The organism is Actinacidiphila alni (genome assembly GCF_900112845.1).
GTDB classification, from domain to species: Bacteria; Actinomycetota; Actinomycetes; order Streptomycetales; family Streptomycetaceae; genus Actinacidiphila; species Actinacidiphila alni.
The window spans coordinates 57,672-114,395 of sequence record NZ_FONG01000022.1; the positions used below are offsets into that span (position 1 = coordinate 57,672).

At 72.7% G+C, this 56,724-nt stretch carries 52 protein-coding genes and 3 tRNA genes; 33 read left to right on the top strand and 22 right to left on the bottom strand.

Going from position 1 to position 56,724, the window contains the following annotated elements; all coding sequences use genetic code 11:
* Positions 1-93 precede the first annotated feature (93 nt).
* Positions 94-1,422: a nicotinate phosphoribosyltransferase gene (locus BM076_RS28865; RefSeq protein WP_093716674.1), complete on the bottom strand. Its 1,329-nt coding sequence runs from the start codon at positions 1,420-1,422 to the stop codon at positions 94-96.
* A gap of 143 nt (positions 1,423-1,565) precedes the next feature.
* On the opposite strand from BM076_RS28865, the gene clpS reads away from it, so the two are divergent.
* The 6 genes from clpS (at position 1,566) to BM076_RS28895 (ending at position 5,893) form a co-directional block, all read left to right on the top strand.
* Complete coding sequence (clpS, locus tag BM076_RS28870; RefSeq protein WP_177246664.1) at positions 1,566-1,877, top strand: ATP-dependent Clp protease adapter ClpS; 312 nt, start codon at positions 1,566-1,568, stop codon at positions 1,875-1,877.
* Entirely contained in the window at positions 1,877-2,443 is a 567-nt protein-coding gene (locus tag BM076_RS28875) for a DUF2017 domain-containing protein (RefSeq protein ID WP_093716676.1), read from the top strand. The genes clpS and BM076_RS28875 overlap by 1 nt, the downstream gene beginning before the upstream one ends.
* A 95-nt stretch (positions 2,444-2,538) precedes the next feature.
* Positions 2,539-4,050, top strand: coding sequence for an amino acid permease (locus BM076_RS28880; RefSeq protein ID WP_093716677.1), 1,512 nt, complete (start codon positions 2,539-2,541; stop codon positions 4,048-4,050).
* Positions 4,051-4,090: 40 nt separating this feature from the next.
* On the top strand, positions 4,091-4,501 hold the full coding sequence (locus tag BM076_RS28885) for a Mov34/MPN/PAD-1 family protein (protein WP_093716678.1): 411 nt from the start codon (positions 4,091-4,093) through the stop codon (positions 4,499-4,501).
* 163 nt (positions 4,502-4,664) lie between these two features.
* On the top strand, positions 4,665-4,943 hold the full coding sequence (locus tag BM076_RS28890; RefSeq protein ID WP_093716679.1) for a MoaD/ThiS family protein: 279 nt from the start codon (positions 4,665-4,667) through the stop codon (positions 4,941-4,943).
* Positions 4,943-5,893: a PLP-dependent cysteine synthase family protein gene (locus tag BM076_RS28895; protein ID WP_093716680.1), complete on the top strand. Its 951-nt coding sequence runs from the start codon at positions 4,943-4,945 to the stop codon at positions 5,891-5,893. The genes BM076_RS28890 and BM076_RS28895 overlap by 1 nt, the downstream gene beginning before the upstream one ends.
* Before the next feature lie 41 nt (positions 5,894-5,934).
* On the opposite strand, the gene BM076_RS36830 is transcribed toward BM076_RS28895, so the two are convergent.
* Positions 5,935-6,084, bottom strand: a complete 150-nt coding sequence (locus BM076_RS36830; RefSeq protein WP_177246665.1) for a hypothetical protein — start codon at positions 6,082-6,084, stop codon at positions 5,935-5,937.
* 226 nt (positions 6,085-6,310) lie between these two features.
* On the opposite strand from BM076_RS36830, the gene BM076_RS28900 reads away from it, so the two are divergent.
* A complete protein-coding gene (locus BM076_RS28900) occupies positions 6,311-7,063 on the top strand; it encodes an MBL fold metallo-hydrolase (protein ID WP_093716681.1) in 753 nt (250 codons plus the stop codon).
* Positions 7,064-7,167: 104 nt separating this feature from the next.
* Here BM076_RS28900 and BM076_RS28905 read toward each other — a convergent pair whose 3' ends face one another.
* Entirely contained in the window at positions 7,168-8,427 is a 1,260-nt protein-coding gene (locus BM076_RS28905; RefSeq protein ID WP_093716682.1) for a PTS transporter subunit EIIC, read from the bottom strand.
* A 189-nt stretch (positions 8,428-8,616) separates the two neighbouring features.
* Positions 8,617-9,915 carry a PTS transporter subunit EIIC gene (locus BM076_RS28910; RefSeq protein ID WP_093716683.1) on the bottom strand — a complete coding sequence of 433 codons (1,299 nt, stop codon included), beginning with the start codon at positions 9,913-9,915 and terminating at the stop codon, positions 8,617-8,619.
* Positions 9,916-10,132: 217 nt separating this feature from the next.
* Between BM076_RS28910 and BM076_RS28915 the strand changes: the two genes are divergently transcribed.
* From BM076_RS28915 to rdgB, 4 genes are all read left to right on the top strand, one after another.
* The gene (locus BM076_RS28915) at positions 10,133-10,366 is read left to right on the top strand and encodes a glucose PTS transporter subunit EIIB (RefSeq protein ID WP_093716684.1); all 234 of its coding nucleotides are present in this window, start codon (positions 10,133-10,135) and stop codon (positions 10,364-10,366) included.
* A gap of 114 nt (positions 10,367-10,480) precedes the next feature.
* Positions 10,481-11,212 carry a ribonuclease PH gene (rph, locus tag BM076_RS28920; RefSeq protein ID WP_093716685.1) on the top strand — a complete coding sequence of 244 codons (732 nt, stop codon included), beginning with the start codon at positions 10,481-10,483 and terminating at the stop codon, positions 11,210-11,212.
* Between the two features lie 112 nt (positions 11,213-11,324).
* Positions 11,325-11,714, top strand: coding sequence for a hypothetical protein (locus BM076_RS28925; protein WP_093716686.1), 390 nt, complete (start codon positions 11,325-11,327; stop codon positions 11,712-11,714).
* Between the two features lie 17 nt (positions 11,715-11,731).
* Positions 11,732-12,337 (top strand): RdgB/HAM1 family non-canonical purine NTP pyrophosphatase, encoded by a 606-nt coding sequence (gene rdgB, locus BM076_RS28930; protein WP_093716687.1) that lies wholly within the window; start codon positions 11,732-11,734, stop codon positions 12,335-12,337.
* Positions 12,338-12,398: 61 nt separating this feature from the next.
* Here the strand turns inward: rdgB and BM076_RS28935 are convergent.
* Positions 12,399-12,482: transfer RNA gene (locus tag BM076_RS28935), tRNA-Leu, on the bottom strand.
* A 71-nt stretch (positions 12,483-12,553) separates the two neighbouring features.
* Positions 12,554-13,021, bottom strand: coding sequence for a thioredoxin-dependent thiol peroxidase (gene bcp / locus BM076_RS28940; protein WP_093716688.1), 468 nt, complete (start codon positions 13,019-13,021; stop codon positions 12,554-12,556).
* 129 nt (positions 13,022-13,150) lie between these two features.
* Here bcp and BM076_RS28945 point away from each other — a divergent pair, with 129 nt between their 5' ends.
* Positions 13,151-13,483 (top strand): DUF3618 domain-containing protein, encoded by a 333-nt coding sequence (locus BM076_RS28945; RefSeq protein ID WP_093716689.1) that lies wholly within the window; start codon positions 13,151-13,153, stop codon positions 13,481-13,483.
* A 61-nt stretch (positions 13,484-13,544) separates the two neighbouring features.
* The gene (locus BM076_RS28950; RefSeq protein ID WP_093716732.1) at positions 13,545-13,847 is read left to right on the top strand and encodes a GroES family chaperonin; all 303 of its coding nucleotides are present in this window, start codon (positions 13,545-13,547) and stop codon (positions 13,845-13,847) included.
* Between the two features lie 43 nt (positions 13,848-13,890).
* On the opposite strand, the gene BM076_RS28955 is transcribed toward BM076_RS28950, so the two are convergent.
* Positions 13,891-16,155, bottom strand: a complete 2,265-nt coding sequence (locus BM076_RS28955) for a transglycosylase domain-containing protein (RefSeq protein WP_093716690.1) — start codon at positions 16,153-16,155, stop codon at positions 13,891-13,893.
* A 399-nt stretch (positions 16,156-16,554) separates the two neighbouring features.
* Here BM076_RS28955 and BM076_RS28960 point away from each other — a divergent pair, with 399 nt between their 5' ends.
* Genes BM076_RS28960 through BM076_RS28970 form a run of 3 tightly spaced genes read left to right on the top strand, consistent with a single transcriptional unit; the run spans position 16,555 to position 19,305 of the window.
* Positions 16,555-17,361, top strand: a complete 807-nt coding sequence (locus BM076_RS28960) for an ABC transporter permease (RefSeq protein WP_093716691.1) — start codon at positions 16,555-16,557, stop codon at positions 17,359-17,361.
* Positions 17,354-18,241 (top strand): ABC transporter permease, encoded by an 888-nt coding sequence (locus tag BM076_RS28965; RefSeq protein ID WP_407640726.1) that lies wholly within the window; start codon positions 17,354-17,356, stop codon positions 18,239-18,241. Before BM076_RS28960 ends, BM076_RS28965 begins: the two co-directional genes overlap by 8 nt.
* Positions 18,242-18,300: 59 nt before the next feature.
* On the top strand, positions 18,301-19,305 hold the full coding sequence (locus BM076_RS28970) for an ABC transporter ATP-binding protein (RefSeq protein ID WP_093716692.1): 1,005 nt from the start codon (positions 18,301-18,303) through the stop codon (positions 19,303-19,305).
* Between the two features lie 18 nt (positions 19,306-19,323).
* Here the strand turns inward: BM076_RS28970 and BM076_RS28975 are convergent, their stop codons facing one another.
* Positions 19,324-20,457 carry an aminotransferase class V-fold PLP-dependent enzyme gene (locus BM076_RS28975; protein ID WP_093716693.1) on the bottom strand — a complete coding sequence of 378 codons (1,134 nt, stop codon included), beginning with the start codon at positions 20,455-20,457 and terminating at the stop codon, positions 19,324-19,326.
* Between the two features lie 678 nt (positions 20,458-21,135).
* Between BM076_RS28975 and BM076_RS28980 the strand changes: the two genes are divergently transcribed.
* Positions 21,136-22,407 carry a DUF445 domain-containing protein gene (locus BM076_RS28980; protein ID WP_093716694.1) on the top strand — a complete coding sequence of 424 codons (1,272 nt, stop codon included), beginning with the start codon at positions 21,136-21,138 and terminating at the stop codon, positions 22,405-22,407.
* A gap of 209 nt (positions 22,408-22,616) precedes the next feature.
* The gene (locus tag BM076_RS28985) at positions 22,617-23,471 is read left to right on the top strand and encodes a fumarylacetoacetate hydrolase family protein (RefSeq protein ID WP_093716695.1); all 855 of its coding nucleotides are present in this window, start codon (positions 22,617-22,619) and stop codon (positions 23,469-23,471) included.
* A gap of 188 nt (positions 23,472-23,659) precedes the next feature.
* Here BM076_RS28985 and BM076_RS37705 read toward each other — a convergent pair whose 3' ends face one another.
* Positions 23,660-24,148 carry a heme-degrading domain-containing protein gene (locus tag BM076_RS37705; RefSeq protein WP_245796473.1) on the bottom strand — a complete coding sequence of 163 codons (489 nt, stop codon included), beginning with the start codon at positions 24,146-24,148 and terminating at the stop codon, positions 23,660-23,662.
* The gene (locus BM076_RS37710; protein WP_245796475.1) at positions 24,145-25,209 is read right to left on the bottom strand and encodes a Gfo/Idh/MocA family oxidoreductase; all 1,065 of its coding nucleotides are present in this window, start codon (positions 25,207-25,209) and stop codon (positions 24,145-24,147) included. Before BM076_RS37710 ends, BM076_RS37705 begins: the two co-directional genes overlap by 4 nt.
* A 56-nt stretch (positions 25,210-25,265) precedes the next feature.
* Between BM076_RS37710 and BM076_RS28995 the strand changes: the two genes are divergently transcribed.
* From BM076_RS28995 to BM076_RS29045, 11 genes are all read left to right on the top strand, one after another.
* Entirely contained in the window at positions 25,266-26,483 is a 1,218-nt protein-coding gene (locus BM076_RS28995; RefSeq protein WP_245796477.1) for an ROK family transcriptional regulator, read from the top strand.
* Positions 26,484-26,822: 339 nt separating this feature from the next.
* A complete protein-coding gene (locus tag BM076_RS29000) occupies positions 26,823-27,587 on the top strand; it encodes a GntR family transcriptional regulator (RefSeq protein WP_093716696.1) in 765 nt (254 codons plus the stop codon).
* 145 nt (positions 27,588-27,732) lie between these two features.
* Positions 27,733-28,851: a TIGR03364 family FAD-dependent oxidoreductase gene (locus BM076_RS29005; protein WP_093716697.1), complete on the top strand. Its 1,119-nt coding sequence runs from the start codon at positions 27,733-27,735 to the stop codon at positions 28,849-28,851.
* A gap of 5 nt (positions 28,852-28,856) precedes the next feature.
* Positions 28,857-29,612, top strand: coding sequence for a phosphonatase-like hydrolase (locus BM076_RS29010; protein WP_093716736.1), 756 nt, complete (start codon positions 28,857-28,859; stop codon positions 29,610-29,612).
* Positions 29,609-31,003 (top strand): ABC transporter ATP-binding protein, encoded by a 1,395-nt coding sequence (locus BM076_RS29015; RefSeq protein ID WP_093716698.1) that lies wholly within the window; start codon positions 29,609-29,611, stop codon positions 31,001-31,003. Before BM076_RS29010 ends, BM076_RS29015 begins: the two co-directional genes overlap by 4 nt.
* Positions 30,996-31,961 (top strand): 2-aminoethylphosphonate ABC transporter permease subunit, encoded by a 966-nt coding sequence (locus BM076_RS29020; protein ID WP_407640727.1) that lies wholly within the window; start codon positions 30,996-30,998, stop codon positions 31,959-31,961. Before BM076_RS29015 ends, BM076_RS29020 begins: the two co-directional genes overlap by 8 nt.
* Entirely contained in the window at positions 31,948-32,745 is a 798-nt protein-coding gene (locus BM076_RS29025; RefSeq protein ID WP_093716738.1) for an ABC transporter permease, read from the top strand. Before BM076_RS29020 ends, BM076_RS29025 begins: the two co-directional genes overlap by 14 nt.
* 73 nt (positions 32,746-32,818) lie before the next feature.
* Positions 32,819-33,913, top strand: coding sequence for a 2-aminoethylphosphonate ABC transporter substrate-binding protein (locus BM076_RS29030; protein WP_093716699.1), 1,095 nt, complete (start codon positions 32,819-32,821; stop codon positions 33,911-33,913).
* 154 nt (positions 33,914-34,067) lie between these two features.
* Complete coding sequence (locus BM076_RS29035; protein WP_093716700.1) at positions 34,068-34,847, top strand: HAD-IIA family hydrolase; 780 nt, start codon at positions 34,068-34,070, stop codon at positions 34,845-34,847.
* Between the two features lie 147 nt (positions 34,848-34,994).
* Positions 34,995-35,615: a hypothetical protein gene (locus BM076_RS29040; RefSeq protein WP_093716701.1), complete on the top strand. Its 621-nt coding sequence runs from the start codon at positions 34,995-34,997 to the stop codon at positions 35,613-35,615.
* 5 nt (positions 35,616-35,620) lie between these two features.
* A complete protein-coding gene (locus tag BM076_RS29045) occupies positions 35,621-36,292 on the top strand; it encodes a class F sortase (RefSeq protein ID WP_093716702.1) in 672 nt (223 codons plus the stop codon).
* Between the two features lie 83 nt (positions 36,293-36,375).
* Here BM076_RS29045 and BM076_RS29050 read toward each other — a convergent pair whose 3' ends face one another.
* Together BM076_RS29050 and BM076_RS29055 are read right to left on the bottom strand one after the other, a co-directional pair.
* Complete coding sequence (locus BM076_RS29050) at positions 36,376-36,894, bottom strand: hypothetical protein (protein ID WP_093716703.1); 519 nt, start codon at positions 36,892-36,894, stop codon at positions 36,376-36,378.
* Between the two features lie 436 nt (positions 36,895-37,330).
* Positions 37,331-38,101, bottom strand: a complete 771-nt coding sequence (locus BM076_RS29055) for a GAF and ANTAR domain-containing protein (protein ID WP_093716704.1) — start codon at positions 38,099-38,101, stop codon at positions 37,331-37,333.
* 260 nt (positions 38,102-38,361) lie between these two features.
* Here BM076_RS29055 and BM076_RS29060 point away from each other — a divergent pair, with 260 nt between their 5' ends.
* A complete protein-coding gene (locus tag BM076_RS29060) occupies positions 38,362-41,301 on the top strand; it encodes an FAD-binding and (Fe-S)-binding domain-containing protein (protein ID WP_093716705.1) in 2,940 nt (979 codons plus the stop codon).
* Positions 41,302-41,329: 28 nt separating this feature from the next.
* Here BM076_RS29060 and BM076_RS29065 read toward each other — a convergent pair whose 3' ends face one another.
* The 4 genes from BM076_RS29065 to BM076_RS29080 are packed head-to-tail and all read right to left on the bottom strand — an operon-like array spanning position 41,330 to position 43,721.
* Positions 41,330-42,481: a PP2C family protein-serine/threonine phosphatase gene (locus tag BM076_RS29065; RefSeq protein ID WP_245796478.1), complete on the bottom strand. Its 1,152-nt coding sequence runs from the start codon at positions 42,479-42,481 to the stop codon at positions 41,330-41,332.
* Positions 42,482-42,490: 9 nt separating this feature from the next.
* Positions 42,491-42,850: a monovalent cation/H(+) antiporter subunit G gene (mnhG, locus tag BM076_RS29070; protein WP_093716706.1), complete on the bottom strand. Its 360-nt coding sequence runs from the start codon at positions 42,848-42,850 to the stop codon at positions 42,491-42,493.
* The gene (locus BM076_RS29075) at positions 42,847-43,179 is read right to left on the bottom strand and encodes a monovalent cation/H+ antiporter complex subunit F (RefSeq protein ID WP_093716707.1); all 333 of its coding nucleotides are present in this window, start codon (positions 43,177-43,179) and stop codon (positions 42,847-42,849) included. The genes mnhG and BM076_RS29075 overlap by 4 nt, the downstream gene beginning before the upstream one ends.
* Complete coding sequence (locus BM076_RS29080) at positions 43,176-43,721, bottom strand: Na+/H+ antiporter subunit E (protein ID WP_177246666.1); 546 nt, start codon at positions 43,719-43,721, stop codon at positions 43,176-43,178. Before BM076_RS29080 ends, BM076_RS29075 begins: the two co-directional genes overlap by 4 nt.
* A 237-nt stretch (positions 43,722-43,958) precedes the next feature.
* On the opposite strand from BM076_RS29080, the gene BM076_RS29085 reads away from it, so the two are divergent.
* Entirely contained in the window at positions 43,959-45,368 is a 1,410-nt protein-coding gene (locus BM076_RS29085) for a M1 family metallopeptidase (RefSeq protein WP_093716709.1), read from the top strand.
* Positions 45,369-45,383: 15 nt separating this feature from the next.
* Positions 45,384-46,178: a pentapeptide repeat-containing protein gene (locus BM076_RS29090; RefSeq protein ID WP_093716710.1), complete on the top strand. Its 795-nt coding sequence runs from the start codon at positions 45,384-45,386 to the stop codon at positions 46,176-46,178.
* A 237-nt stretch (positions 46,179-46,415) separates the two neighbouring features.
* On the opposite strand, the gene BM076_RS29095 is transcribed toward BM076_RS29090, so the two are convergent.
* From BM076_RS29095 to BM076_RS29115, 5 genes are all read right to left on the bottom strand, one after another.
* Positions 46,416-48,041: a Na+/H+ antiporter subunit D gene (locus BM076_RS29095; protein ID WP_093716711.1), complete on the bottom strand. Its 1,626-nt coding sequence runs from the start codon at positions 48,039-48,041 to the stop codon at positions 46,416-46,418.
* A complete protein-coding gene (locus BM076_RS37100; RefSeq protein WP_093716712.1) occupies positions 48,038-48,523 on the bottom strand; it encodes a Na(+)/H(+) antiporter subunit C in 486 nt (161 codons plus the stop codon). The genes BM076_RS29095 and BM076_RS37100 overlap by 4 nt, the downstream gene beginning before the upstream one ends.
* Entirely contained in the window at positions 48,520-51,492 is a 2,973-nt protein-coding gene (locus BM076_RS29105) for a Na+/H+ antiporter subunit A (protein WP_093716713.1), read from the bottom strand. Before BM076_RS29105 ends, BM076_RS37100 begins: the two co-directional genes overlap by 4 nt.
* Positions 51,493-51,615: 123 nt before the next feature.
* Positions 51,616-51,689: transfer RNA gene (locus BM076_RS29110), tRNA-Lys, on the bottom strand.
* Positions 51,690-51,766: 77 nt separating this feature from the next.
* On the bottom strand, positions 51,767-55,639 hold the full coding sequence (locus tag BM076_RS29115) for a S8 family peptidase (protein WP_093716714.1): 3,873 nt from the start codon (positions 55,637-55,639) through the stop codon (positions 51,767-51,769).
* 127 nt (positions 55,640-55,766) lie between these two features.
* Here BM076_RS29115 and BM076_RS29120 point away from each other — a divergent pair.
* Positions 55,767-55,840: transfer RNA gene (locus BM076_RS29120), tRNA-Lys, on the top strand.
* A 116-nt stretch (positions 55,841-55,956) separates the two neighbouring features.
* Here BM076_RS29120 and BM076_RS29125 read toward each other — a convergent pair.
* Complete coding sequence (locus tag BM076_RS29125) at positions 55,957-56,712, bottom strand: IclR family transcriptional regulator (protein ID WP_093716715.1); 756 nt, start codon at positions 56,710-56,712, stop codon at positions 55,957-55,959.
* Positions 56,713-56,724 lie beyond the last annotated feature (12 nt).

Here is a 56,724-nt window from a genome sequence, read left to right on the forward strand (position 1 = left end):
CGGGCGGATGTCGGGGCGGGGCCGCGGGTCGCGCGGCGGCCCCGCCAAGTCAAGCCCTGAGCGTAGGGCCCTGCGGCCCGCTCGCGCAGTGACTCAGGCCGTTTCCGTGGCGAGCACGGGCTCGCCCCGGGAGAGCTGGGTGGCGGACAGCGGGAGCCCCGCGCGGGCGGCGATGTGGCGGCTGCGGGCCGCCTCCAGGGGCTCGCGGCCGATGACCTCGCCGTGCCGGACGAGGGGGACCAGGAGCTGGTGGTCGGCGAGGTCGGCCGGCACCGGGCCGGTACCGACGACCTCGGCGGCGGCGACGCCGTCCTCGTCGAGCCGGCGGGCCGCCCACTTGCGCCCGCCGACACTGGTCTTGCCGCCCATCGACTTCTTGGCGACGGGCAGCAGCGGCGCGTCCCGGTCATCGGAGGTCGCGCGGGCGACCAGCTTGTAGACCATGGAGCACGTCGGGTGACCGCTGCCGGTGACCAGCGAGGTGCCGACCCCGTAGGAGTCCACGGGCGCGGCGGCCAGCGACGCGATCGCGTACTCGTCCAGGTCGGAGGTCACCACGATCTTCGTGTCCTTCGCCCCGAGGTCGTCCAGCTGCTGCCGCACCCGGTGCGCGAGCAGCAGCAGGTCGCCGGAGTCGATCCGTACCGCGCCCAGCTCGGGCCCGGCGATCTCCACGGCGGTGCGTACGGCGGCGGTCAGGTCGTAGGTGTCCACCAGCAGGGTGGTGCCGCGGCCGAGCGCGTCCACCTGCGCGGTGAACGCGTCCCGCTCGGTGTCGTGCAGCAGCGTGAAGGCGTGCGCGCTGGTACCGATCGTCGGGATGCCGTAGCGGAAACCGGCGGCGAGGTTGGAGGAGGAGCGGAAGCCGCCGACGTACGCGGCCCGCGAGGCGGCCACCGCGGCCAGCTCGTGGGTGCGGCGGGCGCCCATCTCCATCAGCGGCCGGCCGCCGGCCGCCACCGCCATCCGGGAGGCCGCCGCCGCGATCGCCGAGTCGTGGTTGAGGATCGACAGGATCACCGTCTCCAGCAGCACCGCCTCGGCGAAGCTGCCCTCGACCCGCAGGATCGGCGAGCCGGGGAAGTACACCTCGCCCTCGGGGTAGCCCCAGATGTCGCCGGTGAAGCGGTAGTCCGCCAGCCAGTCGAGGGTGGCGGCGTCCACCACGTCCTCGCGTTCGAGGAATTCCAGCACGGGCGCGTCGAAGCGGAAGTTCGCCACCGCGTCGAGGACCCGGCCGGTGCCGGCGACCACCCCGTAGCGGCGGCCCTCGGGCAGCCTGCGGGTGAACGCCTCGAAGACCGAGCGGCGCTCGGCGGCGCCGCTGCGCAGGGCGGCCCGCAGCATCGTCAGCTCGTAGCGGTCGGTGAACAGGGCGGTGGACGGCACGTCCACCGGCAGTCCCAGGTCTGCTGTGCTCATGGCGAGGATGCTACCCCCAATACTCGTCAGATTGACGATTTCTCGGCGCGAGTGTGCCGCGCCCCACACCGACGGGGTGTTCCGGGCCCGCCCGGGCCGCCGCACGCACGCCCATTTGTGCGAGGCACCGCAGGCGCGGCAGCATGGAACCTGTGAGTGTCGCGCCAGCAGAAGTCGAACGTCCCGATGTCAGCGAAGCGCCCTTCGAGGCTCCCGCGCCGGACGTGCCGTGGGTGACTCTCGTGCACAACGACCCCGTCAATCTCATGAGCTACGTGACGTACGTCTTCCAGACCTACTTCGGGTACTCGAAGAGCAAGGCCAAGAAGCTGATGGAAGACGTCCACTACAAGGGCCGTGCCGTGGTCTCCAGCGGCACCCGCGAAGAGATGGAACGCGACGTCCAGGCCATGCACGGCTACGGCCTGTGGGCGACGCTCACCCAGGACCACTGATGGGCTCCCACGGCCGCTGGGCCGCCTTCACCCGGGTGCGCGGCGGCGGCGCCGCGATCGCGCTGGACGACATCGAGATCTCGATCCTGCGCAGCCTCACCACGCAACTGCTGGAACTGGTCGGCCCCGGCAGCCTGCCCGACGGCGCCGACGACGATCCGCTGGCCGCGCTGCTGGCCGACGGGCCGACCGAGCCGCCCAAGGACCCGGCGCTGGCCCGGCTCTTCCCCAGCGCCTACGAGCAGGACGCGGACGCCGCCGAATTCCGCCGCTTCACCGAGAACGACCTGCGGGCCCGCAAGCGCGAGGACGCGCTCGCCGTGCTGCGCACCCTGGACGGCGGCGGCCCGCGGATCGAGCTGACCGGCGACCAGGCCCGGCAGTGGCTCGGCACCCTCAACGACCTCCGGCTGACGCTCGGTTCGCGTCTGGAGGTCACCGAGGAGGAGGGCAACGGTCTGGACCGGCTGGACGACGAGGACCCGCGCAAGCCGCTGATGATCGCCTACCAGTGGTTCGGCCTGCTCCAGGAGACCCTGCTCGACGTGCTCACCGCCGGCCGCTGACCCCGCCCGGCCCTTCCGGCGCCGTACTGACCCCGCGTCAGCCGCCCGGACCCGCCCCGCGGGCGGCTCCGTACCGCGCGTGGTACGAATCCGACATGGGTGACGTGGCGGACAGGACGGGCGGTTCCGCCGGTACGACCGGTGCCGCCGATTCGACCGGTGCTGCCGGTTCCGCGGGTACCGACGAGGGGTACGCGCGGGGCCTGGGCAGCCGGCAGATCCAGATGATCGCCATCGGCGGCGCGATCGGCACCGGCCTCTTCCTCGGCGCGGGCCGCGCCATCCACCAGGCGGGCCCGAGCCTGATCCTGATGTACGCCGTCGCCGGCGTCGCGATCTTCGTCATCATGCGGGCGCTCGGCGAACTCCTCACCTACCGCCCGGTGTCGGGCTCCTTCGCCGACTACGCGCGCGAATTCCTCGGCCCCTTCGCGGGGTTCGTCACCGGCTGGACGTACTGGCTGATGTGGGTGGTCACCGGCATGGCGGAAGTCACCGCCGCCGCCACCTATGTGGCGTACTGGTGGCGGTGGATCCCGCAGTGGACGGCCGCGCTCGCCTTCCTGCTGCTGCTCTTCGCGGCCAATCTGATCTCCGTACGGCTCTTCGGCGAGGTCGAGTTCTGGCTGTCGATGGTCAAGGTCACCGCGATCGCGGGCATGATTCTGATCGGCGTCGGCGTGCTCACCCTCGGGGTGTCGGCGGCCGGCGACACCGCCTCGGTCGGTCATCTGTGGCGCGACGGCGGGGTGTTCCCCAAGGGCGTCGGCTCCACGCTGCTCACGTTGCAGATCGTGATGTTCGCGTATCTCGCGGTCGAACTCGTCGGCGTCACCGCCGGGGAGGCGGAGAACCCGCGCGAGACCCTGCCCAAGGCCATCAACACCCTGCCGTGGCGGATCGGCCTGTTCTACGTGGGCGCCCTCGCCGTCATCCTCTGCGTCGTGCCGTGGACCGAATTCCGGCCCGGCGTCAGCCCGTTCGTGGCCGCCTTCGCCCGGATCGGCATCCCCTTCGGCGCCGGTATCGTCAACTTCGTGGTGCTCACCGCGGCCCTGTCGTCCTGCAACTCCGGGATGTACTCCACCGGCCGGATGCTCCGCGACCTGGCCGTCAACGGCCAGGGCCCCAGGGTCTTCGCCCGGCTCACCGCCCGCCGCACCCCGGCGGCCGGCACCCTCGCCTCCGTCGCCCTGATGAGCGTCGGCGTCTGGCTCAACTACGCCGACCCCGAAGGGGCGTTCACCTACATCACCGCCTTCGCCACCGTCGCCGCCGTCTGGACCTGGGCGGTGATCCTCGCCTCGCACATCCGCTACCGGGCCGCGGTCCGCGCCGGGCGGGCCGCCCCTGCCTGGTTCACCGCGCCCGGCGGCGCCGTCGCCAGCGCGCTCGCGCTCGCCTTCCTCGCCCTGGTGCTGGTGCTGATCGGCGCCGACGCGGACGCGCGGATCTCGCTGTACGGGGTGCCCTTGTGGCTGGCGCTGCTGGCCGGCGGCTACGCGCTGCTCAAGCGGCGCGATCCGGCGGCCTTCGCCCGCCGGGCCCATCTGCCGCCGGAGGCACGGCAGCCCGGGCCGCTGCCGGTGACGGACGCCACCGCCTAGCGGCGGCCTGCGCTCCCGGCCGCCCTGTTATTTTTCCCGCATGCTCACCATCACCCAGGACCTGTACGACCGGATCGTGGCGCACGCGAAGGCGGACGCCCCCGACGAGGCGTGCGGGGTCATCGCGGGCCCCGAGGGCAGCGACCGGCCGGAGCGCTTCGTCCCCATGCTGAACGCGGCGCGTTCGCCCACCTTCTACGAGTTCGACTCGATGGAGCAGTTCCGGCTCGACAAGGAGATGCGCGAGCGCGACGAGGAGCAGGTGGTGATCTACCACTCGCACACCGCGACCGAGGCGTACCCCTCCCGTACCGACATCTCGCTGGCCCAGGAGCCGGGCGCGCACTACGTGCTGGTGTCGCTCGCGGAGGAGTTCCAGTTCCGCTCGTTCCGCATCGTGGACGGCGTGGTGACCGAAGAACCCGTACAGGTGGTGGCCTCGTACGCCTGACGTCCCGGATCGTGGGACGGCCGTCTCGGTCCGCAAGGGGGAATCGATACGATGACCCCGTGGTTGTCTCCACGTGAGCGCCCGAGCACCGGCGCCCGCACCCGCAGCAGCACCGCAGCACCACCCCCTGTCGTCGTACGCCCGCAATCACTGGAGCGCAGCCATGGCCATCGAGGTCCGCATCCCGACCATCCTCCGCACCTACACCGACGGCCAGAAGGCCGTCGAGGGCGCGGGCGCCACCCTGGACGAGCTGTTCGCGGACCTGGACACCCGGCACGCGGGGCTGCGCGACCGCGTCGTGGACGGCGGCGAGCTGCGCCGCTTCGTGAACGTGTACCTCAACGACGAGGACGTCCGCTTCCTGGACGGCATCGCCACCAAGGTCGCCGACGGCGACAGCGTCACGATCCTTCCCGCCGTGGCCGGGGGCAGCCGCTGATGCGGTACGACAGTCCGCTGGCGGCGGTCGGCAACACCCCGCTGGTCCGCCTGCCGCGCCTGTCGCCGTCCGACGAGGTGAGCGTCTGGGCCAAGCTGGAGGACCGCAATCCGACCGGTTCGGTCAAGGACCGCCCGGCCCTGCACATGATCGAGCAGGCCGAGGCGGACGGCCGGCTCACCCCGGGCTGCACCATCCTGGAGCCCACCTCGGGCAACACCGGCATCTCGCTGGCCATGGCCGCCCGGCTCAAGGGTTACCGGATCGTCTGCGTCATGCCGGAGAACACCTCCGCCGAGCGGCGCGAACTGCTCGCGATGTGGGGCGCGCAGATCATCTCATCGCCGGCCGCGGGCGGCTCCAACACCGCGGTGCGGGTCGCCAAGGAGCTGTCGGCCGAGCACCCGGACTGGGTGATGCTCTACCAGTACGGCAACACCGCCAACCCGGGCGCGCACTACGCCACCACGGGCCCCGAGATCCTCGCCGACCTGCCGACCATCACGCACTTCGTCGCGGGCCTTGGCACCACCGGCACCCTGATGGGCGTCGGCCGCTTCCTGCGCGAGAAGGTCCCGGGCGTGTCGATCGTGGCCGCCGAGCCGCGCTACGACGACGTCGTCTACGGGCTGCGCAATCTCGACGAGGGCTTCGTGCCCGAGCTGTACGACGAGACCGTGCTCACCACCCGCTTCTCGGTCGGTTCCGAGGACGCGGTCCGCCGCACCCGTGAACTCCTCGCCGAGGAGGGCATCTTCGCCGGGGTCTCCACCGGCGCGGCGCTGCACGCGGCGCTCGGCGTCGCCGCCAAGGCGCACCGGGCCGGGCAGCGCGCCGATGTGGTCTTCGTCGTCGCGGACGGCGGCTGGAAGTACCTGTCGACCGGCATCTACACCGCCGAGTCCACCGAGGCGGCCGTCGCCGCCCTGCACGGCCAGCTCTGGGCCTGACACCCGTTCGTCCGTACGCACCGGTGCCCCTGGACGTGACGTCAGGGGCGCTTTCCGCCGCGCGGTCCGCGGCGCCCCGTCGTCCGTGGCTTCCGTGCCTTCCGTCCGGACCGGGCGCGCCCGTCGATCAGCGCCGCGACCAGACCGAGCGCGGCCACGCCCAGCACCGCCAGCCACATCCCCGTACTCACGGCCGCTCCTTTCGAATGCCCGGCCGATACCCGCGTCCCGTACGACCCTACCGGGGCCCGGAACCCCGCCCGTACTGGTGATTCCGCCCACAACGGGGTGCGGGAGAGGCGCGTGAGGGACCCGTGCGCCTTACCCTCTCAAGACATGGCGGACCGCTCCCGCCAATCCCCCCAGTCCAGCCGGAATGGGGTGATCTGTGGCGCGCCCACGGAGGTGTTTCCCGGAATGAAGCTCACCGTCGTCGGCTGCTCGGGGTCGTTCCCGTCCGCGGAATCGGCCTGCTCGAGCTACCTCGTCGAGGCCGACGGCTTCCGGCTGCTGATCGACATGGGCAACGGTGCCCTTGGCGAGCTGCAGCGTCACTGCGGCCTGTACGACCTGGACGCCGTACTGCTGAGCCATCTGCACGCCGACCACTGCATCGACATGTGCGGGTACTTCGTGGCCCGCTACTACCGGCACGACGGCGGCCCGGCCGCCGCGATCCCGGTCTACGGCCCCGAGGGCACCGAGCGGCGCCTGAGCATCGCCTACGGCGACGTGCCGGACGAGAAGTGCATGAGCGAGGTCTTCGACTTCCGCACCCTGGTGCCCGGCGGCTTCCGGCTCGGCCCGTTCGCGATCACCACCGATCTGGTCAGCCACCCCGTCGAGGCGTACGGCTTCCGGGTCGAGTACGAGGGCAGCACCCTGGCGTACTCGGGCGACACCGGCCCCTGCGACGCGCTGGACACGCTCGCGGACGGCGCGGACCTCTTCCTGTGCGAGGCGTCCTTCACCGACGGCAAGGAGGACATCCCGGAGCTGCACCTCAACGGCCGGGAGGCCGGCGAGGTCGCCGCCCGGGCCGGCGCGGGCCGCCTGGTGCTCACCCACATCCCGCCGTGGACCAACCCCTCGGTCAATCTGCGCGACGCGAGGACCGCCTACGACGGCCCCGTCGAACTGGCCACCGCGGGCGCGGTCTACGAGCTGTAGCCGGTACGCGCACGGAGCTGTAGCGGTCACACGCACGGCGGGCCCGGAACCGTGTACGGTTCCGGGCCCGCCGTCGTGCGCGGTGGAGTCTCAGCGCGAGGACGTCACTTGGTGATGTCCTCGACCTCTTCCTCGGGCTCGCGGCCCGGCGTCATGATGTTGAACTTCACGATCGCGAACCGGAAGACGACGTAGTAGACCGCTCCGAAGACCAGGCCGATCGGGATGATCAGATACGGCTTGGTGGCCAGGTTCCAGTTCAGCGCGTAGTCGATGAAGCCCGCGGAGAAGGTGAAGCCCGCGTGCACGCCCAGCGCCCAGGTGATGGCCATCGACGCGGCGGTCAGCACGGCGTGGATCGCGTACAGCAGCGGCGCGATGAACATGAACGAGAACTCGATCGGCTCGGTGACACCGGTCACGAACGAGGTCAGGGCGAGCGAGAGCATCATGCCCATGACGGCCTTGCGGCGCTCGGGGCGGGCGGTGTGGGCCATGGCCAGCGCGGCGGCCGGCAGACCGAACATCATGATGGGGAAGAAGCCCGCCATGAACTGGCCCGCGGTCGGGTCGTGGGCGAAGAACCGGGTCAGGTCGCCGTGCACGATCGTGCCGGAGGCGTCCTTGTAGTCGCCGATCTGGAACCAGGCGACGGAGTTGACGAACTGGTGCATGCCGACCGGGATCAGACCGCGGTTGATCAGACCGAACAGGCCCGCGCCGACCGCGCCGAGGCCGGTCATCCACTCGCCGAAGTTGCTGATGCCCTCGCCGATCGGCTTCCAGACCAGGCCGAAGAAGACACCCATGCCGGTGCCGACGAAGGCCATGATGATCGGCACCAGGCGGCGGCCGTTGAAGAAGCCGAGCCAGTCGACCAGCTTGGTGCGGTGGAACCTCTGCCACAGCACGGCGGCCAGCAGACCCATCAGGATGCCGCCGAGGACACCGGGGTTGTTGTACGTGGCCGCGACGTCCACGCCCTTGTTGGCGGTGGTGTTGACGACCGCGTCGGTGACCGGGAAGGCCTGCAGCACCCGGCTGTAGACCAGGAAGCCGACCAGCGCGGCGAGCGCGGTGGAGCCGTCGGACTTCTTGGCGAAGCCGATGGCCACGCCTATGCAGAACAGCAGCGGCAGATTGTCGAAGACCGCGCCGCCGGCCTCGGCGAAGACGGTCGCGACCTTGCCCCACTTGAGGCCGTCGGCGCCGAAGACGTCCGGCTGGCCGAGCCGGAGCAGGATGCCGGCGGCCGGCAGAACGGCGATGGGCAGCTGAAGGCTGCGCCCGACCTTCTGCAGGCCCTGGAACAGGCCGGAGCCCCGCTTCTTCGCGGGAGCCGCCGTGGCGGTGGCCGTACTCATCAGATTCCTCCTGGTGAGGCGGGCGCATGAAGGGGGACGGCCCGCCGCCGTGGTCTATACCACTCAGTGGTGTAGACCTGTTGTAACACGTGAGGGACGCGTAAAGGAATCCGTGATTCCGTGTGCGCTGAGTCACACGACAAAGGCCCCCAAGTCCGTGGACTTGGGGGCCTTTACGACGCCGAATCGTTACTTGACGTTACCTTGCTCCAGCTCCTGCTCGATCTCCTCGGGCTCGCGGCCCGGGGTCGCGAGGTTGAACTTCACGATCACGAATCTGAAGAGCGCGTAGTAGACCACCGCGAAACAGGCGCCGACGATCAGGATCAGCCAGGGTTTGGTGGCCAGGTTCCAGTTCAGGCAGTAGTCGATCAGACCGGCCGAGAAGCTGAAGCCGTCCTTGGCGCCGAGCCCCCAGCACACCGCCATCGAGACACCCGTCAGCACCGCGTGGATCGCGTACAGCAGCGGCGCGATGAACAGGAAGGAGTACTCGATCGGCTCGGTGATGCCGGTGACGAAGGACGTCAGGCCGACCGAGAGCATCATGCCGCTGATCTCCTTGCGGCGGTGCGGCTTGGCGGTGTGCGCGATGGCCAGCGCCGCGGCCGGCAGCGCGAACATCATGATCGGGAAGAAACCGGTCTGGAACTGGCCCGCCGTCGGGTCGCCCGCCAGGAAGCGCGGGATGTCGCCGTGCACCACCGTGCCGTCCGGCTTGGTGAAGTCGCCGAACTGGAACCAGACGAAGGTGTTCAGGAACTGGTGCAGGCCGATGGTGAGCAGCGCGCGGTTGGCGACACCGAAGATGCCCGAGCCCGTCGAGCCGAGGTCCACCAGCTTCTTGGAGAAGCTGGTCAGGCCGTCGCCGATCGGCGGCCACGCCCAGGCGCACAGCACCGCGAAGACGATCGCGACACCGGACATCATGATCGGCACAAGACGGCGGCCGTTGAAGAAGCCCAGCCAGTCCACCAGCTTGGTGCGGTGGAAGCGCTGCCAGAAGTACGCGGTCAGCAGGCCGAGCACGATGCCGCCGAAGACCCCGGGATTCTGGTACGTGGCCGCCACCGCGGTGCCGTCCTTGGCGATGCAGGCGCCCGCCTGGAGCACGGTGTCGGGGCCGCAGTCCTTGGGGAACTGGTGCAGCACGCCGTTGTAGACCAGGAAGCCGGCCACCGCGGCCAGCGCCGTGGAGCCGTCGGACTTCTTGGCCATGCCGATCGCGACACCGACGCAGAACAGCAGCGGCAGACCGATCGAGCCGTCCAGCAGGGCGCCGCCCGCGCCGACGAAGACCTTGGCCACCCGGTCCCAGCCCAGACCGTCGGAGCCGAAGACGTCCGGCTGGCCGAGCCGGTTGAGGATGCCGGCCGCGGGCAGCACCGCGATCGGCAGCTGGAGGCTGCGGCCCATCTTCTGCAGCCCCTGGAACAGATTGCTCAGCCACGTTCTGCGGGGCGCCGCTGACGCGGTGTCCGAACTCATCGGTGGTCCTCCCTGACGGCTGCCGGCGGGCGGTCGCGTACAGTGGTTTAGACCACTTGCCGCGCCCGCGGCGCCCGGCCCGGGCCTCCCGGTCCGGTGGGGCGCTTCTGAGCGCCATGGTGGTGCACCCGGGGATCAACCGCCCGTGAAGTTGGGCCAACCGTGCGTTACCGTGACATATCGGACTCACGGTGGGTCAGGGAAACAGGAGACAGAGATGGCCAGCAAGGCTGAGAAGATCGTCGCCGGTCTCGGCGGACTCGACAACATCGAAGAGGTCGAGGGCTGCATCACCCGGCTGCGTACCGAGGTCAAGAACCCCGCCCTCGTCGACGAGGCCGCCCTGAAGGCCGCGGGCGCGCACGGCGTCGTCAAGATGGGCACCGCGATCCAGGTCGTCATCGGCACCGACGCCGACCCGATCGCCGCCGACATCGAAGACATGATGTGACAGCTCCTTCCCGCTGAGCGAGGCCGGACGAGGGGGGCGACGGAACGATCCGCCGCCCCCCTCGCCCCTGCCACCGGTCATCGGGCCCGGCCTCACCCGGATAGGCTCAACGCCATGTCACGATTCGACGGCCGCACCCCTGAACAACTCCGCCCCGTCACCATCGAACGGGCCTGGAGCAAGCACGCCGAGGGCTCCGTCCTCGTCTCCTTCGGCGACACCCGGGTGCTGTGCACCGCAAGCGCCACCCAGGGCGTACCGCGCTGGCGCAAGGGCAGCGGCGAAGGCTGGGTCACCGCCGAGTACTCCATGCTGCCGCGCGCCACCAACACCCGCGGCGACCGCGAATCCGTCCGCGGCAAGATCGGCGGCAGAACGCACGAGATCTCCCGGCTCATCGGCCGCTCGCTGCGCGCCGTCATCGACTACAAGGCACTCGGCGAGAACACCGTCGTCCTCGACTGCGACGTCCTCCAGGCCGACGGCGGCACCCGCACCGCCGCCATCACCGGCGCCTACGTCGCCCTCGCCGACGCCGTCAACTGGATGCAGCGCAACCACTTCATCCGCGCCAAGGCCCAGCCCCTCACCGGCACCGTCGCCGCCGTCAGCGTCGGCATCGTCGGCGGCGTCCCCCTCCTCGACCTCGCCTACGAGGAGGACGTCAAGGCCGAGACCGACATGAACGTCGTCTGCACCGGCGACGGCCGCTTCGTCGAGGTCCAGGGCACCGCCGAGGGCCAGCCCTTCGACCGCGCCGAACTCGACGCCCTGCTCGCCCTCGCCGTCGCCGGCTGCGCCGACCTCACCGCCGCGCAGCGGGCCGCGCTCGAAGCGACTCTCTGACGGTCTGTCCCTGGGGCGCCGAACCCCGGAGCAACCCTCCCGGCGGCTGCCGCGTGTTCACAGATACGCGCGCCGCACCCGCCGGGAGGAGCGGCCAGGGGGAGGGGTCCGCATGAACCGTCGTCTCGCCACCGTCGGCACCGGCGCCTTACTGCTCACCGCGTCCGTCCTGGTCTCCTGCGACAACGTCGGCCGCGCCCTGGACTGCGCCAAGACCGCCGCCTCCATCGCCGGCGACGTCCAGGACCTGCAGAATTCCGCCACCAACATCGGCCAGGTCTCCGACGCCGACCGCCGCCACGACACCCGCGCCGCCCTCGACAAGGTCCAGCGCGACCTCAAGAACCTCAACACCGACAACGCCAAGGTGAGCAAGGCCGTCGACGACCTCGACACCGCCGTCCGCAACGCCCGCACCGCCGCCGACGACGGCCGCACCCCCGACCTCACCCCCATCGGCACCGCCGCCTCCCACCTCACCGTCACCTGCGCCCACGGCTGACCGCGATAATCGGGTCCATGACCAGCCGCCTCGTACTCGCCACCCGCAACGCCCACAAGGTCACCGAACTGCGCGCCATCCTCGCCGACAGCGGGCTCGACGTGGACCTCGTCGGCGCCGACGCCTACCCCGAGATCCCCGACGTCAAGGAGACCGGCGTCACCTTCGCCGAGAACGCGCTCCTCAAGGCACGGACACTGGCGACCGCCACCGGACTGCCCGCCGTCGCCGACGACTCCGGGCTCTGCGTGGACGTCCTCGGCGGCGCCCCCGGCATCTTCTCCGCCCGCTGGGCCGGCAAGCACGGCGACGACAAGGCCAACCTCGACCTGCTCCTCGCCCAGCTCGGCGACATCGACCACCCGCACCGCGCCGCCCACTTCGCCTGCGCCGCCGCCCTCGCCCTCCCCGACGGCACCACCCGCGTCGTCGAGGGCCGGCTCCGCGGCACCCTGCGCCACACCCCCACCGGCACCAACGGCTTCGGCTACGACCCCATCCTCCAGCCCGACGGCCACACGGTCACCTGCGCCGAGCTGACCCCGTCGGAGAAGAACGCCATCAGCCACCGCGGCCAAGCCTTCCGCGCCCTGGCCCCCCAGGTGGCCGACCTCCTCGGCTGAGCGCCACGCCCCGGACACGCGGAAGGCCCGCCCCGGAACCCGGGGCGGGCCTTTCGCTGCGTGCGGCCGGTGGGACTCGAACCCACACGGGATTTCTCCCACTGGGACCTAAACCCAGCTCGGCTGCCAGTTACGACACGGCCGCGTGCGACCCCGCCATCGTATCGACCCGCCGCCGCACGCGGTAAGCCGTTCGCAGCCCCGGATGTCCCGGAGTCAGATCGACAGGTCCTTCAGGAGTTTGGCGACGTGGCCGGTGGCCTTGACGTTGTAGAGGGCGTGGGCGACCTTGCCGGATTCGTCGACGATGATCGTGGAGCGGATGACGCCCGTGACGGTTTTGCCGTAGAGCTTCTTTTCGCCGAAGGCGCCGTAGGAGGTGAGGACGGCTTTGTCGGGGTCGGCCACCAGGGTGACCTTCAGGGATTCCTTGTCGCGGAATTTGGCGAGCTTTTCCGGCTTGTCGGGGGAGACGCCGATGACGTCGTAGCCGGCGGCGGCCAGGACGTCGAGATTGTCGGTGAAGTCGCAGGCCTGCTTGGTGCAGCCGGGGGTAAGAGCCGCGGGGTAGAAGTAGACGATGACCTTGCGGCCGCGGTGGTCGGCGAGGGAGACGGGATTTCCGTCGGCGTCCGGAAGAGTGAAGTCGGGGGCGGTGTCGCCCGGGGCCAGTCGCTCGGACATGGGGGAAACTCCTTGGTACGGGGAACGCGTACGGGGGTGCCGACGGGGCGCGGGCCGCGTCGTACTGACAGACTGTCCGAACGCTACCGAATCAGGCGCGCTACCGGATCAGGCGATGGAGGAACCGCGGTGTCGGAAGGGTCGGAAGTCAGGACGGCCGCCCAGATCGAGGCGGAGATCACCCGCAGGCGGCAGGTACTGGCGTCGACGCTCGACGAGATCGCGGTCCGGGTGCACCCGGCGACGATCGTCGGGGACACGAAGGCCAAGGTCGCCTCGGCCGTGGACCGCTCGGTCGGCCAGGCGTACGTGGCGGCCAATCGCGCGGTCAGCCGTACGCGGGCGCATTTCGTGGACGAGGAGGGCGCGCCGCGCCCCGAGCGGATCGTCCCGGTGGCCGTCGCGGGCGTCGCGCTGGTCGCCGCGGTGGCCGGTCTCTCGGTGTGGCGGCGCCGCCGGTAACGTCGTGGGCGTGAGTTCGAAGAGCGCCAAGAGCGCGCAGCACGACAAGCTGCCCATCCGGATGCTGCACGACCGGGTCCTGGTGCGCCAGGACACCGGTGAGGGCGAGCGGCGCAGCGGCGGCGGCATTCTGATCCCGGCCACCGCGGCGGTCGGGAAGCGGCTGGCGTGGGCCGAGGTCGTGGCGGTGGGGCAGAACGTGCGGACCGTGGAGGTCGGCGACCGGGTGCTGTACGACCCGGAGGACCGGGCCGAGGTCGAGGTGCGGGGCGTCGCGTACGTGCTGATGCGCGAGCGCGATCTGCACGCGGTCGCCGCCGAGCGGCTCCAGGGGTCCGAGGACTCCACCGGGCTGTATCTGTAAACAGCCCCTGGGCCCCCGCACCCCTGGCGCCCCTCCGACACCGTTATCCGCTGGGCGGGCTCGCCTCGTCCTGCCCGCCGCCGGTGCCGCCCGGACCGCCCGTCACCCCGCCGATCGGATTGAACGTCCGCGTCGGCGTCGGCGGCTCCGTGGTCGGCGGCGGCTCGGTCGTCGTGGGCGGCGGGGTCGTCGGCGGCGCGGTCGTGGTCGGGGGAGTGGTGGGCGGGGTGGTCGTCGTGGGCGGCGCCGTGGTGGGCGGCGGAGTGCTGGTCGGGGTGTCCGTGGGACGCGAGGTGGTGACCGGCGGCTGCTCGCTGTCGCCGTCGTGGGTGTCGAGCTTGAAGTTCACCTTGGGTACGCCCTTGAGGGCGGCCGCGGTGTAGTCGGCCCACACCGATCCGGGCGGCCCGCCGCCGTTGACCCGGTCCACGCCGAGGGCCCCGTACAGCTTCTCCTGCTTGCCGTTGTCGGGGTTCATGCCCAACACGGCGACGACGGTGGCGAGTTTGGGCGTGTAGCCGGCGAACCAGGCGGCGATGTCCTCCTCCGCCGTACCGGTCTTGGCGGCCGACGGCCAGCCGGAGTCCTGGGCGACGGTCGCGGTCGCGCCGGGACTGTCGACGACGCTGCGCAGCACCGAGGTCGTGGTGTCGGCGGCCTCCCGCGGCACCGACTGCACGGCCTCCCGCTTGGGCAGGTCCATGTCGTGCCCGTCCTTGGTGATCTTCACGACCAGCGAGTACGGGATCTGCTTGCCGTGGTTGGCGAGGGTGGCGTACACCTGCGCCATGTCCAGCGGGCTGGCCCCGAAGGCGCCGAGCGCCATCGCCGGGGTCTGCGGGATCTTGACGCCGTCCGGCATGCCGAGGTCGTGCGCGGTGTCGATCACCTTGCCGGTGCCGACGTCCTGCGCCATCTGCGCGTAGACGGCGTTGACGGACTTGTCCATGGCGCGGGTGACGGAGATCGACGGGTAGGAGGCCCCGTCCTCGTTCTCCGGCTTGTAGCCGGTGGGGCCGTCGTCGCCGATCACCTCGCGTTTGTTCGTGCCGTCGTAGACGGTGCTCGGTGTGATCGGCTGCTTGTCCTGCGTGGACGACTCGTGCTGGATCGCGGAGGCGAGGATCACCGGCTTGAAGGTCGAACCCGGCGGATACGTACGGTTGGTGGCGCTGCTGACGTACTGCTTGGTGTAGTCGATGCCGCCGTAGAGCGCGACGACGTTGCCGGTCGCCGGGTCGATGGAGGCGCCGCCGGCCCGGACGTACTTGTCGGCCTGCTTCTTGCCGAGCTTGTCGTAGATGTTCTTCTGCGCCGCCGCGACGAAGGCGTCCTCCTTGGGCTTCTGGATCGTGGTGACGATCCGGTAGCCGCCCATGGCGAGGGTGTCGGCGTCGACGATGTGGTTGTCGGCGAGATAGCGGTTGACGGCCTCGATGAGGTAGCCGCGCTGGCCCGCCTTGCTGGCGACCGGCTTGGGCTTGTCGATGGTCGGGAAGACCGTGGCGTCGCGCTCGGACTTGCTGAGCCAGCCCTCCTTGACCATGCCGTCCAGGACGTAGTTCCAACGGCCTTTCGCCGCGGGGGCGTTCTCCGGGTGCGCGGCCAGGTCGTACTCGCTGGGCGCGTTCAGCAGCGTGGCGAGGTAGGCGCCCTCGGCGGTGGTCAGTTCGCTCGCGTTCTTGGCGAAGTACGCCTGGGCGGCGGCCTGGATGCCGTACGCGTTGCGCCCGTAGTAGCTGGTGTTGAGGTAGCCCTCGAGGATCTGGTCCTTGGACTCGTTGCGGTCCAGCTTGATGGCGATGAAGAATTCCTTGACCTTGCGGACCGCGGTCTGCGACTGGTTGAGGTAGTAGTTCTTCACGTACTGCTGGGTGATGGTGGAGCCGGACTGGCGGCCCTTGCCGGTCGCGGTGTTCCACGCGGCGCGCACCATGGCCTTCGGGCTGACCGCGGACTCGTGGTAGAAATTGCGGTCCTCGGCGGACAGCACCGCGTACCGCGTGTTCTTGGCGACCTCGGCGAGCGTCACGTTCTCCCGGTTGACCTCGCCGTCGCGGGCGATCTCCGTCTTGCCGTCGGCGTACAGGTAGACGTTGCTCTGCGCGGTCGCGGCGGCGTTGGGGTCCGGGATGGAGACCAGCGCGTAGCCGAGGAAGAAGCCGCCGATCAGCACGATCAGGACGGCCAGCACACCGCCGGTGACCATCCGCCAGGTGGGCAGCAGCCGCCGCCAGCCGGTGCGGCGCGGCCGGCCGCGGCGGTCGGTGAGGGCCGGGCGCGGGCCCCAGCCCGATTCGCCGGTCATGCCCGCTCACCCGTCGTCGGTTTCGGCTCGTGGCTCATATCTGTTGGGACTCCTCCGCCGCTGCCGGGGTTGGTCCGCGGCGGAACATGATGGACCAATCGTTACGTACGCTTACGTAGGCCGCCTTCACACACTGTCGCACCATCGGCCCGTCCGGGATCAGCGGCACGCATCCGTGACAGGGCTGTGACAGGCCGGACGGCGCACCGCTGTCACCCGATGGGGTGGACACGCGGCCCGCCCTGTCCTTCCCGGACCCGACCCGGACCGAACCAGACCGACCCGCCCCGGCCGGTCCCGCCTCGGGCCCGGCCGGAAAAAACCGGTGGTGGCCGGGGAACGGCCGCCACTAGGCTCGCCCACTTGCGCCGATTTCGGAACGGGTCCGGGGGTGAGTCAATGAGGGGCGGCTTCTACGCGGCCGTGGCGGTCCGCGGCTTCCGGCGCTACGCCACCTACCGCACCGCCACCCTGGCGGGCGTCTTCACCAATACGGTCTTCGGCTTCATCATCGCCTACAGCTACGAGGCGCTGTGGGGCCAGCGCCCGCACCTGGGCGGCTACACCGAGGCGCAGGCGCTGACGTACGTGTGGATCGGGCAGGCGCTGCTCCAGACGATGGCGCTGATGGCCGGCGGTTTCGAGGAGGAGCTGGCGGAGCGGATCCGCTCCGGCGACATCGCGGTGGACCTCTACCGGCCCGCCGACCTCCAGGGCTGGTGGCTGTCGGCGGACCTGGGCCGGGCCTGCTTCCACCTGCTGGGGCGCGGGGTGGCGCCGATGGTGTGCGGAGCCCTGGTCTTCGAGCTGGCGCTGCCGACGAACCCGGTGACCTGGCTGCTGTTCCTGGTGTCGGTGACGCTGGGCGTGGTGGTGAGCTTCGCGATCCGCTTCCTGGTGGCGCTCAGCTCCTTCTGGCTGCTGGACGGCGCCGGGGTCAGCCAAGTGGTCTTCCTGGCCGGGCTGTTCTTCTCCGGCATGCTGCTGCCGCTGACCGTCTTCCCCGGCTGGCTCGGTGTGCTGGCCCGGGCGCTGCCCTGGTCGGCGATGCTCCAGGTGCCCGCCGACGTCCTGCTCGGGCGGCACGAGGGGACGGGCGCGCTGCTCGCGCTGGCCTTCCAGGCGGGCTGGGCGGCGGCCCTGCTGCTGACCGGCCGCGCGCTCCAGGCCGTCGCGGCCCGCCGGGTGGTGGTGCAGGGTGGCTGAGACCTTCGACGCGGCGGTCCCGCGCACGGGGACCGGGGTCCGGCGGACGCGGTGGGCCCGGCGGATGCGGTCGGGGGCGTACGAGAGCGTGCGCACCTACCGGCTGATCGTCGGGATGTGGGTGCGCTCCACGATGGCGTACCGCACGTCCTTCGTCCTGACCGCGCTCGGCAATCTGGCCGCCACCGGCCTGGACTTCGTCACGATCCTGCTGATGTTCTCGCACATCACGGTGCTCGGCGGCTTCACCCTCGCCCAGGTGGCGTTCCTCTACGGCACCACCAGCACGTCCTTCGGGATCGCCGATCTGCTGCTGGGCTCCATGGACCGGCTCGGCCGCCGGATCCGCGACGGCACGCTGGACACGCTGCTGCTGCGCCCGGCCCCGGTGCTCGCGCAGGTCGCCGCCGACCGGTTCGCGCTGCGCAGGCTCGGCCGGATCACCCAGGGCCTGGCCGTCCTGGGCTGGGCGCTGGCGCACGCGGGCATCGACTGGACGCCGGTCCGGGTGCTGCTGGTGCCGCTGACGGTGCTGTGCGGCGCGGCCATCTTCTGCGCGGTGTTCGTGGCGGGCGGCGCCTTCCAGTTCTGGGCGGGCGACGCCTCCGAGGTGCAGAATTCCGTGACCTACGGCGGCAACACGATGCTCCAGTACCCGCCGGCGATCTTCGCCCGCGAACTAGTGCGCGGCGTCACCTTCGTGGTGCCGCTCGCCTTCGTCAACTGGCTGCCAGCCCTCCGCGTCCTCGGCGAGCCCGACCCGCTCGGGCTGCCCGGCTGGGTCGACTTCGCCTCCCCGGCGGTCGCCGCGCTCTGCTGCGCGCTGGCCGGGCTGGCGTGGCGCGCGGGCCTCCGTTCGTACCGCAGCACAGGGAGCTGAGCGGCTCATGCAGCACAGGGAGTTGAACAGGCCATGCGGCACAGGGAGTTGAACAGGCCATGACCGTACCCGTGTCCGAGGCCGCGACCGAGGCGGTGACCGACACCGTCATCGAACTCGACGGTGTGGAGAAGGTCTTCGACGTCCGCCGCAAGGCGGGCCCGCTGCGCCGGCTGCGCACCCAGGTGCGGGCGGTGGACGGCATCTCCTTCACCGTGCCGCGCGGCGAGATCGTCGGCTACATCGGGCCGAACGGCGCGGGCAAGTCCACCACGATCAAGATGCTCACCGGCATCCTCAACCCCAGCGGCGGCCGGATCCGGATCTGCGGCCTCGACCCGACCCGGGACCGTACCCGGCTCGCCCGCCGCATCGGTGTCGTCTTCGGCCAGCGCACCACCTTGTGGTGGGACCTGCCGCTGCGCGACTCGTACGAACTGGTCCGCCGCATGTACCGGATCGACGACGCCCGTTACGCCGCCAATCTGGCGGCGTGCGTCGAACTCCTCGACCTCGGGCCGCTGTTGGAGGTGCCGGTACGGCAGCTCTCGCTCGGCCAGCGGATGCGCGGCGACATCGCGGCGGCGCTGCTGCACGATCCGGAGGTGCTGTATCTGGACGAGCCGACGATCGGGCTCGACGTGATCAGCAAGACCCGGGTACGGGACTTCCTGCGCCGGGTCAACGCCGAACGCGGCACCACGGTGCTGCTCACCACCCACGACCTCACCGACATCGAGCAGTTGTGCCGCCGGGTGATGGTGATCGACCACGGCCGGCTGATGTACGACGGGGACCTCGGCGGGCTGCACGCGGTCGGCGACAGCGAGCGCACCCTTGTCGCGGACTTCGCGCGCGAGCTGCCCCCGGTGGAGATCGAGGGCGCCCGCTGCGTGAAGGTGGACGGCCCGCGGCAGTGGCTGGCCTTCCCCGCCCAGGCCAGCGCCGCCCCGCTGGTCGCGGCGGTCGCCGCGCACTACCCGCTGGTGGACCTGTCGGTCCGCGAACCGGCCATCGAGGACGTGATCGCCCGGATGTACGGCGAGGACGCGGACCGGACCTGAGCCGCCGGTCCTGGCGGCTCAGCGCAGGGACATCAGGGCCGCCTGGACGCGTTCGACGGCGGCGAGGCGGGTGGAGGCGTGCGCGGACAGCCGTACGGAGTCGGCGCGGACCGACGGCACGACCTCGTAGGTGTGCAGGGCCTTCGCGATCCGCCGCGGGTCGGTGCCGGGGATCCGAAAGGAGATGATCCCGGCGCGTTCGGCGGGGGCGGCGGGGGAGAGCAGTTCGCCGCCGCAGGAGCGGACGGTGTCGATGAGCTGCGCGGTCCTGACCGCGATGTGCGCCTCGATCGCGGGCACGCCGACGCTCTCGACGAGTTCGAGCGCGGTGGCCAGCGCCGCCGCCGTCACCGGGCTGAGATTGGTGGTGCTCCAGCGCTGCGCGCCCGGCGCCACCGGGTGCTCGACGTCGTCGAAGACGCCCGAGTCCGTGACGCCGGTCCAGCCGCCGAGCACCGGCTCCAGCCGTTCCAGGGCCCGGTCGGACAGGGCGGCGAAGCCGGTGGCCCAGCTGGCCCGCAGCCACTTCTGGCCGCCGCTGACCACCACGTCCGCGGCCTGCCACGGCAGATCGGCGACCCCGAAGCCCTGGATGGCGTCCACGATCAGCAGCCGGTCCGGGCCGATCGCCTCGCGCAGCGCCGCCAGGTCGGCGCGGTAACCGGTGCGGAAGTCCACGGCGCTGACCGATACGGCCACCACGTCGTCGGTGAGCGCCGCCTGTACGGTGTCGGCGGTGATCCTGCCCCGCTCGTCCGGGACGAGGGTGCGCGGCACCGCGCGGCCGAGGGCGGCGCCGCGCCGCCACGGGTAGTGGTTCGACGGGAATTCCCCGGCCGGGACCAGGACGGTGCCGCCGGGCAGGCCGAAGGCCGCGTGGAACAGGCCGGTGGAGGTGTTCGGCAGCAGCACCGTGTGCGCCGCGTCCGTACCCGCCAGCCGCGCGGCGGCCTCCCGGGCGCGCGGCTCGGCCCGCATCAGGTCGTTGACGGTGTCCTGGTCGGCGTGGGCCGACCGCTCCAGCGCCCGCACGGTCGCGGCCAGCACGTCCCGGGACGGCGGCCCGTAACGGGCGAAGTCGAGATAGCCCTCCGGCTCCTCGAAGTGCTCGGCGTAGCCGGGCAGCCCTCCGGTGCTGTGCGGCGCTGTCATCGCGGCGTGCTCCCTGCTGCTGGTCGTGCTGTCGGTCGTTGCTGAACGTGCGGCCGGTCCGCTGGCGGTCGTGTGGCGGGCCGTGGGCGGATCATGGGCGGATCGGGGGTAGGCGGCCGGTGGGCGCCCCTCCCGGGAGGCGCCGGGAACCCGCCGTACGTTCCCCCATTGTCGGCACGACCGGTGCCGCTGAGCAGCACGGGTACGCGGTACGGCGCGTACGCCGCCGATCACCGGGCCGCTACGGCCGCGGGCGGCGACAATACCCGGGTGGACACGCGGGCGGAGCGGGAGCGGATGGAAGCGGCGAGCACCAGCAGTGAACCCCGGCCCCCGGCCGGACCCCAGGACGGCCCCCCGGCTCCGGCCGGCGGGTCGGCGGACCCGCGCGGCGCCGCGATCGCGGACGGCCGGGCTCCGGGCCAGGGCCCGGGTCCCGTGGCCGGCAGGACGGCGCGCGGCGCCGACGCGCCGGCGCCGGCGGGGGCCACGGGGTCCGCGGCACCCGGGACGGTGGCTGTCGGCGACGGGGCGGCCGGTGGTGCGGTGGGCGGTACGGGTGCGGGCGGGAACGGGGCGGGACACGGGGGCGGGAACGGGGGGGGTCCGGGCGGCGGGTCCGGTCCGAACGGGTCGGGCCCGGGCGGTGCCGGGAAGCGGCCGGGGCCGGTCGGGCGGATGGCGGACGCGCCCGGGGGAGCGGCCGCAGAGGCCGAGCGGCGCCGGGGACTGCGCCGGATGAAGCTGATCGCGACCGGCTTCCTGCTGGTCGCGACCGTGGTCTACGCCCTCGCCAAGTGGGCCGACGCGTCGGGCGCGGGCGGCTGGGCCGGTTACGTGGCCGCCGCCGCGGAGGCCGGCATGGTCGGCGCGCTGGCCGACTGGTTCGCGGTCACCGCGCTCTTCCGCCGCCCGCTGGGCCTGCCCATCCCGCACACCGCGATCATCCCGACCAAGAAGGACGCGCTCGGCGCGAGCCTCGGCGACTTCGTCGGCGAGAACTTCCTGTCCGGCGAGGTCGTCCGCACCCGGCTGCGCGCGGTCGGCATCGGCTCCCGCCTCGGCGGCTGGCTGTCCGAGCCCGCCAACGCCGACAAGGTCACCGAGCAGGCCGCCGCCGCCCTGCGCGGCGCCTTCACGGTGCTGCGCGACTCCGACGTGCAGGCGGTGGTCACCGAGGCCATCACCCGGCGCGCCGAGGCGCAGGAGGTCGCGCCCGGCCTCGGCAAACTGCTGGAGCGGATCGTCGCCGACGGCGGCCACCGCCGCATGGTGGACCTGATCTGCGTGCGCGCCCACGACTGGCTGGTCGAGCACGGCGATTCGGTGATGGGCGCGGTGCAGGGCGGCGCGCCCGGCTGGACCCCGCGCTTCGTGGACCGCAAGGTCGGCGAGCGGGTCTACAAGGAACTGCTGCGCTTCGTCACCGAGATGCGCGACTCCCCGGGGCACCCGGCGCGCGGCGCCGTCGACCGCTTCCTCGGCGACTTCGCCGTGGAGCTCCAGTCCGACCCCGACACCCGGGCCCGCGTCGAGCGGCTGAAGAACGACCTGCTGGCCCGCGCCGAGGTGCAGGACCTCATCGCGTCCGTGTGGGGCGCGGTCCGCACGATGATGGTGGCCGCCGCCGAGGACGAGCGCAGCGAACTGCGGCTGCGCGCCCGCGCCTCGCTGCTGTCGCTGGGCCGCCGGCTGTCCACCGACGCGCGGCTCCAGGAGAAGGTCGACGTCTGGCTGGAGGACGCGGCCACCTACCTCGTCACCACCTACCGCGACGAGATCACCTCGCTGATCTCCGAGACGGTCGCGGGCTGGGACGCCGAGCAGACCTCCCGCAAGATCGAGAACCACGTCGGCCGTGATCTCCAGTTCATCCGGATCAACGGCACCGTTGTCGGTGCCCTCGCGGGCCTGGTCATCTTCGCGATCTCCCGGCTCGCGGGCGGCTGACCCCCGCTGACCCCTGCTGATCCCCGCTGATCCCCGGGGGGCGCCGGGGTGTCCCACGGGCTGGGCAGGGGCTTGCGCACGGCACACGGGTAGTTGGAGGATCGGACAAGACATCCGATGACCGTTCCCATCGGAGGTCGCGCACCGGCCTGCCCCCGACCGTGGAGCACGGCCGTACCCAAGTGACCTACGGATTACGGAGTGCCATCGTGAAGCTGCTGCGAGTCGGTCCCGCCGGGGCGGAGCGCCCGGCCCTGCTCGACCGGGACGGCGTCCTGCGCGACCTGAGCGGACTGGTGACCGACATCGACGGAACGCTGCTCGCCGACGCGGCGGCGCTCGCGTCGGTCGCCGAGGCGGAGGCGGACGGGTCGCTGCCCTCGCTCGACCCCGACCTGCGGGTCGGGCCGCCGCTGGCCCGGATCGGCAAGATCGTCTGCATCGGCCTCAACTACCACGACCACGCGGCCGAGACGGGCGCGCAGGCGCCGTCGGAGCCGGTCGTCTTCATGAAGGCGCCCGACACCGTCGTCGGACCCGACGACACCGTCCTCGTCCCGCGCGGCAGCACCAAGACGGACTGGGAGGTGGAGCTGGCCGTCGTCATCGGGCGCGAACTGCGGTACGCCGCCTCGCACGAGGAGGCGCTCGCCGCCGTCGCCGGATACGCCGTCGCGCACGACGTCTCGGAACGCGAGTTCCAGATCGAGCGGGGCGGGCAGTGGGACAAGGGCAAGAACTGCGAGACCTTCAATCCGCTCGGGCCGTGGCTCGTCACCGCCGACGAGGTGGCCGATCCGCAGCGGTTGCGCCTCCGGCTGTGGGTGAACGGTGAGTTGAGGCAGGACGGTTCGACCGCCGACCAGATCTTTTCCGTCGCGGAAGTGGTCCGCTACCTCAGTCACTTCATGACGCTCTACCCGGGGGACGTCATCAACACCGGGACCCCCGCCGGGGTCGCTCTCGGGCAGCCCGAGCCCAAGCCGTACCTTCGCGGGGGCGATGTGGTCGAACTCGCCATCGACGGACTCGGCGCCCAGCGCCAAACCCTCAAGCAGGCCTGATCCTCTCCGGGGAGGACGTTCACCCTCCAGGGGCGCGGGGAACTGCGCGGCCCGCCCCCACCGGGCCGGTGGTCGCAAAAACAACAGCGTCTGCCCCGCTGGGGGCGGTTTTTCGCCTGAAGGCGCGCTGCGGCTGGGCGCGCAGTTCCCCGCGCCCCTGAGGGTGACCGTTCTCCGCAACCGCGCCCCTATCGGGCGCCCTCTTCCGCGAGGAAGAGGGTGAGGGCTTCCACGACGAGGGCGTGGTCGTCGGTTTGGGGGAGGCCGGAGACGGCGAGGACGCCGACGGGGCCGACGTCGCGGACGCGGAGGGGGAAGGCGCCCCCGTGGGCGGCATAGAGATCCGGGTCGAGCCGGGACGAGGCTTCGAAGGTCGTGCCCTTGGCACGAAACCGCTCACCCACGAGCAAGGAGGAAGCGGCGTACCGCTCAACGACCCGCGCTTTCCGGCGGAGCCAAAAATCGTTGTCGGGACTCGTGCCGTCGAACGCGTAGTGGAAGAGCTGCTGACCCCCGCGCCGGATGTCGACCGTCACGGCGGCCCCCCGCTCGCGGGCGAGGCCGACGAGGAGGGAGCCGAGCCGCCAGGCGTCGTCATTGGTGAAGCGGGGGAGGACCAACTCCTCCTCCTGAGCGGTGAGTTCGGCGACGAGCGCGCCGGTCAGGGCGGCGGTCACAGCGTCACCGTCCCGCCCTGCGCGGCCGAGCGCTTCGCCGCTTCCAGGACGTCGAGCGCGGCCGCCGCCTCCAGAGCGGTCACCGGCGGCGGCGTACCGTCGCGCAGGGCCGCGGCGACGGCGGCGTAGAAGGCCGGGTAGTCGCCGGGTACGGACGGCACCGGCCGGACGTTGTCGTCGGTGCCGACGGTGCCCCACGCCGATTCCGGTTCTGCGCCCCAGGCGGCACCCTCGCCGGGCCGCAGCCCCTCGCGGAGGGCGGCCTCCTGCGGGTCGAGGCCGTAGGTGACGTAGCCGCCCAGGCTGCCCAGCACCCGGAAGCGCGGGCCGAGCCGGGCGGTGGTGGCGCTCATCCACAGGTGCGAGTGCACCCCGTTGGTGTGCGTGATCGCGATGAAGGTGTCGTCGTCGGCCGCGGCGCCGGGCCGTTGGATGTCGGACTCGGCGTAGACGCGGGCGGCCGGCCCGAACAGGGCGAGCGCCTGGTCGACGAGGTGGCTGCCGAGGTCGTAGAGCAGCCCGCCGATCTCGGCGGGGTCGCCGGACTCGCGCCAGCCGCCCTTGGGCTGCGGGCGCCACCGCTCGAAGCGGGACTCGAAGCGCTGCACCTCGCCCAGTTCGCCCTTGGCCAGCAGGCCCTGGAGGGTGAGGAAGTCGCTGTCCCAGCGGCGGTTCTGGAAGACCGAGAGCAGCAGGCCGCGCCGCTCGGCGAAGGCGGCCAGCTCGCGGGCCTCGGCCGCGGTGCCGGCGATCGGCTTGTCCACGACGACCGGCAGCCCGGCGTCCAGCGCGGCGGTGGCCAGCGGCACATGGGTGCGGTTGGGGGAGGCCAGCACGATCAGGTCCAGCTCGGCGGACCGCGCCCACAGCTCGTCGGCGGTGGCGGCGAAGGACACGTCCGGGTGCTCGGCGAGCGCCTGGGCGCGGCGCTCCGGGCTGCCGGTGACGACGGTGTCGAGGACCAGGCCCTCGGTCGCGGCGATCAGCGGGGCGTGGAAGAAGGAGCCGGCTGGGCCGTAGCCGACGAGGCCGACGCGAAGGGGGGTGCCGGGGGTGCTCATGCCGTCCACTTTGGCAACAGTGTTGCCAAAGTGCAAGCGCGCGGGACAATGGGCGGGTGAACCCGTCCGCGTCCGGCGCCAATCTGCCCGCCCTCCGCAGCCACAACGCCGCTCTGGTGCTCGGTCTGCTGCGGTCCGCCACGGTGTACGCCTCCGGGGGCGCCCCCGGAGCGGAAGGCGGCATCTCCCGGCTGGAGCTGGCCGAGCGGACCGGCCTGACCCCGCAGGCCGTCAGCAAGATCACCGCCCGGCTGCGGGCGGAAGGGCTGGTCGAGGAGGCGGGGCGGCGCGCCTCGACCGGCGGCAAGCCGCGTACGGAGCTGCGGCTGGTGGCCGGCGCCCGGCACGCGGTCGGCCTGCACCTGGACGGCGAACGGCTGACCGCCGTCCTCACCGACCTCACCGGCCGTACGGTCGCCTGCCGCGAGGCCCCGCTCGACCTCGGGCTCCCGGTCGGGCCCGCGCTCGACGCGATCGTCCACGAGGTGCGCGCCGCGATCGCCGCCGCGCCCGGCCCCGTCCTCGGGGTCGGCGTCGGCATGCGCGGCCCCCTTGACCACCGCACCGGCACCCTCCACCGCGTCACCGGCTTCCCCCACTGGCAGCACCACCCCCTGCGCGCCACCCTCGCCATCCGCCTCGGCCTCCCGGTGGCCCTGGACAAGAACACCAACGCGGCGGCCCTCTCCGTCCTGGCCGAGGCGCCACCGGCGGGGGACGGCGACGCTGCCGGGGCTCTCCGGCTGGGGGGCGGCGACGCCGCCGGGGCCGTCGGCGACGGCGCGCCGCTGTCGGGCTCTGCCGCCCGTAGGGCGTCCTTCGCGTATGTGCATCTCGGTGCCGGGCTCGGTGCCGGGCTTGTCCTCGGGGGCGAGGTGTACCGGGGCGGGCGGACCGGGGCCGGCGAATTCGGGCACCAAGTGGTCGAGCTGGGCGGGGAGTTGTGCAAGTGCGGCAATCGCGGGTGCCTGGAGGCGCTGTGCCTGGCGGCGGTCGGGCGCGGCGACATCGCGGGGGCCGCGCGGCTGCTCGGTGTCGGGGCGGCCAACCTCGTCGCGCTGCTCGACATCGACCGGGTAGTGCTCGGCGGCCGGGCCGTCCACGCCGCCCCCGACGTCTTCGCCACCCAGGTCGCCGCCGTACTGGCCGAATACGGCCGGAGCGTGCCGGTCGGCTTCGCCGCCGCCGGACCGCGCGCGGTGGCCGAGGGCGCCGCCCTGCTCGTCCTGGCCCCCCTCTTCGGCGGCGCCCTCGGCACCGCCGCGATCGCCTGAGGTCCGGGGCCGGTTGCCGTGCGGGGCGCGCGTGCGCCTGTGGGTCCGGGGGGCCGGTTGCCGTGTGGGCGCGGAGTTCGGCTCAAGGGTCCGGCTGCTGGCCGGGGCGCGGCGCGGCGGCGCCTGGGGTGGGGAGCGGGCCGCAGGTCGGGTGCGCGTGCGCCTGAGTTCCCGGCACTGGTTGTCGGTCGGGGAGCGCGTGCGCCTGGGGGTCCGGGGCCGGTTGCCGTGCGGGGCGTCGCGTTCGCGTCAAGGGTCCGGCCGTTGGCCGGGGTGCCGCGCGGCGGCGCGTGGGGCGGGGGAGCGGGCCGCAGGCCGGCCGTCTGCGAGGATCGTCCAATGGCCGACGCAGATCCGCAGACCCCGATCCGGGCGGGCATCCCGGAGCACGGGCGCGTACCGAAGTACTTCGCCGTCAAGACCCGCCTGGAAGTCGTGCTCGACGAACTGGGCGAGGGCGGACTGCTGCCCACCGAGCGGGAGTTGGCGGCGCGCTTCGAGGTGGCGCGGGAGACCGTACGGCAGGCGCTGCGGGAACTGCTGATCCAGGGCCGGGTGCGGCGCAGGGGCCGGGGCACCGTGGTGGCCGGGCCCAAGCTGGAGCAGCCGCTGTCCACCGACAGCTACACCGAGGGCGTACGGCGGCAGGGCCGCGTTCCCGGCCGTAACCTGATCGCCCTGGAACGGCTGGCCGCCGACCCCGCGCTCGCCGCCGAACTGCGGCTCGCCCCCGGCGACCCGGTGTGGCACATGGAGCGCGTGCTGCTCGCCGACGAGGAACGCGTCGGCCTGGAGAGCACCTACCTCTCGGTCGCCCGACTGCCGCACCTGGAACGGGACTTCGCGCCCGACACCTCCTTCTACGCCTTCCTGCGCGAACGCGTCGGGACCGAGCCGGCCGTGGTGGACGAGCGGATCGAGACGGTGCTGGCCACCCCGCGCGAGGCGCTGCTGATCGGTACGCCGCCCGCGCTGCCGATGCTGCTGCTGCACCGCTCCAGCAAGGACGAGGCCGGCGAGCCGCTGGAGCGGGTGCGGTCCCTCTACCGGGGCGACCGCTTCAGCTTCACCGTCCACCTGGAGAAGCGCGACAAGCGGGACTGAGGCGCACCCGCATCACCCTGCCCGGTATCACCCGAAAATTAAATCACGGAACGATAACGGGTCTAGGCCAAGCTTGAAGACCTGTTCACCTCGCCGACGGTATCCGGACGTCGACCGGCCACCCTTCGCCGCGAATCTCGACGGCGTGAGAGTCACTGTCGTAGGAGCCGGAGCGCTGGGCACGATGCATGCCTGGCACGCGATCGAACGCGGCCACGAGGTCGTCCACCTGGAACGCGAGCGGGAGGCGCGCGGCGCGTCCGTCCGCAATTTCGGCCTGGTCTGGGTCGGCGGCCGGGCCGCCGGGCCCGAACTGGAGACCGCGCTGCGGGCCCGCGAGCTGTGGGAGGGGATCGGCGCCCGGGTGCCCGGCGTCGGCTTCCGCGCCAACGGCTCGCTCACCGTCGTCCGCACCCCGGCCGAACTGGCCGTCGCCGACGAGGTGCTGGCACGCGCCGACGCGGCGGCCCGCGGCTACAAGTGGCTCTCGCCCGCCGAGGTGGCCGCGCACAATCCGGCGCTGCGCGGCGACGTCCTCGGCGCCCTGCTCTGCGAGAAGGACGCCGCCGTCGAATCCCGCGTCGCGCTCCCCGCGCTGCGCGCGCACCTGGCGGCCACCGGCCGTTACACCTTCGTCCCCGGCCGCGAGGTCCGCGACGTGGACACCGGCTTCGTCCGCGACGACCACGGCGCCGCGTACGCGTCGGACAGCGTCGTCGTCGCCACCGGCGCCTGGCTCACCGGCCTGGTCAAGGAGTTGGCCCCGGACCTGCCGGTGCGCCGGGTCCGGCTCCAGATGGCGCAGACCGACCCACTCGGCGAACCGCTGACCACCTCGGTCGCCGACGCCGACAGCTTCCGCTACTACCCCGCCTACGACGGTGCCGCGCTCGACGCCCTGCGCGCCGGCCAGCCGCAGCCCCCGGTCGCGGCCGGGCACCGTATGCAACTGCTGATGGTCCAGCGCCTCGACGGCGGGCTGACCATCGGCGACACCCACGAATACGACGAGGCGTTCGCCTTCGACGTCGTCGAGGACCCCTACGAGCACCTCCGGCAGCGCGCCGCCGAACTCCTCGGCCGCCCGCTGCCCACGATCCGCCGCCGCTGGGCCGGGGTGTACGCGCAGTGCGCCGACACCACGCGGGTGGTCCACCGCGAGCAGGTGCGCGACGGCGTGTGGCTGGTCACCGGACCCGGCGGGCGCGGCATGACGTGCTCCCCGGCGATCGGCGAGGACACCGCGAACGAGATCGGCTGGTGAACGACATGACCGCACCCTCCACCCACCCCGAGGCGGCCGGGACAGCGTCCGGGACGCCCGGAAACCCCGAGACATCCGACCTCCGGCTCGTCGTGCTCGACATGGCGGGCACCACCGTCGCCGACGGCGGCCTTGTCGAACGGGCCTTCTCCCGGGCCGCCGCCGAACTGGGCGTCGAGCCCGGCGGCGCGGACCACACCGCCAAGCTGGACTACGTACGCGCCACCATGGGCGAGTCCAAGATCACCGTCTTCCGCGCGCTGTTCGGCGACGAGGAGACGGCTCAGCGCGGCAACGCCGCCTTCGAGACGGCCTACGCCGAACTCGTCGACGGCGGCGAGTGCCGCCCGCTGCCCGGGGCCCGCGAGACCATCGAGGAGCTGCGGGAGTCCGGCCGCAAGGTCGTGCTGACCACCGGCTTCTCCCGCGTCACCCAGGACGCGATCCTGGACGCGCTCGGCTGGCAGGGCCTGGCCGACCTCACCCTGTGCCCGGCCGACGCCGGGCGCGGCCGCCCGTACCCCGACATGGTGCTCACCGCGCTGCTGCGCACCGGCACCGACTCGGTCCGGCAGATCGCCGTGGCCGGCGACACCGCCTACGACATGCTCACCGGCGTCCGCGCCGGTGCGCCGCTGGTCGCGGGCGTCCTGACCGGCGCCCACGACGAGGCGCGGCTCATCGCGGCGGGTGCCACCCACGTCCTCGGTTCGGTCGCGGAACTGCCCGCGGCGATAGCCGGGTTGGAGACCCCGCGATGAGCACGCCCCGCAGGTCCACGGTGACCGAGAAGGACACGCCCGCCGTGGGGGAGACGCCCGCGACGGCCGGCGGCCCGGCCGACGCGGCGCCCGGCGCGGGCTCCGCGGCCTCCGCGAAGGCCGCTGAGCCGGACGCGGCGCCCGGCACCGGCACCACGGCCGCACCCACGAGCACGCCCGCCGCCGCGGCCGCACCCGCGGCCGTGTCCGCCGGTGCGGACGTCGCCCACCGGCCCGGCACCGCGGCCGTGCCTGCCGGCGTCGCGGCGGGCCCGGACCGCCCCGGTGGGATCCGCTTCGACCGGGTGACGGTGGCCTACGACGGGCAGACGGTGCTGGACGGACTCGACCTGACCGTCGGCGGCGGCGAGGTCATGGCGCTGCTCGGGCCGTCCGGATCGGGGAAGACCACCGCGCTGCGGGCCGTCGCCGGATTCGTCCGGCCAGCGGCCGGGCGGGTGCTGATCGGCGGGCGGGACGTCACCGACCTGCCGCCGTACAAGCGCGGCATCGGCATGGTCGTCCAGCAGTACGCGCTCTTCCCGCACCTGCGGGTCGACCAGAATGTGGCGTTCGGCCTCAAGGCGCAGAAGGTGCCGCGCGCCGAGATACCCGGCCGGGTCGCCGAGGCGCTGGAGATGACCGGCATGACCGGCTACGCCCGCCGCCACCCGCGTGAGCTGTCCGGCGGCCAGCAGCAGCGCGTCGCGATCGCCCGCGCGCTGGCGATCCGGCCCGGTGTGCTGCTGCTCGACGAGCCGCTGTCCGCCCTCGACGCACAGCTGCGCTCCGGGATGCTCGCCGAACTGGCCAGGCTGCACCGCGAGTTGCCCGACGTGTCGATCCTCTACGTCACGCACGACCAGATCGAGGCGCTCACCCTCGCCGACCGGATCGCGGTGCTCGACAAGGCCAGGCTCCAGGACTGCGGCACCCCGCACGACCTCTACCGGCACCCGCGCACCGCCTTCACCGCCTCCTTCGTCGGCAACGCCAATCTGCTGACCGTGCGGGCGGCCGGGAGCGGCACCGTACGGCTGGCCGACGCGACACTGCGCGTCACGCCGTACGGGGACGGGGGCGGGAACGGGGACGGCCCGGGCGAGGGCGCCGAGGCGACGCTGTGCGTACGCCCGCACGCGCTGCGGCTGACGGGCCCTCACCAGACCCCGAAGGAAAGCAACATGCTGCGCGGCACCGTCACGGACGTGCAGTGGCGCGGCCACACCCACCGGCTGCTGGTCGCGGCCCACGGCCACGAACTGCGGGCCGACGTCGGCGACTTGCGGCAGCCGCCGCGGCCTGGCGACGGGATCGCGCTGACCTTCGACGCCGAGGACGCGGTGCTGCTGCCCGCGGGACTCGCCGCGGGAGGTGCCGGAGTTGGCTAGGACGACGCACACGCTGCCCGTACTGGACGAGCGGGCCGCCGGAACACCGGCCGACGCGGCACCCAAGTCCCCTGCCCCGCACGGCAGTCCCCGGCCGCCGCGGACCGTGCCCGGCTGGGCCTGGGCGCTGCCGCCGGTCGCCGCGCTCGGCTATTTCTTCCTCTATCCGCTCTTCCTCGTCGGCAAGCAGTCCTTCTCGCCGGACAGCGGCGGCCACTCCACCGAGCCCTGGACGGACGTCATCGAGGAGGAGTCCTTCCGCAAGGCGCTGTGGAACACCGTCTGGATCGCGGTCGGTTCGACCGCCGGCTGCCTGCTGCTGGGCTTCGTCCTCGCCCTGGTGATCGCCTTCGTGCCCTTCCCCGGCGGCCGGGCGCTCAGCCGCTTCATCGACATCTTCCTGGCCTTCCCCTCCTTCCTGATCACCCTCGCGCTGCTGTTCCTCTACGGCACCGTCGGCATGGCCAACGGCCTGTGGACGGACGTGACCGGCGGCGCGAGCGGCAGCGGCCCGATCGACTTCCTGCGCACCCCGTGGGGCGTCCTGCTCGCGGAGATCACCTACTTCACGCCCTTCGTGATGCGCCCGCTGCTCGCGGCCTTCTCCCAGGTGGAGACCGCCCAGTTGGAGGTCGCCTCCTCGCTGGGCGCCCGGGCGCCGCGGATCGTGCGGCAGGTGATCCTGCCCGAGGCGCTGCCCTCGCTCGCGGCCGGCGGCAGCCTCGTCCTGGTGCTGTGCCTGAACGAGTTCGGCATCGTGCTCTTCACCGGAGCCAAGGGCGTCACCACTCTGCCGATGCTCGTCTACAGCAAAGCCATCCTCGACGGCGACTATCCCGGGGCATGCGTCGTCGCGGTCGTCGCCGTCGTACTGTCCGTGACCCTCTACGGCCTCTACCGGGCCGTCGTCGCCCGTACGGCCACGCTCACGGGAGGTGCCCGCCGTGCTGGTGCATAGCCGCGGTGGCCGCTGGACGGCCTGGACCGTCTTCTTCCTGCTGTTCCTGCCGGTCTTCGCGCTGCCCTTCCTCGTCGTGCTGATGGCGTCCTTCGCCACCAACTGGAGCGGCGCCTTCCCCTCCCACCCGACGCTGACGCACTATCAGGACATCACCAAGGGCGACTCGTTGAACGCCCTGACCACCAGCCTGTGGACGGCGCTCGCCGCCAGTGTGCTGGCCCTGGTCGTCGGCGGCTGGGCGGCGCTGGCCGCCGAACGGCTGCGCGGCCGTCAACGGCGGCTGCTGGACACGCTGTTCATGCTGCCGGTCGCGGTGCCGTCCGTCGTCGTCGGCCTGTCCCTGCTGGTCGCCTTCTCCAAGCCGCCGCTGCTGCTCAACGGCACCCGGGAGATCGTGATCCTGGCCCACACCGTCCTGGTCACCGCCTTCGCCTACCAGTCGGTGAGCGCCGCGCTCGTCCGCCTCGACCCGGCGTACGAACAGAGCGCCGCGAGCCTCGGCGCCCGGCCCGCGTACGTCCTGTGGCGGATCCGCGTCCCGCTGCTGCTGCCGTCGCTGACCGCCGCCGCGGGCCTCTGCTTCGCCCTGTCCATGGGCGAGTTGAGCGCCACGATGATGCTCTACCCGCCCGACTGGCTGCCGCTGCCGGTCCAGATCTACGGTGCCACCAACCGCGGTTCGCTGTTCACGGGCGCCGCGCTGGCCGTCGTCCTCATGGTGACGACGCTGATCGTGCTGCTCGGCATGGGCCGAATCCGTACCCGGGCGTCCTACCGCTGACCCGCCCCGCGCTTCCCCGTCCCCCGTTCACCGGCGTGCTTTCCACCCCACCCAGCTAGGAGTTCGACCTGCCATGCCCCAGCGCAACCGCACCCTCACCTCGGTCACCGCCGTCACCGGCGCCCTCACCCTGGGTCTCGCCCTCGCCGCCTGCGGCGGTTCCGACTCCGGCTCCGGCTCCGGTTCCTCGGACGGCAAGGCGTCCACCCAGGTCACCGTCTACAGCGCGGACGGCCTGCACAGCGAGGCCGGCGACGGCTTCTACGACAAGGTGTTCAAGGACTTCACGGCCAGGACCGGCATCAAGGTCAACTACGTCGAGGGCGGCTCCGGCGAGGTCGTGCAGCGCCTGGTCCGGGAGAAGTCCAACACCAAGGCCGACCTGGTCGTCACACTGCCGCCCTTCATCCAGCAGGCCGACGCCAAGGGGCTGCTGACCGCGTACGAGCCGGCCGGCTCCGACAAGGTGGGTACCGCCGACAAGGGCGCCGACGGCACCTGGACGTCGATCGTCAACAACTACCTGTGCTTCATCTACAACACCAAGGAACTGCCGACCCCGCCCAAGACCTGGAACGACCTGCTGGACGGGAAGTTCAAGAACAAGCTGCAGTACTCCACCCCCGGCGTCGCCGGTGACGGCACCGCCGTGGTGATCAAGGCGATGCACGACTTCGGCGGCCAGGACGCGGCCATGGCGTACCTGAAGAAGCTCCAGGCCAACAACGTCGGCCCGTCCGCCTCCACCGGCCAGCTCGCCCCCAAGGTCGACAAGGGTGAACTCCTGGTCGCCAACGGCGATGTGCAGATGAACTACGCGGACCAGGCGACCCTGCCCCACCAGGGCATCTTCTTCCCCGCCGCCGACACCGGCGGCAAGCCCACCACCTTCGCGCTGCCGTACGCGGCCGGCCTGGTCAAGAACGCGCCGCACGAGGACGCCGGCAAGAAGCTGCTCGACTACTTCCTGAGCACCGGGGTCCAGCAGGAGGTCTCCTCGGTCGGCGGCGGCTTCGCGTCCCGCACCGACGTGACCGCGACCGACACCAACGCCGCCAAGCTCAAGGAGATCATGACGGGCGTGGACGTCTTCACCCCCGACTGGAACGACATCAACACCCACCTGACCGACTACGTGGACGCCTGGAAGAGCGCCACCGGCAGCTGAGCCGGGGCCCGGCGCACGGCCGCGCACGAAGCAGTCCGTGACCGGTGCGACCAGCGGGCGAGACGGCCGGGGCGGGTGCCACCCGCCCCGGCTACGCTGGTGCCCACCAGGCCGTTCGAGGGACAGCCGTACGAAGGACAGGAGAGCGCCAGCCGTGTCGACACGCAGGCCCATCGAGTCGTGGCTCACCGACATGGACGGGGTGCTGATCCACGAAGGCACCCCCATCCCGGGCGCGGACGCCTTCCTCAAGGGGCTGAAGGAATCCGGCAAGCCCTTCCTCGTCCTCACCAACAACTCCATCTACACCCCGCGCGACCTGCACGCCCGGCTGAGCAGGATGGGCCTGGACGTCCCCGTCGAGAACATCTGGACGTCCGCGCTGGCCACCGCGAAATTCCTGGACGACCAGCGCCCCGGCGGCACCGCGTACGTGATCGGCGAGGCCGGTCTGACCACCGCGCTGCACGACGTCGGCTACATCCTCACCGACACCGACCCGGACTACGTGGTGCTCGGCGAGACCCGTACGTACTCCTTCGAGGCGCTCACCAAGGCGATCCGGCTGATCAACAACGGCGCCCGCTTCATCGGCACCAACCCCGACGAGACCGGCCCGTCGCCGGAGGGCGTGCTGCCCGCGACCGGCTCGGTCGCCGCGCTGATCACCAAGGCCACCGGCAAGGACCCGTACTTCGTCGGCAAGCCCAACCCGCTGATGATGCGCGCCGGGCTGAACGCGATCGGCGCGCACTCCGAGACCAGCGCGATGATCGGCGACCGGATGGACACCGATGTGCTGGCCGGCCTGGAGTCCGGGATGACGACCTTCCTGGTGCTCACCGGGCTCACCACGCCCGCCGACATCGACCGGCACCCCTTCCGCCCGTCGCGGGTCGTGAACTCCATCGCGGACCTCGTCGCCGAGATCTGAGCCCGGCGGCCGACGGTCACGCTGCGTATATCGAATGTCACCCTGATGGACGAGTGAGCCGCCGCCCGGGGTGCGGGCGGCGCCTCGCTCGGTGATCTTCGTGAGTACCGGGCGCGAGTCCCCGCTCCCGGACGAGCGGAGGTCTCCATGTTCGGTCTGAAACTGCCTGTCATCGCCGCCGCCGGTGCCGTCGGAGTGTTCGCACTCGGCGGGGCGCACGGGCTGCCCGCGCTCGCCGACTCGGGCGGCGGAGGCTCCTCCTCGTCCTCGTCGTCCTCCTCTTCGTCGTCCTCGTCCTCGTCTTCGTCGTCGAGCTCCTCGGACTCGATGAACGTCTCGCCCGCCAGCGTCGCGCCCGGCGGGGTGGTGAGCCTGCACCTGGAGACCTCCTGCAAGTCCGGCGGCAAGGCCCGTGCCAGCGCCGCGGTCTTCGTGGACGCCGTCACGCTCGCCCCGGCGTCCGACGGCTCCAAGGCGCTCGAAGGCACGGCCTTCATCAAGTCCGACGCCGTCGACGGCTCCTACGCGATCTCCGTGGAGTGCAACGGCGCCACCAGCTCCGCGTCCGCGTCCGTGACGGTCACCGGCGCCACCACCACCCTGCCGATCGCGCCCGTCCCGGCGGGCGGCGGCGGCACCGCCCAGCTCGCCGCCGGACCCGGCTCGGCCGGCTCCAACACCGGCGCGCTGCTGGTCACCGGCGGCTTCGCGGCCGTCGGCCTGGCCGGTCTGGTGATCCACCGGCGCCGCAGCGCCGACCGCGGCTGACCGGGATGGCGGAAGGTCCCGACGGCGGGGGCGGCGAGGACGGTCCACGTCCCGACAGCCGGAAGTGGACCACCGCCGCCGTCGCCCTCGTCCTGCTCGCGGCCTGGCTCTTCGGCCACCACGACGGGGGCGGCGGCGCCACACCCGGCGGCCGGGCCATGGCCGCGGCGGCGGCCGACCGGCCGCGCGAGGTCTACGCGCCGCACGTGCCGATGCCGGCGTCCCGGCCGCTGCGGGTCGACATCGACTCCATCGGGCTGCACGCCAAGCTGGTCGCCCGCGGCCTCAAGGACGGCGCCGTCGACCCGCCGCCGTACAGCACCCCGGACGTCGCGGGCTGGTACCGCGACGGGCCGTCGCCCGGCACCGCGGGCGCCGCGCTGATCGTCGGCCACGTCGACACCGAGACCCGCGCCGCGGTCTTCTACGGGCTGAGCACCATCGAGCCGGGCGCTCTGGTCGAGGTGGGCCGCGCGGACGGCACGGTCGCCGAATTCTCCGTCGAGGCCGTCGAGGTGGTGCAGAAGGACCACTTCGACGCCAACCGCGTGTACGGGTCCGCCGGGCGCCCCGAGCTGCGGCTGATCACCTGCGGCGGCTCCTTCGACAAGGAGAAGCAGGCGTATTCGGCGAACGTGGTGGTCTTCGCGGCACTCACCGGCACCCGCGACGCCTGACCCCGCGGGGCCTGCGGCGGCTGCCGCGTACCGCGCCCGGCCGGCGGCTCGCCTCCCCCGCGAAACCGCCGGCCGGGCGCTTCTCACCCACGGGCGCCAGGGCTGCGGGAGGAGTCCGGCGCGGCCGGGGGAGCGGTGGGGCACTGGGCGCGGAAACGGATCAGCACCGCGCCGTCCACGGCGTGGTGCACCTGGACGCCGTCGACCGCCGATTCGGCGAGGCGCCGGCACAGGTCCCGGGCGGCGGCCCGGTCCGGCTCCGGCACCCGCCCCCCGGTGCCGCCCGGCGGCGGTGTGTGGTCGTAGCCGTAGTCGGTGACCGCGACCGCGCAGTGCCCGCCGTCCACGCCGAGGGTGACGCGGTAGCGGCGGGCGACGCTGTGCGCCACCAGGTAGGCGCAGGCCACCGAGGCCGCGTCGGTCAGCAGCGGGCCGACGGCCCCGTACGGGCCGCCCAGTGTGTCGAGCGCGGCCCGGGTCATCCGCGCCGCCAGTTCGTCGCTGCCGCGGACCCGGCTCAAGGAGAAGGTCCAGGACACGTCCAGCGCCGCGTGCTCGTCGTCGCGCGGGGTGCGGGGCGCGGGTGCCGCGAGCTCGACCATGCCAGATCATGTCCTGCGTCGTGGGGTGCGCCGCCTGCGCGGCGGGGCGGACCGCCGGGGCGGACCGCCGGGGCGGAGTGCCTGGGCGGAGTGCCCCACACCCTAGAACACCGAACTCCCTTGCACCAGGGGGCACATGACGGTTGGTCACGTCCCCCCTACGCACCGCGACTCCGTCCTTGCGAAGGACGGTAACCCTCAGGGGCGCGGGGAACTGCGCGGCCCGCCCCCACCGGCCGGTGGTCGCAAAACAACAGCGTCTGCCCCGCTGGGGGCGGTCTTTCACCTGCGCCACGGACGTGGCTGGGCGCGCAGTTCCCCGCGCCCCTGTCAGGCACCCACTTCCGCCGGCGCAGCGCGCGTCCCCGCGCCCCTAAAAGACATCAGGCACTCACCTCCGCGGGAGGGGCACCCTCTTCCGCAGAGGTGCGGGGGGCTATGGGGCGCCGTCCTGGAGGTCGGAGGGGTCGACCGTGTGGTCGAGGAGGCCCTGGGCGAGGTCGGAGAGGCGGATGCGCCGGGCACGGGCGTGCCGGCGCAAAGCGGTGAAAGCCGCGTCGACACTGACCTGCCACCGCTCGGCGAGCAACCCCTTGGCCTGCTCGACAAGAACGCGACTCTCCAGCGCGGTCTGGAGCTGATCCGCGAGCTGCTCCCGCTGGCGCCGGGCACGGCGCTGAAGGACACCGATGGTCGTGACGTCGGCCAGGGCCTGCGCCAGCTCGGCCGTGCCGTCGGGCAGCGGCCCGGACTCGGTGCGGAACAGCACGAGCGCCCCGATGGTCTCGTCCCGCCACCGCATGGGCACGGCGAAGGCCGCCCCGTAGCCCGCGGTGCGGGCGGCGGCCGCGAAATCCGGCCAGCGCGGAGCCGCCCGCTCCAGGGCACCCGTACCGATCGGAATGCCCGCCCGATGGCACTCCCGGCCCGGCCCCTCCTTGCCGACCAGCACCCGTACGGTCTCGTCGGAGGCGGCCACCGCCTCCGCCGTACCGTCCGCGGCGCCGTCGGCGAGCAGCAGCCCGGCCGCGGCCACCTCCAGCACGGCGACGCACCGCGCCACCAGCACGTCCCCGGCCCCGCCGTCCCCGGCCCCGGCCCGGCGGTCCCCGTCGAGGGTGTCGGCGACGGCGACGAAGGCCGCGCCCAGCTCGGCACCGGGCGTGCGGCCCGCCGGATGGTCGGCGCCCGACGGCGTATATGTCATGACTGTTGCACCCCGTGTTCCCCGTTCGTGCCCGGCCCCCGTTGCCGGACTCGCAGCCGAGTATCGCCGCAAGGGCCCGGCCGCGCCTCCGTCGTAGGTCGGAGAGACACACGGGGCCTACGGGACCGCCGTGGTGGCGGAATCCGGGCGGCGCCGAGCGCGAGCGGGAATCCTGAGTCCGGCATACGTTGGCAAGCGGTGTGTTCCCCGTCCGACGGTCCCCCGGTCTCCGCCCGGAGACCCCCGCCGAGGAGGTCCGGATGCCCGTGCCCGATCCGAAGGGCGAGGCGCTGCGCCCCGTCCCGTCCGGCGCCGCCGCGCCCGACCGGCTGGACGAGTCACGCGCGACCGGCACCCCGGGCGGCCTGGCGGCCGCGCTGACCGGACTGCTCGGCCCGGACAAGGTCCGCACCGGCGTCTCCGACCTGGTGCGCTACGCCTCGGACGCGAGCCCGTACCGCTTCGTGCCGCAGGCCGTGGTGCTGCCCGGCAGCGTCCAGGACGTGGTGCGGCTGCTGGCGTACGCCCGCCGCGAGCGCCGCCACCTGGTCTTCCGGGCGGCCGGCACCAGCCTGAACGGCCAGGCGCAGGGCGAGGACATCCTCGTGGACGTACGCCGCCACTTCGCCGGCGTCGAGGTCGAGGCGGACGGCGCCCGCCTGCGGGCACTGCCCGGTACGGTCCTGGCCCGCGCCAACGCCGCCCTGGCCCGGCACGGCCGGATCCTCGGCCCCGACCCGGCCAGCGCGGTCGCCTGCACGGTCGGCGGGGTCGTCGCCAACAACGCCTCCGGGATGGCCGCGGGCACCACCCGCACCGCCTACCGCACGGTGACGTCGATGACGGTCGTGCTGCCGTCCGGCACCGTCGTGGACACCGGCGCCCCGGACGCCGACGCGGGCCTGGAAGCCGCCGAGCCCGAACTGTGCCAGGGCCTGCTGGACCTGCGCGACGAGATCGAGGCCGACGAGGAGCTGACCGCCCGCATCCGCGCCAAGTACGCGATCAAGAACACCAACGGCTACCGGCTCGACGCCTTCCTCGACGCGGAGACGCCCGCGCAGATCCTGCGCGGCCTGATGGTCGGCTCCCAGGGCACCCTCGGCTTCGTCGCCGAGGCCGTGCTGGAGACGCTGCCGATACGCGGGGCGGCCACCGCCGCCCTGCTGTTCTTCCCGACCCTGCCGGCCGCCGCCGCGGCCGTACCGCTGTTCAACCAGGCCGGCGCCGAGGCCGTCGAGCTGATGGACGGCAATACGCTGCGCGCCGTGGTCGGCGTGCCCGGGGTGCCGGCCGACTGGGCCGGGCTGCCGCGGGAGACGACCGCGCTGCTGGTGGAATTCCGGGCCGCGGACGCCACCGAACTGGCCGCGTACGAGCGGGCCGCGGGCCGGGTCAGCGACGACCTCGGCCTGGTCACGCCCGTCCCGTCCGCCGACAACGCCTTCACCCGCGACCCGGAGCGGATCGCCGCGCTGTGGCGGATCCGCAAGGCGTTCGTGACGGCTGTCGGCGGCGCCCGCCCGTCCGGCACCACCCTGATCACCGAGGACTTCGCCGTACCGCCGGAACTGCTCGCCGACGCCTGCGCCGAACTGCTCGACCTCCAGGAACGGCACGGCTTCGACGCCGCCGTCGCCGGGCACGCCGCGCACGGCAATCTGCACTTCCTGCTCACCTTCGACGCCGCCGACCCCGCCGACGTCGAGCGCTACGCCGCCTTCATGGACGACTTCTGCCACCTGGTGGTGGAGCGCTTCGACGGCTCCCTGAAGGCCGAGCACGGCACCGGACGCAACATCGCGCCCTTCCTGGAACTGGAATGGGGCCCGCGCGCCACCGCCCTGATGTGGCGGATCAAACGGCTGCTCGACCCGGACGGCATCCTCGCCCCGGGAGTCGTCCTCGACCAGGACCCGCGCGGCCACCTGCGCGGCCTGAAGACCGTCCCGGGGATCGAGCCGGTCGCCGACGCCTGCATCGAATGCGGCTTCTGCGAGCCGACCTGCCCCAGCCGCGACCTGACCACCACCCCGCGGCAGCGGATCGTGCTGCGCCGCGAGATGCTGCGCCAGCCGCCCGGCTCCCCGGTGCTCCAGGCACTGCTCGACGCGTACGGCTACGACGCCGTCGACACCTGCGCGGGCGACTCCACCTGCGCGCTGGCCTGCCCGGTCGGCATCGACACCGGCGCGATGATGCGGGACTTCCGGCACGCCGCCCACTCCCGCGCCGAGGAGCGGGCCGCGGCCTCCGTCGCGACCCACTGGCGGGCGGCGGAACGCGCCGCACGCGCCGCGGTGGCCACCGCCGACGCCGTACGGGACCGGGCCGGCGACCGGCCGCTGGCCGTGGGCACGGGCCTGGCCCGCAAGGTGGTGCGGGCCGACCTGATGCCCGCGTGGCTGCCGGAGATCCCGGGCGCGGCGCCGCGGCGGCTGCCCCGTACGGACAAGGAGGGCGCGGCGGCCGTGTACTACCCGGCGTGCGTCAACCGGATCTTCGGGGTACCCGCGACCCGGCACGGCTCGCTGCCGCAGGCCGTCGTCGGGGTGTCCGCGCGAGCCGGCCTTCCGGTGTGGATCCCCGACGACGTCACCGGCACCTGCTGCGCCACCATCTGGCACTCCAAGGGCTACCGGGCGGGCAACGCGGTGATGGCCAACCGGATCGTGGAGGCCGCCTGGCTGTGGACCGGCGGCGGCCGGCTGCCCGTCGTGGTCGACGCCAGCTCCTGCGCGCTGGGCCTGGCCCGCGAGGTCGTGCCGTATCTCACCGACGCCAACCGGGAGCTGCACGGCGAGCTGACCGTCATCGACTCCGTGGTGTGGGCGGCCGAGCACCTGCTGCCCCGGCTCACGGTCACCGCGCCCGTCGCCTCCGCCGTACTGCACCCGACGTGCTCGATGCGGCACCTGGGCGACACCGGGGCACTGGAGGCGGTGGCGCGGGCCTGCGCCCGCGAGGTCGTGGTGCCCGACGACGCGGGCTGCTGCGCCTTCGCCGGCGACCGCGGCATGCTGCACGAGGAGCTGACCGAGGCCGCGACCCGCCCGGAGGCCGAGGAGGTCGCCGCCCGCGGCTACGACGCCTATCTGTCGGCGAACCGGATGTGCGAGCTGGGCATGGAGCACGCGACGGGGGAGGCGTACGAGTCGGTGCTGGTGGCCCTGGAGCGGGCCACCAGGGGGCGGCCCTGATCCCCGACGGCGGGGGCCGGTTCCGGGCTCAGACCGGGTTGAGCGGCGGGTCCTGCGGGTGCGAGGGCAGCGGGCGCCGCTGCGGCGCGAGCAGCAGCAGGACCACGTCGTCGGTGAGCGAGCCGCCCGCGTGCTCCAGCAGGTCGTCGTAGACCCGCTGCACCGCGTCGTCCAGGTCGTACGAGGCGCCCGCGACCAGCGCGCCGACCCGTTCGGCCAGCGGGTAGAAGGTGTTGTCGGCCGGGCTGCGGGCCTCGATCACCCCGTCGGTGCACAGCACCAGCACGTCCCCGGGCTGCAGCGCCACCCGCCAGGGCGTCGGCCCCTCGTCGACCATGTCGGCCAGGCCCAGCGGCAGCCACGGCTCGTTCGGGTACAGCGTCTCGACCTCGCCGTCCCGGGCGACCCGCAGCGGCGGCACATGGCCGTAGTGCAGCAGGTCCACGCTGTCCGGCTTGTCGAACTGCGCGAACAGCGCCGTGATGAAGTCCCCGCCGGTCACATGCCGCCCGACGCTGATGTCCACCCGCCGCGCCACCTGGTCGAGGCCGCCCTCGTCGTACGCGGCCTCCCGGAACGCGCCCAGCACCACCGCGGAGGTCTGCACCGCCCCCAGGCCCTTGCCGCGCACGTCGCCGATCAGCGCCCTTACGCCGTAAGGGGTGTCGAGCACCGCGTAGAGGTCGCCGCCGATCTGCGCCGCGTCGGCGGCCGACACGTACCGCACGGCGAGTCTGATGCCGCCGACGCGCGGCTCGGGCGGGCGCATCAGGGCGTGCTGGGCCGCCTCGGCGACGGAGGCGATGGCGTTGAACGCCTTCGCGCCGGTCTCGCGGCGCCAGGCGATGTACACGCTGAAGACGGTGACGGCGCCGTACGCGACGACCTGGCCGAACACCACGTCGTGGTCGGGGAGGTCCGTGACACCGTCGTACGGGGCGAGCGCCACCTGGACGGCCAGGCCGAGCACACCGATGAAGAGGGTCCGCTGCCAGTTGACGGTGATCGCGGCCAGCGGCGGGGCGGCCACGATGCCGGGCGTGATGAAGTGGTCCCGGCCGGCGGCGAGGTCCGCGGCGACCACCAGCACGATGGCCGCCAGGGGCAACGAGAGACCCATCCGCGACAGGTACTCGTCCTCCACCCGCTGCAAGGCCCTGACGAGCCGGACATTCTTCACATGGTGAACCTAACTGGCCTTTCCCGGCCGGGTCAGCCGCTCGTCCAACTCGTCCAGGACGAGCCCTTCGCCGTCCACCTGTCCCGTGCGGTACGCCGCACGGCCCACGATGTGGGCGGCGACCGGCACGGTCATGAGCTGGAACGTGCCGATCAGTACCAGCGTTCCCAGGTCCACCCAGGAACGCAACCGCACGGCGACCCCGAGCAGCACCAGCAGCAGCCCGAGCACCTGCGGCTTGGTCGCCGCGTGCATCCGGGTGAGGGTGTCGGGCAGCTTCAGCAGCCCCACCCCCGCCACGAAGCTCAGCCCGGCGCCCAGCAGCAGGCACACCGCCGCCACCCAGTCGCCCACCGACGTCCAGCTCACGGCCCCGCCCCCTCGTCGTGGTCCTGCGATTCCGCCGGTCCCGCCGGTCCCGTTGGCGGCGGGGGCTCCGGGGTGCCGCGCACCGCGATGAAGCGGGCGATGGCGACCGAGCCGGTGAAGCCGAGGAAGGCCAGCACCAGCAGTACGGGCAGCGTGTACGGGGTGCGCGCCTCGGCCGTCCGCGCGCCCAGCCCGGCCACCACCACCGCGAGCAGCGCGTCCACCGCCACCGCCCGGTCCAGCATCGACGGGCCGCGCGCCAGCCGGACGAAGACCATCACGCCGGACGCGACCAGCAGCGCGAGCACCACCGCCGTCACCCAGCTCATGACGGGTCCGTCCCGGGCCGACCGGCCAGCTCGGCGATCTCCGCGCGCGTCCCGAACGCCCGCACCACCAGCCGTTCCAGCCGCCGTACCTCGTCGCGCGCCTGCTCCAGGCTCGCCGCGTCCGCGCGCGAACTCATCACATGGACGAACAGCGTGCTCGTCGAGCGCTGCAACTCCACCACCGCGCTGCCCGGCACCGCGCTGACCGCCACGGCCGTCGCCGTCAGCATCAGATCGCCGCGCGAGCGCAGCGGCACCGCGAGCACCGCGCAGGGCAGCGGCCCCGGGCCGAGGATCTGCGCCACCGTCCGCAGCCCGGCCACCGTCAGATCGGCCACGAAACGCGCTGCGAACCGGGCCAGGCCCACCGGGTGCAGCCGCAGTTCCAGCTCCAGCGGCGGCAGCGGAAAGGCCAGGCACAGCACCACGCCGACGGCGAGTCCGGTCAGCACATTGCCCGCCGTGACCTTTCCCCACAGCAGCACCCACACCACGATCAGCCAGACGACCAGCGGCCACTGGATTCTCCGCAGGGTACGCACCCGCCGAATGTTCGCAGACCGGACACCCGGGGCGGGCCTCCGACACGATCGGACCGGCCGTCGCGTTCCCGTCGTCGTGTTTCGCCCGTTGTGCGCCTGCCGCCGCATTCCGGCCGTTGTGTTGCGCCGGGTGAACGTTCTGCGACAGCAGGGGCAACAGGGGTGGCTGTGACGTCAGGGGCTCCCTAGGGTCGCCGTGTACCTGCCACCCTGGCATCCACCGCGCTGGAGGACCCTGTGCGCAAGAGAGTCATCGCGTCCGCTGCCGCCGCCCTCGGCCTGCTGCTGGCGATCCCGGCAGCCGCAGCCGACGCAGGACCGGGCGCGCCCGGCATCGGCGACCCGTACTACCCGACCTACGGGAACGGCGGCTATGACGTCTCCCACTACGACCTGGACCTGGCCTACGAGCCCGCCACCGACGAACTGACCGGCACCACCACGATCACCGCGACCGCCACCCAGGGCCTGACCAGCTTCGACCTGGACTTCGCGCTGACCGTCAGCCGTGTCACCGTCAACGGCCGGACCGCCGCCTTCACCACCAGCGGCGAACAGGAACTGGTCGTCACCCCCGCCAAGGCGATAGCCAGGGGCCACCGGATCACCGTCGCCGTCACGTACTCCGGCATCCCCTCCACCGTGCAGCGCTACGGCTTCACCTCCTGGCAGCGCACCCCGGACGGCGCCGTCGCCGCCAACGAACCCGAATCCGCCTGGTGGTGGTACCCCAGCAACGACCACCCCTCGGACAAGGCCACCTACGACGTGCACGTCGACGTTCCCAGCGGCGACCAGGCGATCAGCAACGGCCTGCTGCTGTCGCAGAAGACGAAGAACGGCCGCACCGACTGGCACTGGCGGCAGAACAAGCCGCAGGCCACGTATCTGACCACGCTCGCCGTCGGCCACTTCGACATCACCCGAAGCCGCACCCGCACCGGCGTCCCCGTCATCAACGCGTACAGCACCGCGCTGAACCCGGCCACCGCCGCCAACGCCCGCGCCAGCGTGGAACGCACCGGCGAGATCATCGACTTCCTCAGCGGCTGGTTCGGCCCCTACCCCTTCGACGCGGCCGGCGGCTACGTCCCGAACGTCACGGCCGGCTTCGCCCTCGAAGCGCAGACCCGGGTCTTCTACAGCCCCAAGTTCTTCGCCAAGGGCGCCGACAGCGACGTCGCCGCGCACGAACTGGCCCACCAGTGGTGGGGCGACGACGTGTCCCTGGACCGCTGGTCCGACATCTGGCTCAACGAAGGCTTCGCCAGCTACGCCGAATTCCTGTGGGCCGAGCACGAGCACACCGGCACCCCGCAGCAGCTCGCCCAGGACATCTACGACGCGCACCCCGCCGACGACCCGTTCTGGACGGTGAAGCCCGGCGACCCCGGCGCCCAGAACCAGTTCGACGACGCCGTCTACGACCGCGGCGCCGTCGCCATCCAGGCGCTCCGCGACACCATCGGCGACCACGCCTTCCGCGCCCTGCTCAAGGCATGGCCCGCCCAGCACCGCTACGGCAACGGCACCATCCCCGAGTTCGAGAGGCTCGCCGAGCGGATCTCCGGCAAGAAGCTGGACGGCTTCTTCACCACCTGGCTCTTCACCGGCGCCAAGCCCGCCTCCTTCCCCGCGCAGCCGTAAGGGCACCATGGTGCGGTGAGTAGTGAGCTGGTTTCGGACTGCGGCAACTGTTTCGGGCTGTGCTGTGTCGCCCTGGCCTTCACCAGATCCGCGGACTTCGCCGCCGACAAGGCCGCCGGGGAGCCCTGCGGGCACCTCGGCGGCGACGACCGCTGCGGCATCCACGACGGCCTGCACGGCCGCGGCTACCGGGGCTGCACCGTCTACGACTGCCTCGGCGCCGGGCAGAAACTCTCCCAAATCACCTTCGGCGGCTCCGACTGGCGCGGGGCCGCCGACGGCGGGCGCGCGATGTTCGCTCTGCTGCCCGTCGTCCGGCAGCTCCACGAACTCCTGCGCTACCTCGGCGAGGTCGTGGCGCTGCCGGCCGCGCGGCCCGTCCACGCCGCCGCGGCCGAGGCCGCCGAGCGCGTCTCCGCGCTCAGTCTCGGCGACGCCGACTCGCTGCTCGCCCTGGACGTGGCCGCCGAGCGGGCCGCCGTCAACGGGATCCTGCTGCGCGGCAGCGCCCTCGCCCGTGCCGGGCTGCGCGGGCGCGACCGGCGCGGCGCCGATCTTGTCGGCTCGCGCCTTCGGGGGGCGAATCTCCGGGGCGCCGATCTCCGGGGCGCCTACCTCATCGCCGCCGACCTTCGCGGCGCCGATCTCCGGCTCGCCGATCTCATCGGGGCCGATCTTCGCGACGCGGATCTCCGGGGTGCCGATCTCGAGGGTGCCCTCTTTCTGACCCCACCCCAACTCACCGCCGCCCGCGGCGACTCCACAACGAGGCTCCCCTCGTCTTTTGCCCGCCCCTCCCACTGGACGTGAGCCTTCCTCCTGCGGAGTGCGGTGCCTGATGTCTTTAGGGGCGCGGGGAACTGCGCGCTCAGCCCCCACCGGCCGGTGGTCGCAAAACAACAGCGTCTGCCCCGCTGGGGGCGGTTTTTGACCCGCAGCCCCGCGCGGGCTGAGCGCGCAGTTCCCCGCGCCCCTATGGGGCACCCTCCTCCGCACAGTGCGGGTACAAGGGCCGCGCCCTTGACGACCTCACGCGCCGTAGGCGACCTAGTGGCCGAGGACGGCCGTGACGTACGGGGCGCGGGCCAACAACTCGACGGCGGCCCGGTCGGCGAGACCGGTGAGGGGCCCGGCGAGGACGGTGAAGGAGAGCCCGAGGGCGACCAGCGCACAGGTCGCGAGAAGCATCGCCGCGGGCGGCGACGCCGTCGTGGTGATCGGCCGCCCGCTGAGGGACGCGGCGTGGGCGTGCCCCGCGGGCAGAGGCACGGCAGAGGCCCCGTTCTCCCCCGCGGCAGCGGGCTCCTCGTCGGACTCGAGGACCGTTCCGTCCGCGCACAGATCAAGCGGGGCGGCACGCCAGAACGCCAGGTTCCAGACCTTGGCGAGGGCGTACAGCGTCAGCAGGCTGGTCAGGATGCCGCCGGCGACCAGGACGTACGCCCAGCCGGTGCCCGCGGCGACACCGGCGCGGAGCAGACCGAGCTTGCCGAGGAAGCCGGAGAGCGGGGGGATGCCCGCGAGATTCATGGCGGGCACGAAGAAGACGACGGCGAGCAGCGGGGAGATCCGGGCGAGGCCGCCGAGGCGGAGCAGATCGGTGGTGCCGCCGCGCCGTTCGACGAGGCCGGCCACCAGGAAGAGCGTGGTCTGCACGGTGATGTGGTGGGCGACGTAGAAGACGGCGCCCGCGATGCCGCCGCGCGAGGCGAGCGCGATGCCGAAGACCATGTAGCCGATATGGCTGACCAGGGTGAAGGACAGCAGCCGCTTCAGGTCGGTCTGCGCGACCGCGCCCAGGATGCCCACCACCATCGACAGCAGCGCGACGAGCATCAGCGGGTCGGCGAGCCGCCCGCCGGGGAAGAGCAGGGTCTGCACCCGCAGTATCGAATAGACGCCGACCTTCGTCAGCAGACCGGCGAAGACGGCGGTGACGGGCGCGGGCGCGGTCGGGTACGAGTCGGGCAGCCACGCCGCCAGCGGGAAGACGGCGGCCTTGATGCCGAAGACGGTCAGCAGGGCCAGTTGTAGCAGCAGCCGTACGCCGGACGGCAGTTCGGCCAGCCGCCCGGCGAGCAGCGCCAGATTCACGGTGCCGGCCGCCGCGTAGACCATGCCGATCGCGACGAGGAAGAGCACCGACGACAGCAGCGACACCACCACATAGGTGGCGCCCGCGCGCATCCGGGCGGCGGTACCGCCGAGGGTCAGCAGCACATAGCTGCTGGTCAGCATGATCTCGAAGCCGACGTAGAGATTGAACAGATCACCCGCGAGGAATGTGTCGCAGACCCCGGCGACGAGGATCAGATACGCCGGGTGGAAGACCGACAACGGCGTCGCCTCGTCGCTGTCGGCCATGCCCTGGCCGATGGAGTAGACGAGCACGCACAGGGTGACCGCCGCCGACACGACGAGCATCAGCCCGGACAACCGGTCCGCGACCAGGGTGATGCCGACCGACGCCGGCCACGTCCCGGTGTGCATCACCTGCGGGCCGTTCCGGTCGGCCGCGACCAGCAGGGTCAGCGACGCGGCGAGCACCGCGCACAGCACGCCCGCGCTGATGAACCGCTGGGTGCGCGGCAGCCGCTGACCGATCGCCAGCTTCAGCCCGGCCGCGAGCAGCGGCAGCGCCACCGGCAGCGGCAGCAGGTCGGACGCGGTCACCGGTCGGCCCCCAGTACGTGGTCCCACACCTCGTCGTCGAGGTCCTCGGTCTCCTCCGCGCGCGCCTGCCGCACCCGGTCCGCGCGCAGCACCGCCCGCAGTTCCGCCCGGGTGCCCTCGTGCTCCGCGCGCAGCGCGATCCGGATGTCCTCCACGTCGTCCTGCACGTCGTCGTCGCCCGACAACTGCCAGCCGCGGTACGCCATCGCCAGCAGGAAGGCGGTCAGCGCGAGCGTGATGACGATCGCGGTGAGCGCCATGGCCTGCGGCAGCGGGTCCGCGACGTCCTTCGGGTCGGTGCCCGGGTACAGCAGCGGCGGTTTCCCGGCCCGCCCCGCGGTCGCCAGCACCAGCAGATTCGCCCCGTTGCCGAGCAGCACCGCGCCCAGCAGGATCCGGGTCAGCGGCCGGGACAGCAGCAGCGCGGTGCCGCAGCCGAACAGCACACCGCCCACCGCGATCAGCGCGATCGTGACCTTCACGCGGCCTCGCCCCCTTCCGGGCCCGTACGGCCTTGCTCGCGTTCGATCTGCTGGTCGATCTTGGCGCCCAGGCCCCGCAGCACATCGAGCACGACGCCGAGGACCAGCAGATACACCCCGAAGTCGAAGAGCACGGGGCTGGCCAGATGGATCTTCCCGAACACCGGCAGGTGGGTGTGGTAGGTGCCCGCGTCCAGGACGGCGCCGCCGAACAGCAGCCCGCCCAGGCCCGTACCGACCGACACGACCATGCCCGCGCCCAGCAGGAAACCGGCGTCCAGCGGAGCCGCGGCGGCCAACTCGTACCGGCCGCCCGCGAGATAGCGCACCACCAGCGCCAGGCCCGCGACCAGCCCGGCGGTGAAGCCGCCGCCGGGCAGATTCTCGGCGCAGAACAGCAGATAGAGGGAGAGCACCAGGATCGGGTGGAAGGTCAGCCGGGCCAGCACCTCGAAGACCACCGAGCGGCGCTCCTCCGCCAGCGTGCCGCCGGCCGCCAGCCACGTGCGTTCCGGGGCCAGCGACTCCGGCCCCGCCGCCTCGCGCGGCCCGGCCCGCCATACGGTGCCGGGTTCGTCGCCGTCCCCGGCCCGGGGGAGGGCGCCCGCGCGGCGGCGCAGGAACAGCAGGCTCGTCACCCCGACCGCGGCGACCGCCAGCACCGCGGACTCGCCCATCGTGTCCCAGGCGCGCAGGTCCACCAGGATCGTCGCGACGACGTTCTTCACGCCGTCGTGCTCCGTCGCCTCGACCAGCGCGTCGCGGGCGTCCGCGGCCTGCCGGGCCGCCGCCGTCAGATACGTCAGCACCGCGACGAGGGCGCCGGCGGCGGCGCCCACCGCGTAGTTGACCCGGCGGCGGCGCGGGGCGGTGCGCGGGAAGCGGGACGGGAGGCGGCGCAGCACCAGCACGAACACGACGATGCTCGCCGTCTCCACGGTGAACTGGGTCAGGGCCAGGTCGGGGGCGCCCTGGAGGACGAAGAGGACGCCGGTGCCGTAGCCGGTGGTGCCCGCCAGCACCACCGCCTTCATCCGCAGGCGGGCCGTCACGCACAGCAGGGCCGCGGCCATCACCGCCAGGGCGACGGCCGCCTGGGCCGCGTCGTCCGCCAGGCGCGGGGTGCCGCCCGGGGTGTGCCAGGGGGTGTCGTGGGCCAGGGCGTACGACTCGGCGCCGGTGAACACGAGGAGGGCGGTCGTGAGGTAGACCGCCAGCGATCCGCGTTGCACCGTGCCGGTGAGCTGGAGGGCGAACCATTCCGTGCCGCGGACGGTTCGCGCGAAGGCCGCTTCAGCGGTGGGGAGGGCGGTTTTCCGGGCGAGCCGGATCAGAGGGGTGCTCGCGGCGAACAGGGCGGCGCCTGCCGCCCAGGCCGCGATCGACAGGGCGAGGGGGGTGCTCCAGCCGTGCCACAGCGCGAGGTGGTACGGGGCTTCCGTGCCCTCCTGTACGGTGCCGGCGTACCGCGCGAGCAGCGGCTCCAGCCGGCCCACGTACGGGCCGAGCACCAGCCCTGCCAGGGCCAGCGCCCCTACCGGGGCGGTTTTCTCCCACCCGCCCACCCGTGCGAATTCGTTCTTGGCTGCGGGCCTCCCCGTGGGTGGTGCCGCGCCGTCGGCGGCTGCGGCTGCGGCTGCGCCGGGCGCCTGCGGCCCGCTGCCGCCCGGCCGGACCGCCTCCGCGGCCCTCTCGCCAGGGCCGAACGCCCCCCACCAGAATCTCAACGTGTAGGCCACCGTCAGGGCCGAGCCAGCCACCACCAGGGTCAGGGGGAGCGGGGCAAGGGCGGCGAAGGCCGCCTCCTTGGCCGCGAAGGTGAGGAAAGGGGGGAGGCCGGTCATGGAGGCGGCGGCGAGGGTGGCGAAGGCGCACAGGAGGGGGAGGGCGCGGGCCTGGCCCGACAGGCGGCGGATGTCGCGGGTGCCCGCGGCCTGGTCGACGGCGCCGACGACGAGGAAGAGGGCGGCCTTGAACAGGGCGTGGGCGAGCAACAGGGTGATCCCGGCGAGCGCCGCGTCACGCGTGCCGGTGCCGACCAGGGCGGTGAGGAAGCCGAGTTGGCTGACGGTGCCGTAGGCGAGGATCCGCTTCAGGTCGTACTCGCGCAGCGAACGCCAGCCGCCGAGCAGCATGGTGGCGATGCCCAGGCCCACGGTCAGGGCCTTGAAGGGGGCGACGGCGGCGAAGGCCGGGGCGAGCCGGGCGACCAGATAGACCCCGGCCTTCACCATGGCGGCGGCGTGCAGGTAGGCGCTGACGGGTGTGGGCGCGGCCATCGCGCCCGGCAGCCACAGGCTGAACGGCCAGATCGCCGACTTCGACAGCGCGCCCGCGAGCACCAGCACGATCCCGGTCCGTACGGCGGGACCGGCCGGGGGCGGGTGCGCGACCAGCACCGAGAGCCGGTCGGTGCCCGCGGCGTGCCCGAGCAGCAGCAGACCGACCAGCATGGCGAGACCGCCCGCCGTGGTGACGATCAGCGCCTGGAGCGCGGACCGCCGGTTGGCCTTCCGCCCCGCGCTGTGGCCGATCAGCAGGAAGGACAGGACGGTGGTCAGCTCCCAGAACACATACAGCAGCATCAGGTCGTCGGCCAGGACCAGGCCGAGCATCGCGCCCGCGAAGGCGGTGAGGGTGCCCGCGAAGCCGCCGAGGCCGGGCTCGTCGTCGCGGAAGTAGCCCGCGCAGTAGATCAGGACGAGCGCGCCGACCCCGCCCGCGAGGACGGTGAGCAGCAGGCTCAGCGCGTCGAGCCGCAGCGCGATCTCCAGGTCGAGGGCGGGCGCCCACCGCCAGGTCTGCTCGCGGACCCGGCCGCCGGCCACCGCGTTCCACTCCAGCGCCGCCCAGACGGCCGTCGCGGCGGGCGCCAGCGCGAGCACGAGGAAGGCGCGGCGGCCCCACCACCGCGTGAACACCCCCGCGCACGCCGCCAGTACGAAATGTCCCGCGATCAGCCCCAGCACGGGCCGACCTTCCTCCGCCCGTCCGGCCCCGTCCGCCCGCCGCGCCCGCCGCCCGCCAGGACCACCCGTGCGGAGCACACGCCGAAGGCCCCCCGCGTTCCCGCGGAGGGCCTTCGTGTCGCGTGCGCCGCCAGGGACTCGAACCCCGGACCCGCTGATTAAGAGTCAGCTGCTCTAACCAACTGAGCTAGCGGCGCTTGCGTGACCATCATACGTGGTCGGAGGGGGTGGTCGGGACCACACCCTCCGACCACACCCTCCGACCGGGGTCAGGTCACTTCAGGCCGAACGCCCTGATGATCTCCTGGCTGACCGAGCCGCCCTTCCCGTCCGACGCGCTCGCCTTCAGCGAGACGAATCCGCCGGGCTTGCGCGGGGTCAGGATCAGCGTGTCCCAGTGGCCCTTGCCGTCCTTGACCAGCAGTGTCGGCCGCCAGGTCCTGCCGTCGTCATAGGAGACGGACAGCTTCGCGGAGGTGGCCGTCGTCACCTGGTCCAGCCATTCCTGGGTGGCCGACGCGAGGCCGATCCGGGTCAGCCGGCCGCCGGGCACATTGCCCGCCGTGTCGGTGGCCACGGCGTAGTCGAGCTGGAGCAGCCCGATGTCCTGCTGGTCGACGCCGGCCGGCAGCGGCCCGGAGACGAAATTCCACTCGGTGTGCGTACGGACCGACGTCCGCCAGTCCGCCGCGTCCCGCGCCGAGTCGAGCACCAGCCGGTACGGCAGCGTCTTCGCGGGCTGGTCCCAGATACCGCCCGCCCGGCCGACACCCTGGTCGATCAGGGTGTCGCCCTGATACGCGGCGTAGGTGGTGTTGCCGTCGTACTCGGCGGCGGGCATCGCGCCGGAGTGGCCCGCGCCGCCGTCCGTCCACGGCGTGATGTTGAACTGGATGTCGTTGTACGACGAGCGGTTCGGCCCCCAGTAGCCGATGCCGAGGCGCGGCCGGGTGATCCCGCCGAACCACGAGACCGCGTACGTACGGCCCGGCCGGAACACGTCGTTGCCGCCGCGCTCCTCCAGCAACTGGTCGCTGTAGGCCGCGTCGTAGACCGAGTGGTCCTCGTACCAGAAGCCGGCGCCGTGCTCCGGCGAGACGTATTCGGTGCGGGTGCCCGGGTAGGACTCGGTCTCCGTGAAGCCGATGCCGGGGCCCCAGGCGGGGATGTCGTAACGGAAGCCGCCGCCGTTGCGGGCGCGGTCGCCGTTGTACGTGGCGGCGACCTTGGCCAGGTCGCGCCGCGGGTCGGGGGTGTAGGCCAGCGAGCGGTCCGGGATCGTGCCGTCGTGCTGGTCCAGCAGGTCGTAGACGACCCGGGTGAACCTCCGCTGGCCGACGGAGAGGGTGAGCCGGCCGCCCTTGGCATCCGCGATCAGCCGCGCGCCCTCGCCCTGCCGGACGGAGACCACCGTCAGCGGGGTGTCACGGTAGTCGGCGTCCGGGTCGGCGTAGGACTCCAGCAGCCGGCCGCGGCCGTCGTTGACGACGATCAGCAGCTTCGCGCCGGCGGCGGTGGCCGCCGCGGCCCGTTCGGCCGGGCTCACCGCGTCGCCGCGTTCGACCACCACGGCCTTGCCCTTGGCGTCGAGGCCCGCGTAGTCGGCGGCGCCGCCCTGCCCGGCGTAGACCGTACGCAGCGTGCTCCTGCCGTCGGTGACGGTCGAGCCGGGCTGCGCGGTGGTGTCCAGATCCCGGCCGTGCCCGGTGACGGCGACCTGCTGCTCGCCGAGCCGCCAGCGGGTGACGAAGCTGAAGCTGCCGTCGGTGACCTTCTTCGTCGGCGACGCGTACAGCGTGTCGTAGGTCAGCGGCAGCATCGCGGCGTCGCGCACCAGCTGCCCGTCGCCGAAGGTACGGGCGATGTCGACGTGCCACTGCCGCAGTTCGGTGCGCTGGTGCGGCACCGCGGCGCTGACCCGGCGGGCCTTGCTCGCGTCGAGCGTGACGGTGGTGTCCTTGGTCAGCACCGTCTCCGGGTCGATCAGCACCGCCAGGCCCTGCGAATCCGGCGCGTCACCGGGCACGTCGATCTCGGCGTACGCCATGTACGTGCCGGGCGCCAGCCGCAAGGTGCGCTCGCCGTCCACGGCGAGCTGCGTCGGGTACGGGTCGCCCTCCTGCGCGAGGACGACGGTGCCCGCGGTGGGCTTTCCGTCCCGGCCGAGCAGCCTGACCGTGTAGTCGTACAGCTCCTGTTCCTTCTCCAGCGCGAAGCCGGTGTGCGCCACGACCTTGCCGGTCGCCGCGTCGGTGGCCAGCACCTGCCCGGAGAAGGTGGTGCCCGCCGGGACACCGGCCGGGTCGAGGGTCAGCGTGACGTCGGAGCTGCCGCCCGCGGGGACGGTCACCGACGACGCCGACAGGCGGTACGCGGTGTCGGCGGTGTCGGTCGCCAGCTTCAGCGTCACCGGGTCCTTGCCGCTGTTGGTGTACGTGAGGGTGCGCGTCGTCGGCCGCGCCGCGTCGTGCGGCCAGGAGTAGACGGCCGTGTCCACGGAACCGGTCGCCTCCACCGCGGAGTCGACGGCGGCCAGCACATCGACGCGTCCGGTGCCCTGCTCGAACGGGGCGTAGCCGTCCAGCACCTTGGAGGTGCTCATCAGCGCGTCCTTGAGCCGCCCCGCCGTCCAGTCGGGGTGCCGCTGCTTGAGGATCGCGGCGGCGCCCGCCACGTGCGGGGTGGCCATCGAGGTGCCGGACATGGTCTGGTAGCCGCCGCCGGGTGCGGCGGCGGTGATGTCCACGCCGGGCGCGGACAGGTCCGGCTTGAGGCCGTAACTGCCGGTCAGCGGGCCCATGCTGGAGAAGTCGGCGCGCTGGTCGGCGGCGTCGACGGCCGCCACGGTGAGCGCGGAGCGGGCCGAGCCGGGGGAGCCGATGGTGCCGGCGCCATAGGAGTTGCCCGCGGCGATCACGTACAGCGGGCCGCCGTCCGCGGACAGCGAGTCCACGGCCTGCGACATCGGGTCGGTGCCGTCGTCGGGTATGTCGGAGCCGAGGCTCATGCTGACCACGTCGGCGCCCTGCGCCTTGGCCCACTCCATGCCCGCGATGATCCAGGAGTCCTGGCCCTGGCCCTCGTCGGAGAGCACCTTGCCGACCAGCAGCTTCGCGCCGGGCGCGACGCCCTTCTCGTCGCCGCCGGAGGCCGCGCCGCTGCCCGCGACGGTGGACGCGGTGTGCGTGCCGTGGCCGTTGCCGTCGGCGACGGTCTGGCCGGGCACGAAGCTCTGCTCGCCGACGATCCGGTCCTTCAGGTCCGGGTGGGTGTCGTCGACGCCGGTGTCCAGCACGGCGACCTTCTCGCCGGTGCCGTCGTAGCCCTCGGCCCACGCCTGCGGGGCGTTGATCTGCGGCACCGAGTCCTTGAGGTCGGCGCTGACCCGGCCGTCGAGCCACAGCTTGTCGATGCCGTTGGCGGTGTCCAGGGCGCGGGCTTCTTTCGCGGTGCCGGTCTCCGCCGGCTTCGCCTCGTCGGCCGCCGGGTCGAGATCGGTCCAGAAGGCACGGGCGTGCTTCTTGTCGGCCTTCAGCGCGGCGCCGCCGATGCTCGGCAGGGTGCGTACGATGCCGGCCCCTGCGGGCGCGGCGGGCAGCGAACGGGCGGTGCGCGCGGCCTTGGTCCAGGTCGCGATCAGCGGCAGGCCGGCGGTGTGCGCGTCGTCGTAGCCCATCGCGGCCAGCGCGGTGACGTCGAACAGCCGCCGGTCCAGCTTCCCGGCGGCCAGCAGCGACCGGGCCTCGTCGGGCACGACGTACGTGTCGCCGCCGAATTGCTGGACGCGGACGATGCCGCGCGCGCCGGGGGCCCGGTCGACGGTGACGGTGGCGGTCGTGTCCGCCTTGCCGGCGCCGGTCTTCGCGCTGCCGGTCTTTGCGCTGCCGGTCTTTGCGGTTCCGGCGCCCGCGGGCCGGGTGAGGTGGACGACGTCACCGGTGATCAGCGTGATGTCGGTGACCGAGGCGTCGGCGGCGCCGTCGGCGGAGGCGTGGGCGGCGGAGGTGGCTGTCGGTGGCGCGGACCCCTGGGCGGTCGCCGCGGGGGTCGCCGCGGCGGCGGGGCCCGAGGGCAGCAGGAGTGCGGTACCGAGCGCGAGCACGGTGGTGCCCGCCGGTACGGTGATCCGGCGTCGAGTCGAAGTCATGCACATGATCTACCGGCCGGGCCACCGCCGTCGCACCGCCCGGACCTGGCGCAATCCCGCCTGGCGGCAATCCGCCGCCGTTTTGGGCCCGCGCCCGGCCATCGGGTACGATCTGCGACGTCAGCAGGCGCCGCTAGCTCAGTTGGTTAGAGCAGCTGACTCTTAATCAGCGGGTCCGGGGTTCGAGTCCCTGGCGGCGCACGCGCACCGAAGGCCCTCCGCATTCCCGCGGAGGGCCTTCGTCGTACGGACGGCTGGTAGCGCTCGTGCCGCTCGTGGCGCGGGTCGGACAGTGCTCGCGCCGCTCCCTGCGCGGATCAGATGCTGAACGACAGCAGCACCGGCGCCGCCCGGGTGTGGAGGGTGTCCACGGCGGGCTTGAGCCGGTGCGACTGGGCGTACGGCATGGACAGCGCCAGGCAGGCGACCGTCTTGCCTATCGTCACCGGGATCGCGGCGCAGACGGTGCCGACCGCGTACTCCTGGAGGTCGAGGGTCGGCACCGTGGCGGGCTGCCGCTCCAGCTTGCTGAGCAGCACACGGTTGTCGATGACCGTGCGGGAGGTGAGCCGCGCCGGGCGGTGCCGCGACAGGTGTTCCTGGCGGCCGCTGTGGTCGAGCTGCGAGAGCAGGCACTTGCCGACCGCGCTGGCGTGGGCGGCGGAACGGAAGTCCACCCACTCGTTGACCTTCGGCGCGTCCGGGCCGTCGGCGAAGTCGATGATGTGCACCTCGCCGTCGTCGTAACGGCTGAAATAGACCGCCGCGCCGACCTCGTCGCGCAGTTCGACGAGCACCGCCTTCAGCTTCTCGGCGAGCGCCTGGTCGCGATTGGCGGCACCGAGCATCACCATCGACTCACCGATGACATATCCGCCGCCGGGCAGAAATCCGAGATATCGCTCGCGGCGCAGCATTGCCAGCAGGTGGGTGAGATAGTCGATGGGCACACCGATTTCGCGTGACAACTGCTCGGCGGTGACGCCGTGCCGATGCGTGTCGACGGATTCCAGCACGCGCAGTGCGTACTGGACCGCGTACACCGGCTCGGTCTGTCGGTGCTCTAGCGCCACGGTAGCCCCCTG

What these genes read in the sequence shown, in the direction of transcription:
- BM076_RS29000 (WP_093716696.1), top strand. Translation starts at nt 26,823, where the DNA reads ATGGCCGACGCAGATCCGCAGACCCCGATCCGGGCGGGCATCCCGGAG.
- BM076_RS28895 (WP_093716680.1), top strand. Translation starts at nt 4,943, where the DNA reads ATGCGGTACGACAGTCCGCTGGCGGCGGTCGGCAACACCCCGCTGGTC.
- BM076_RS28970 (WP_093716692.1), top strand. Translation starts at nt 18,301, where the DNA reads ATGACCGTACCCGTGTCCGAGGCCGCGACCGAGGCGGTGACCGACACC.
- BM076_RS28955 (WP_093716690.1), bottom strand. Translation starts at nt 16,155, where the DNA reads ATGACCGGCGAATCGGGCTGGGGCCCGCGCCCGGCCCTCACCGACCGC.
- BM076_RS29030 (WP_093716699.1), top strand. Translation starts at nt 32,819, where the DNA reads ATGCCCCAGCGCAACCGCACCCTCACCTCGGTCACCGCCGTCACCGGC.
- BM076_RS28980 (WP_093716694.1), top strand. Translation starts at nt 21,136, where the DNA reads ATGGCGGACGCGCCCGGGGGAGCGGCCGCAGAGGCCGAGCGGCGCCGG.
- BM076_RS28975 (WP_093716693.1), bottom strand. Translation starts at nt 20,457, where the DNA reads ATGACAGCGCCGCACAGCACCGGAGGGCTGCCCGGCTACGCCGAGCAC.
- BM076_RS28925 (WP_093716686.1), top strand. Translation starts at nt 11,325, where the DNA reads ATGAACCGTCGTCTCGCCACCGTCGGCACCGGCGCCTTACTGCTCACC.
- BM076_RS28915 (WP_093716684.1), top strand. Translation starts at nt 10,133, where the DNA reads ATGGCCAGCAAGGCTGAGAAGATCGTCGCCGGTCTCGGCGGACTCGAC.
- BM076_RS29050 (WP_093716703.1), bottom strand. Translation starts at nt 36,894, where the DNA reads ATGGTCGAGCTCGCGGCACCCGCGCCCCGCACCCCGCGCGACGACGAG.
- BM076_RS29045 (WP_093716702.1), top strand. Translation starts at nt 35,621, where the DNA reads ATGGCGGAAGGTCCCGACGGCGGGGGCGGCGAGGACGGTCCACGTCCC.
- rph (WP_093716685.1), top strand. Translation starts at nt 10,481, where the DNA reads ATGTCACGATTCGACGGCCGCACCCCTGAACAACTCCGCCCCGTCACC.
- BM076_RS29015 (WP_093716698.1), top strand. Translation starts at nt 29,609, where the DNA reads ATGAGCACGCCCCGCAGGTCCACGGTGACCGAGAAGGACACGCCCGCC.
- BM076_RS28960 (WP_093716691.1), top strand. Translation starts at nt 16,555, where the DNA reads ATGAGGGGCGGCTTCTACGCGGCCGTGGCGGTCCGCGGCTTCCGGCGC.
- BM076_RS28900 (WP_093716681.1), top strand. Translation starts at nt 6,311, where the DNA reads ATGAAGCTCACCGTCGTCGGCTGCTCGGGGTCGTTCCCGTCCGCGGAA.
- BM076_RS28905 (WP_093716682.1), bottom strand. Translation starts at nt 8,427, where the DNA reads ATGAGTACGGCCACCGCCACGGCGGCTCCCGCGAAGAAGCGGGGCTCC.
- BM076_RS29060 (WP_093716705.1), top strand. Translation starts at nt 38,362, where the DNA reads ATGCCCGTGCCCGATCCGAAGGGCGAGGCGCTGCGCCCCGTCCCGTCC.
- bcp (WP_093716688.1), bottom strand. Translation starts at nt 13,021, where the DNA reads ATGTCCGAGCGACTGGCCCCGGGCGACACCGCCCCCGACTTCACTCTT.
- BM076_RS29055 (WP_093716704.1), bottom strand. Translation starts at nt 38,101, where the DNA reads ATGACATATACGCCGTCGGGCGCCGACCATCCGGCGGGCCGCACGCCC.
- BM076_RS28880 (WP_093716677.1), top strand. Translation starts at nt 2,539, where the DNA reads ATGGGTGACGTGGCGGACAGGACGGGCGGTTCCGCCGGTACGACCGGT.
- clpS (WP_177246664.1), top strand. Translation starts at nt 1,566, where the DNA reads ATGGAACCTGTGAGTGTCGCGCCAGCAGAAGTCGAACGTCCCGATGTC.
- BM076_RS28865 (WP_093716674.1), bottom strand. Translation starts at nt 1,422, where the DNA reads ATGAGCACAGCAGACCTGGGACTGCCGGTGGACGTGCCGTCCACCGCC.
- rdgB (WP_093716687.1), top strand. Translation starts at nt 11,732, where the DNA reads ATGACCAGCCGCCTCGTACTCGCCACCCGCAACGCCCACAAGGTCACC.
- BM076_RS29115 (WP_093716714.1), bottom strand. Translation starts at nt 55,639, where the DNA reads ATGACTTCGACTCGACGCCGGATCACCGTACCGGCGGGCACCACCGTG.
- BM076_RS28875 (WP_093716676.1), top strand. Translation starts at nt 1,877, where the DNA reads ATGGGCTCCCACGGCCGCTGGGCCGCCTTCACCCGGGTGCGCGGCGGC.
- BM076_RS28885 (WP_093716678.1), top strand. Translation starts at nt 4,091, where the DNA reads ATGCTCACCATCACCCAGGACCTGTACGACCGGATCGTGGCGCACGCG.
- BM076_RS28890 (WP_093716679.1), top strand. Translation starts at nt 4,665, where the DNA reads ATGGCCATCGAGGTCCGCATCCCGACCATCCTCCGCACCTACACCGAC.
- BM076_RS29040 (WP_093716701.1), top strand. Translation starts at nt 34,995, where the DNA reads ATGTTCGGTCTGAAACTGCCTGTCATCGCCGCCGCCGGTGCCGTCGGA.
- BM076_RS28950 (WP_093716732.1), top strand. Translation starts at nt 13,545, where the DNA reads ATGCTGCACGACCGGGTCCTGGTGCGCCAGGACACCGGTGAGGGCGAG.
- BM076_RS29075 (WP_093716707.1), bottom strand. Translation starts at nt 43,179, where the DNA reads ATGAGCTGGGTGACGGCGGTGGTGCTCGCGCTGCTGGTCGCGTCCGGC.
- BM076_RS29010 (WP_093716736.1), top strand. Translation starts at nt 28,857, where the DNA reads ATGACCGCACCCTCCACCCACCCCGAGGCGGCCGGGACAGCGTCCGGG.
- BM076_RS37710 (WP_245796475.1), bottom strand. Translation starts at nt 25,209, where the DNA reads ATGAGCACCCCCGGCACCCCCCTTCGCGTCGGCCTCGTCGGCTACGGC.
- BM076_RS28910 (WP_093716683.1), bottom strand. Translation starts at nt 9,915, where the DNA reads ATGAGTTCGGACACCGCGTCAGCGGCGCCCCGCAGAACGTGGCTGAGC.